This is a genomic window from Mucilaginibacter sp. Mucisp86, assembly GCF_047324315.1.
In the GTDB taxonomy this organism is placed as follows: Bacteria; Bacteroidota; Bacteroidia; order Sphingobacteriales; family Sphingobacteriaceae; genus Mucilaginibacter.
Genome location: NZ_CP168503.1, coordinates 2,418,855 through 2,476,525 on the forward strand (window position 1 = coordinate 2,418,855; position 57,671 = coordinate 2,476,525).

56 protein-coding genes (1 of these 56 only partly in view) are annotated in these 57,671 nt (G+C 43.7%); 29 read left to right on the forward strand and 27 right to left on the reverse strand.

The features are described from left to right. Window positions 1-85 precede the first annotated feature (85 nt). The 5 genes from ACEN9X_RS10145 to pdhA all read right to left on the reverse strand — a co-directional run bounded on the left by ACEN9X_RS10145 (window position 86) and on the right by pdhA (window position 5,942). On the reverse strand, window positions 86-706 hold the full coding sequence (locus ACEN9X_RS10145; protein WP_413670261.1) for an anthranilate synthase component II: 621 nt from the start codon (window positions 704-706) through the stop codon (window positions 86-88). Between the two features lie 86 nt (window positions 707-792). Then, window positions 793-2,202, reverse strand: a complete 1,410-nt coding sequence (locus ACEN9X_RS10150; protein ID WP_413670262.1) for an anthranilate synthase component I family protein — start codon at window positions 2,200-2,202, stop codon at window positions 793-795. Between the two features lie 247 nt (window positions 2,203-2,449). Then, window positions 2,450-2,875, reverse strand: coding sequence for a cytochrome B (locus ACEN9X_RS10155; protein WP_413670263.1), 426 nt, complete (start codon window positions 2,873-2,875; stop codon window positions 2,450-2,452). Window positions 2,876-3,173: 298 nt separating this feature from the next. Continuing rightward, entirely contained in the window at window positions 3,174-4,832 is a 1,659-nt protein-coding gene (locus ACEN9X_RS10160) for a 2-oxo acid dehydrogenase subunit E2 (protein ID WP_413670264.1), read from the reverse strand. A 114-nt stretch (window positions 4,833-4,946) separates the two neighbouring features. Further along, window positions 4,947-5,942, reverse strand: a complete 996-nt coding sequence (gene pdhA, locus ACEN9X_RS10165; RefSeq protein WP_413670265.1) for a pyruvate dehydrogenase (acetyl-transferring) E1 component subunit alpha — start codon at window positions 5,940-5,942, stop codon at window positions 4,947-4,949. Window positions 5,943-6,409: 467 nt separating this feature from the next. On the opposite strand from pdhA, the gene ACEN9X_RS10170 reads away from it, so the two are divergent. Both ACEN9X_RS10170 and ACEN9X_RS10175 read left to right on the forward strand, forming a co-directional pair. Beyond that, window positions 6,410-7,015, forward strand: coding sequence for a C40 family peptidase (locus ACEN9X_RS10170; RefSeq protein ID WP_091209810.1), 606 nt, complete (start codon window positions 6,410-6,412; stop codon window positions 7,013-7,015). Window positions 7,016-7,078: 63 nt separating this feature from the next. Beyond that, the gene (locus ACEN9X_RS10175) at window positions 7,079-8,224 is read left to right on the forward strand and encodes a CapA family protein (RefSeq protein ID WP_413670266.1); all 1,146 of its coding nucleotides are present in this window, start codon (window positions 7,079-7,081) and stop codon (window positions 8,222-8,224) included. 188 nt (window positions 8,225-8,412) lie between these two features. Here the strand turns inward: ACEN9X_RS10175 and ACEN9X_RS10180 are convergent, their stop codons facing one another. Beyond that, window positions 8,413-8,601 carry a hypothetical protein gene (locus ACEN9X_RS10180; RefSeq protein WP_413670267.1) on the reverse strand — a complete coding sequence of 63 codons (189 nt, stop codon included), beginning with the start codon at window positions 8,599-8,601 and terminating at the stop codon, window positions 8,413-8,415. 94 nt (window positions 8,602-8,695) lie between these two features. On the opposite strand from ACEN9X_RS10180, the gene ACEN9X_RS10185 reads away from it, so the two are divergent. The 3 genes from ACEN9X_RS10185 (at window position 8,696) to dinB (ending at window position 11,638) form a co-directional block, all read left to right on the forward strand. Further along, window positions 8,696-9,643: an SPFH domain-containing protein gene (locus ACEN9X_RS10185; protein ID WP_413670268.1), complete on the forward strand. Its 948-nt coding sequence runs from the start codon at window positions 8,696-8,698 to the stop codon at window positions 9,641-9,643. A gap of 25 nt (window positions 9,644-9,668) precedes the next feature. Next, on the forward strand, window positions 9,669-10,226 hold the full coding sequence (locus ACEN9X_RS10190) for a hypothetical protein (protein WP_413670269.1): 558 nt from the start codon (window positions 9,669-9,671) through the stop codon (window positions 10,224-10,226). 293 nt (window positions 10,227-10,519) lie between these two features. After that, a complete protein-coding gene (gene dinB / locus ACEN9X_RS10195) occupies window positions 10,520-11,638 on the forward strand; it encodes a DNA polymerase IV (protein WP_413670270.1) in 1,119 nt (372 codons plus the stop codon). A gap of 200 nt (window positions 11,639-11,838) precedes the next feature. On the opposite strand, the gene ACEN9X_RS10200 is transcribed toward dinB, so the two are convergent. Then, on the reverse strand, window positions 11,839-13,668 hold the full coding sequence (locus ACEN9X_RS10200; protein WP_413670271.1) for an FAD-dependent oxidoreductase: 1,830 nt from the start codon (window positions 13,666-13,668) through the stop codon (window positions 11,839-11,841). A 90-nt stretch (window positions 13,669-13,758) separates the two neighbouring features. Here ACEN9X_RS10200 and ACEN9X_RS10205 point away from each other — a divergent pair, with 90 nt between their 5' ends. Beyond that, on the forward strand, window positions 13,759-14,295 hold the full coding sequence (locus ACEN9X_RS10205; RefSeq protein WP_413670272.1) for a YfiT family bacillithiol transferase: 537 nt from the start codon (window positions 13,759-13,761) through the stop codon (window positions 14,293-14,295). A gap of 230 nt (window positions 14,296-14,525) precedes the next feature. Then, complete coding sequence (locus tag ACEN9X_RS10210; RefSeq protein WP_413670273.1) at window positions 14,526-14,840, forward strand: low molecular weight protein tyrosine phosphatase family protein; 315 nt, start codon at window positions 14,526-14,528, stop codon at window positions 14,838-14,840. Window positions 14,841-14,852: 12 nt separating this feature from the next. On the opposite strand, the gene ACEN9X_RS10215 is transcribed toward ACEN9X_RS10210, so the two are convergent. Genes ACEN9X_RS10215 through ACEN9X_RS10225 form a run of 3 tightly spaced genes read right to left on the reverse strand, consistent with a single transcriptional unit; the run spans window position 14,853 to window position 19,069 of the window. Continuing rightward, on the reverse strand, window positions 14,853-15,938 hold the full coding sequence (locus tag ACEN9X_RS10215; RefSeq protein ID WP_413670274.1) for an acyl-CoA dehydrogenase: 1,086 nt from the start codon (window positions 15,936-15,938) through the stop codon (window positions 14,853-14,855). Between the two features lie 34 nt (window positions 15,939-15,972). Then, window positions 15,973-16,605, reverse strand: coding sequence for a nicotinamide riboside transporter PnuC (gene pnuC / locus ACEN9X_RS10220; RefSeq protein WP_413670275.1), 633 nt, complete (start codon window positions 16,603-16,605; stop codon window positions 15,973-15,975). Between the two features lie 10 nt (window positions 16,606-16,615). After that, window positions 16,616-19,069 (reverse strand): TonB-dependent receptor, encoded by a 2,454-nt coding sequence (locus tag ACEN9X_RS10225; RefSeq protein WP_413670276.1) that lies wholly within the window; start codon window positions 19,067-19,069, stop codon window positions 16,616-16,618. A gap of 492 nt (window positions 19,070-19,561) precedes the next feature. Here ACEN9X_RS10225 and aspS point away from each other — a divergent pair, with 492 nt between their 5' ends. The 5 genes from aspS (at window position 19,562) to ACEN9X_RS10250 (ending at window position 23,575) form a co-directional block, all read left to right on the forward strand. After that, window positions 19,562-21,307 (forward strand): aspartate--tRNA ligase, encoded by a 1,746-nt coding sequence (gene aspS, locus ACEN9X_RS10230; RefSeq protein ID WP_413670277.1) that lies wholly within the window; start codon window positions 19,562-19,564, stop codon window positions 21,305-21,307. Between the two features lie 62 nt (window positions 21,308-21,369). After that, on the forward strand, window positions 21,370-21,834 hold the full coding sequence (locus ACEN9X_RS10235; protein WP_413670278.1) for an FKBP-type peptidyl-prolyl cis-trans isomerase: 465 nt from the start codon (window positions 21,370-21,372) through the stop codon (window positions 21,832-21,834). 79 nt (window positions 21,835-21,913) lie between these two features. Beyond that, window positions 21,914-22,369, forward strand: coding sequence for an FKBP-type peptidyl-prolyl cis-trans isomerase (locus ACEN9X_RS10240; protein WP_413670279.1), 456 nt, complete (start codon window positions 21,914-21,916; stop codon window positions 22,367-22,369). 23 nt (window positions 22,370-22,392) lie between these two features. Further along, complete coding sequence (locus tag ACEN9X_RS10245) at window positions 22,393-22,860, forward strand: FKBP-type peptidyl-prolyl cis-trans isomerase (protein ID WP_413670280.1); 468 nt, start codon at window positions 22,393-22,395, stop codon at window positions 22,858-22,860. 115 nt (window positions 22,861-22,975) lie between these two features. Next, window positions 22,976-23,575 carry a tRNA-(ms[2]io[6]A)-hydroxylase gene (locus ACEN9X_RS10250; protein WP_208864663.1) on the forward strand — a complete coding sequence of 200 codons (600 nt, stop codon included), beginning with the start codon at window positions 22,976-22,978 and terminating at the stop codon, window positions 23,573-23,575. A 243-nt stretch (window positions 23,576-23,818) separates the two neighbouring features. Here ACEN9X_RS10250 and ACEN9X_RS10255 read toward each other — a convergent pair whose 3' ends face one another. Together ACEN9X_RS10255 and ACEN9X_RS10260 are read right to left on the reverse strand one after the other, a co-directional pair. Beyond that, window positions 23,819-24,745 (reverse strand): IS3 family transposase, encoded by a 927-nt coding sequence (locus ACEN9X_RS10255; protein ID WP_413670281.1) that lies wholly within the window; start codon window positions 24,743-24,745, stop codon window positions 23,819-23,821. 17 nt (window positions 24,746-24,762) lie between these two features. Further along, entirely contained in the window at window positions 24,763-25,161 is a 399-nt protein-coding gene (locus ACEN9X_RS10260; RefSeq protein ID WP_413670282.1) for a hypothetical protein, read from the reverse strand. A gap of 284 nt (window positions 25,162-25,445) precedes the next feature. Between ACEN9X_RS10260 and ACEN9X_RS10265 the strand changes: the two genes are divergently transcribed. The 3 genes from ACEN9X_RS10265 (at window position 25,446) to ACEN9X_RS10275 (ending at window position 29,489) form a co-directional block, all read left to right on the forward strand. Further along, a complete protein-coding gene (locus tag ACEN9X_RS10265; protein ID WP_413670283.1) occupies window positions 25,446-26,630 on the forward strand; it encodes a sensor histidine kinase in 1,185 nt (394 codons plus the stop codon). A gap of 3 nt (window positions 26,631-26,633) precedes the next feature. Then, on the forward strand, window positions 26,634-27,335 hold the full coding sequence (locus tag ACEN9X_RS10270; RefSeq protein WP_413670284.1) for a LytR/AlgR family response regulator transcription factor: 702 nt from the start codon (window positions 26,634-26,636) through the stop codon (window positions 27,333-27,335). A 237-nt stretch (window positions 27,336-27,572) separates the two neighbouring features. Further along, complete coding sequence (locus tag ACEN9X_RS10275) at window positions 27,573-29,489, forward strand: gliding motility-associated C-terminal domain-containing protein (RefSeq protein ID WP_413670285.1); 1,917 nt, start codon at window positions 27,573-27,575, stop codon at window positions 29,487-29,489. An 85-nt stretch (window positions 29,490-29,574) separates the two neighbouring features. Here ACEN9X_RS10275 and ACEN9X_RS10280 read toward each other — a convergent pair whose 3' ends face one another. Then, a complete protein-coding gene (locus ACEN9X_RS10280) occupies window positions 29,575-31,176 on the reverse strand; it encodes an FAD-dependent monooxygenase (RefSeq protein WP_413670286.1) in 1,602 nt (533 codons plus the stop codon). Next, complete coding sequence (locus tag ACEN9X_RS10285) at window positions 31,173-31,889, reverse strand: SAM-dependent methyltransferase (protein WP_413670287.1); 717 nt, start codon at window positions 31,887-31,889, stop codon at window positions 31,173-31,175. The genes ACEN9X_RS10280 and ACEN9X_RS10285 overlap by 4 nt, the downstream gene beginning before the upstream one ends. A 54-nt stretch (window positions 31,890-31,943) precedes the next feature. Here ACEN9X_RS10285 and ACEN9X_RS10290 point away from each other — a divergent pair, with 54 nt between their 5' ends. After that, a complete protein-coding gene (locus ACEN9X_RS10290; RefSeq protein ID WP_413670288.1) occupies window positions 31,944-32,660 on the forward strand; it encodes a hypothetical protein in 717 nt (238 codons plus the stop codon). 26 nt (window positions 32,661-32,686) lie between these two features. Here the strand turns inward: ACEN9X_RS10290 and ACEN9X_RS10295 are convergent, their stop codons facing one another. The 7 genes from ACEN9X_RS10295 to ACEN9X_RS10325 form a co-directional block, all read right to left on the reverse strand. Further along, window positions 32,687-32,965: an Atu4866 domain-containing protein gene (locus ACEN9X_RS10295; RefSeq protein ID WP_091209855.1), complete on the reverse strand. Its 279-nt coding sequence runs from the start codon at window positions 32,963-32,965 to the stop codon at window positions 32,687-32,689. Then, window positions 32,926-33,771 carry an oxidoreductase gene (locus ACEN9X_RS10300; protein ID WP_413670289.1) on the reverse strand — a complete coding sequence of 282 codons (846 nt, stop codon included), beginning with the start codon at window positions 33,769-33,771 and terminating at the stop codon, window positions 32,926-32,928. Before ACEN9X_RS10300 ends, ACEN9X_RS10295 begins: the two co-directional genes overlap by 40 nt. Before the next feature lie 102 nt (window positions 33,772-33,873). Beyond that, entirely contained in the window at window positions 33,874-34,605 is a 732-nt protein-coding gene (locus ACEN9X_RS10305; protein ID WP_413670290.1) for an SDR family oxidoreductase, read from the reverse strand. Between the two features lie 45 nt (window positions 34,606-34,650). Continuing rightward, window positions 34,651-35,484 carry an oxidoreductase gene (locus tag ACEN9X_RS10310; protein ID WP_413670291.1) on the reverse strand — a complete coding sequence of 278 codons (834 nt, stop codon included), beginning with the start codon at window positions 35,482-35,484 and terminating at the stop codon, window positions 34,651-34,653. A 91-nt stretch (window positions 35,485-35,575) separates the two neighbouring features. Next, window positions 35,576-36,478, reverse strand: a complete 903-nt coding sequence (locus ACEN9X_RS10315; RefSeq protein ID WP_413670292.1) for a helix-turn-helix domain-containing protein — start codon at window positions 36,476-36,478, stop codon at window positions 35,576-35,578. Between the two features lie 334 nt (window positions 36,479-36,812). After that, on the reverse strand, window positions 36,813-37,316 hold the full coding sequence (locus tag ACEN9X_RS10320) for a hypothetical protein (RefSeq protein ID WP_413670293.1): 504 nt from the start codon (window positions 37,314-37,316) through the stop codon (window positions 36,813-36,815). Next, window positions 37,313-37,894 (reverse strand): RNA polymerase sigma factor, encoded by a 582-nt coding sequence (locus ACEN9X_RS10325; protein WP_110586394.1) that lies wholly within the window; start codon window positions 37,892-37,894, stop codon window positions 37,313-37,315. Before ACEN9X_RS10325 ends, ACEN9X_RS10320 begins: the two co-directional genes overlap by 4 nt. Before the next feature lie 525 nt (window positions 37,895-38,419). Between ACEN9X_RS10325 and ACEN9X_RS10330 the strand changes: the two genes are divergently transcribed. From ACEN9X_RS10330 to ACEN9X_RS10375, 10 genes are all read left to right on the forward strand, one after another. Continuing rightward, complete coding sequence (locus ACEN9X_RS10330) at window positions 38,420-39,382, forward strand: hypothetical protein (RefSeq protein WP_413670294.1); 963 nt, start codon at window positions 38,420-38,422, stop codon at window positions 39,380-39,382. 3 nt (window positions 39,383-39,385) lie between these two features. Further along, window positions 39,386-40,207: a TerC family protein gene (locus tag ACEN9X_RS10335; RefSeq protein ID WP_413670295.1), complete on the forward strand. Its 822-nt coding sequence runs from the start codon at window positions 39,386-39,388 to the stop codon at window positions 40,205-40,207. Window positions 40,208-40,428: 221 nt separating this feature from the next. After that, on the forward strand, window positions 40,429-40,896 hold the full coding sequence (locus ACEN9X_RS10340) for a phosphatidylglycerophosphatase A (protein ID WP_413670296.1): 468 nt from the start codon (window positions 40,429-40,431) through the stop codon (window positions 40,894-40,896). A 386-nt stretch (window positions 40,897-41,282) separates the two neighbouring features. Then, window positions 41,283-41,858: a TerD family protein gene (locus tag ACEN9X_RS10345; RefSeq protein WP_090531232.1), complete on the forward strand. Its 576-nt coding sequence runs from the start codon at window positions 41,283-41,285 to the stop codon at window positions 41,856-41,858. Between the two features lie 4 nt (window positions 41,859-41,862). Further along, window positions 41,863-42,528 (forward strand): TerD family protein, encoded by a 666-nt coding sequence (locus ACEN9X_RS10350; protein ID WP_091209877.1) that lies wholly within the window; start codon window positions 41,863-41,865, stop codon window positions 42,526-42,528. Window positions 42,529-42,660: 132 nt separating this feature from the next. Continuing rightward, entirely contained in the window at window positions 42,661-43,356 is a 696-nt protein-coding gene (locus ACEN9X_RS10355) for an HAD family hydrolase (protein WP_413670297.1), read from the forward strand. Then, complete coding sequence (locus ACEN9X_RS10360; RefSeq protein ID WP_413670298.1) at window positions 43,353-44,198, forward strand: phosphoribosyltransferase family protein; 846 nt, start codon at window positions 43,353-43,355, stop codon at window positions 44,196-44,198. The genes ACEN9X_RS10355 and ACEN9X_RS10360 overlap by 4 nt, the downstream gene beginning before the upstream one ends. Further along, window positions 44,188-44,742: a TerD family protein gene (locus tag ACEN9X_RS10365; RefSeq protein ID WP_413670299.1), complete on the forward strand. Its 555-nt coding sequence runs from the start codon at window positions 44,188-44,190 to the stop codon at window positions 44,740-44,742. The genes ACEN9X_RS10360 and ACEN9X_RS10365 overlap by 11 nt, the downstream gene beginning before the upstream one ends. 4 nt (window positions 44,743-44,746) lie before the next feature. Continuing rightward, entirely contained in the window at window positions 44,747-45,361 is a 615-nt protein-coding gene (locus tag ACEN9X_RS10370; RefSeq protein WP_413670300.1) for a TerD family protein, read from the forward strand. Between the two features lie 89 nt (window positions 45,362-45,450). Next, entirely contained in the window at window positions 45,451-46,617 is a 1,167-nt protein-coding gene (locus ACEN9X_RS10375) for a toxic anion resistance protein (RefSeq protein WP_413670301.1), read from the forward strand. Between the two features lie 155 nt (window positions 46,618-46,772). On the opposite strand, the gene ACEN9X_RS10380 is transcribed toward ACEN9X_RS10375, so the two are convergent. Both ACEN9X_RS10380 and ACEN9X_RS10385 read right to left on the reverse strand, forming a co-directional pair. Continuing rightward, window positions 46,773-47,405 carry a DUF2306 domain-containing protein gene (locus tag ACEN9X_RS10380; protein WP_413670302.1) on the reverse strand — a complete coding sequence of 211 codons (633 nt, stop codon included), beginning with the start codon at window positions 47,403-47,405 and terminating at the stop codon, window positions 46,773-46,775. Continuing rightward, window positions 47,402-49,306, reverse strand: coding sequence for a WG repeat-containing protein (locus ACEN9X_RS10385; protein WP_413670303.1), 1,905 nt, complete (start codon window positions 49,304-49,306; stop codon window positions 47,402-47,404). The genes ACEN9X_RS10380 and ACEN9X_RS10385 overlap by 4 nt, the downstream gene beginning before the upstream one ends. Window positions 49,307-49,494: 188 nt before the next feature. Here ACEN9X_RS10385 and ACEN9X_RS10390 point away from each other — a divergent pair, with 188 nt between their 5' ends. Continuing rightward, complete coding sequence (locus ACEN9X_RS10390) at window positions 49,495-50,040, forward strand: peroxiredoxin (protein ID WP_091172945.1); 546 nt, start codon at window positions 49,495-49,497, stop codon at window positions 50,038-50,040. Window positions 50,041-50,239: 199 nt separating this feature from the next. Continuing rightward, window positions 50,240-50,824 (forward strand): carboxymuconolactone decarboxylase family protein, encoded by a 585-nt coding sequence (locus ACEN9X_RS10395; RefSeq protein WP_413670304.1) that lies wholly within the window; start codon window positions 50,240-50,242, stop codon window positions 50,822-50,824. Between the two features lie 255 nt (window positions 50,825-51,079). Here the strand turns inward: ACEN9X_RS10395 and ACEN9X_RS10400 are convergent, their stop codons facing one another. Genes ACEN9X_RS10400 through ACEN9X_RS10415 form a run of 4 tightly spaced genes read right to left on the reverse strand, consistent with a single transcriptional unit; the run spans window position 51,080 to window position 55,702 of the window. Further along, entirely contained in the window at window positions 51,080-52,624 is a 1,545-nt protein-coding gene (locus ACEN9X_RS10400) for a DHA2 family efflux MFS transporter permease subunit (RefSeq protein ID WP_413670305.1), read from the reverse strand. 4 nt (window positions 52,625-52,628) lie between these two features. Further along, entirely contained in the window at window positions 52,629-53,684 is a 1,056-nt protein-coding gene (locus ACEN9X_RS10405; protein ID WP_413670306.1) for an HlyD family secretion protein, read from the reverse strand. Between the two features lie 22 nt (window positions 53,685-53,706). After that, window positions 53,707-55,071 carry a TolC family protein gene (locus ACEN9X_RS10410; protein ID WP_413670307.1) on the reverse strand — a complete coding sequence of 455 codons (1,365 nt, stop codon included), beginning with the start codon at window positions 55,069-55,071 and terminating at the stop codon, window positions 53,707-53,709. Further along, window positions 55,055-55,702, reverse strand: a complete 648-nt coding sequence (locus ACEN9X_RS10415) for a TetR/AcrR family transcriptional regulator (protein WP_413670308.1) — start codon at window positions 55,700-55,702, stop codon at window positions 55,055-55,057. Before ACEN9X_RS10415 ends, ACEN9X_RS10410 begins: the two co-directional genes overlap by 17 nt. Window positions 55,703-55,965: 263 nt before the next feature. On the opposite strand from ACEN9X_RS10415, the gene ACEN9X_RS10420 reads away from it, so the two are divergent. Next, window positions 55,966-57,671 carry the 5' portion of a PIG-L family deacetylase gene (locus ACEN9X_RS10420; RefSeq protein ID WP_413670309.1) on the forward strand. The gene runs 748 nt beyond the window's last position, so the window shows 1,706 of its 2,454 coding nt (coding positions 1-1,706); its start codon is at window positions 55,966-55,968; its stop codon lies beyond the right edge, outside the window.

Consider the following 57,671-nt stretch of genomic DNA (forward strand, 5'->3'; position numbering starts at 1 on the left):
TTTTCCTGATAATTCCTCGCAATGACATATATAGATTTATTTCTTTAACAATCAAGGCGAACAAAGTTATCATTATTCCTTAAAACTAAGCCTTTAGCCAGTTTTGCATCATTTCTTTACCATAATCGGTTAGGATAGACTCAGGGTGAAACTGTACCCCCCTTACATCGTATTGTTTATGTTTAAGCGCCATGATGGAGTTATCGGCTTCATCAATAGCAGTAACCTGTAATGAATCGGGCAGATCATTACCACTTACCACCCATGAGTGATAACGGCCAACTTTAAAACTTTCGGGTAGTCCAACAAAAAGCTCCTCTTCGCCATCGGTAACTTTTATAGGCGTTGCTATACCATGCATCGGCTGATTGAGGTTGTACAAACTGCCGCCGAATGCTTCGGCAATGGCCTGCTGACCAAGACATACGCCAAATATGCTCTTAGTAGGTGCATACTTTTCTATCACATCCAGCAGCAAACCAGCTTCTGAGGGTATGCCCGGCCCCGGCGAAAGGATGATTTTATCAAAAGCCTCCACATCCTCAATGGCAAACTGGTCGTTCCTCCAAACCTCACACTCCAGGCCAAGCTCGTTAACCAAGTGCACCAGGTTATAGGTAAAGGAATCGTAATTATCTATAATCAGGATTCGCCCCCCCCGCCCCCTAAAGGGGGTGCCTTGATTAGTATTTGTGTTTTCGTTCATTGTATTTATATCTTAAAACTATCTGTATATCTATATAACTTCTTTGTCCACCATTATTCCCCCTTTAGGGGGTTAGGGGGCGTCGCCTACAACTCCTCCGCCAACTCAAAGGCCCTTCTTAGAGCCGAGATCTTGGTATCAACCTCCCGCAATTCGCTTTCGGGTATTGAACCGGCTACTATACCCGCACCGGCCTGGTAATGCAACGTATTGTTTTTACTTAAAAACGAACGGATCATAATGGCATGATTAAAGTCGCCGTTAAAACCCAGGAAACCAATCGCGCCGCTGTAAAAGCTTCGTTTGATGTTCTCATTTTCGTCGATGATCTCCATGGCCCGGTATTTGGGAGCGCCACTTAATGTGCCCGCCGGATAAGTATCGGCCACAACTTTAAATGCCGATGCCCCAGGTTTAAGCTTACCGCTTACATGCGATACGAGGTGAATCAGATGCGAATAATATTGTACCTCTTTAAATGCTTTAACTGTCACATTTTCGCAATGGCGGCTCAGGTCATTACGGGCCAGATCAACCAGCATTACGTGTTCTGCCGATTCCTTGGGGTCATTCTCCAGGTTACGGGCCAATTCGGCATCTTTCTCGTCGTCACCGCTGCGTTTAAATGTTCCGGCTATCGGGAAAATATTGGCTACATTATTTTTTATGGTGATCTGAGCCTCTGGTGATGAGCCGAATATCCGGAAATCGCCGAAATCAAAATAAAACAGGTATGGCGATGGATTAATAGAACGCAGGGCCCGGTAAACGTTAAACTCATCGCCCAGGAAGGTACGCGAAAAAGCTCTTGAAGGCACTATCTGGAAAACGTCGCCACGGTAAATGTGCTGCTTCATTTTCTCCACTATAGCAATGAACTCATCACCGGTGAGGTTTGATTTTTCATCGCCATTGCTTTTGAAACTGTATTCGGGAAAGTTTTTGTTTTTGATGAGGTATTCCAGCTTTTCGATGCCGCCGTTGGTTGGAGCGCCTTCGGGCTGGTTGTGGAAGATGTAGAGTTCGTTCTTAAAGTGGTCGATAGCGATGATGTACCTGTAAATGTGATACTGCATCACCGGTATTTTACGGTCGGTATTATCGCTTTGCTTTAGTTTAATGGTTTCATAATGTTCAACCGCTTCATGGGTAAAATAGCCAAACAAACCATTGGTGATCATTTTCAGCGGCAACGAATCCGTTTCAAAACTGCCTATGAAACTATTGATCTGTTCTATCAGCTCAAATGTGCCGGGCTCAAGCGTTTCGTGACTGCCATCGGGGTACTGCTTTTTCAGCACGCCGTTGTTCAGCACTATGCCGCTTAAGGGCTCACAGCAAATGTAGCTGGTACTGTTTTCGCGGCTGTGATAGTCAGAGCTTTCCAGCAGCAGCGAGTTGGGAAATACATCGCGCAGGCGAAGGTAAATGCTAACCGGCGTGGTGGTATCCGCCAGTAGCTTTTTATAAGTGGTAGTAATTTTAAATGTGCTCATGTTTATTTTCAAAATATCTTAAAACAAAAAACCCGGCGAATTGGGGTCGCCGGGTTTCCTATTTAGGTTCACAATTGATTAGGTTGTCTCTGATCAAAAAGCGCAAGCCGGCTGCCAATTTAATTGGTGCCACCAGCTGTTTTTATGTGTGTTTTTAATCATCGCGGTCACAAATTTATAAAGAAATTTGAATTGTCAAATTTTTTGTGAAATTATTTATTTGCTAAATCCTATTAGCTACGTAGAATTACTGTGGAATAAGCATTATACCTACCGAAATAAGTACAATCCCTATCAAATAAAAGATAGCGATGGCTTTATGCTTAGCCTCGGGCAGTGTAGCTTTCTTTGATTTGCTATGCCCGATAGTGATAAGCGCGATGGCAATGAGCATAATCACCCAGTGCTCTACAGTCCAATAACGGGTGATAGGATTTGTCATAGTGTCCTTACTAAACTGCACCATCGGGCTAATGAAAAACAGGATGATGCCCAGTAAAAATTGAGTATGCACCGAGATCATGGCAAACAGGTTAAGTTTGCGGTTTCCCTCGCCGTAAGGTCTTTTACCCAGCCAACCCATAAACGCGCGTACAAGGGCCAGCAATACCAGTACTATAACAATGTACCTGAAACCGGAATGGAATTCCTTAAAAAAGCTATAAAGTGTCATACATCAAAATTTTGCCGTGAATATACGCATATAGGTCATTGAAGTCATTAGGTCATTGTGTCATTTTTTGCAGATATGTGTTTGTTTTGATCTAATAATGTCATTGCGAGCGCAGCGTGGCAACCGCACGGAAGCATAGTCGCCCTGCATAGCATGCGATTGCCGCGTCGCCCCATCGCACAGGCCCACCGCGCTCCTCGCAATGACAAGGCTTTTATTCTCAGCACAAAACAAAAAAAGCGATGAGCCTAAACCCATCGCTTTTCAAAATCCGAAATCGAAAATCCGATATCCGAAATTATATCAGCAGCCTTACCGGCTCTTCTAATAATTGTTTTAATGTTTGCAGGAAGGCAGCAGCTGTAGCACCATCAACCACGCGATGGTCGGCGCTCAGGGTTACCTTCATGATGTTGCCAGGTACTACCGCACCATTTTTAACAACCGGAACAGCCTGGATGCCGCTTACAGCAAGGATACAAGCGTTAGGTGTGTTAATGATAGCAGTAAACTCATCAACGCCAAACATACCAAGGTTTGAAATGGTGAAAGTTGAACCTTCCATTTCGTTTGGCTGCAGTTTTTTAGCTTTTGCTTTACCGGCAAACTCTTTCACTTCAACCGAAATGTGGCTTAATGATTTACCATCGGCAAATTTGATAACCGGAACCAATAAACCTTCGTCAACAGCAACAGCAACGCCAACGTGAACGTGCTCGTTAGTGCGGATCTTATCACCCAGGAATGATGAGTTGATAGCAGGGTGTTGCCTTAAGGCAACGGCACAAGCTTTAACAACAAAATCATTAAATGAAATTTTAACCGGGGCAATCTCATTCATACGGGTACGGGCAACAATAGCCTGATCCATATCAATGGTCATGGTTACATAGAAATGCGGAGCAGTGAACAAGCTTTCGCTTAAGCGGCGGCTGATAGCTTTACGCATTTGAGTAACCGGTCTTTCGCTAAATTTCTCTTCGCCGGTAAAGGTTGGCAATACGATAGGTGCTTTTGCGGCAGGTGCAGATGCAGCAGCAGGTGCGGCCTCAGCGGCAGGAGCAGCAGCCGGCTTAGCAGATGGTGTATATTCTTCAATATCCTTTTTGATGATACGGCCGCCTTCAGCGCTACCTTTTACATCATTAAGGTTGATGCCTTTATCTTTAGCTATTTTACGTGCAAGCGGAGATGCTTTTACGCGACTGTCATCAGATGAGCTTTCAGTTGCAGTAGCAGAAGCAGTTGCTTCAGCAGCTTCAGTTTTAGTTTCAGCAGCAGGTGCAGCTTCAGCGGCAGGGGCCGAACCACCATCCTGTAATAATGGAGTGATGTCGGTACCTTCTTTACCTACTATAGCAATGATATCATTTACTTTAGCAGCTTCGCCTTCTTTAACACCTATATATAATAAAGTACCGGCTTCATAACCTACAACCTCCATGGTAGCCTTATCGGTTGCCACATCGGCCAATGAATCATCTGCTTTTACTTTATCGCCAACTTTAAAGTTCCATTTTTCAATGGTGCCCTCGGTCATGGTGTCACTCAATAACGGCATGCGGATAACCACAGCCGGGATGCTTGACAAATCAACCTTTGGAGCGGTTGGTGCCGGAGTAGCGGCTGGTGCTTTATCAGCAGCAGGAGCAGGTTCTTCGGCCGGTTTAGCAGCAGCGCCGCTGCCAGCCTGATCAAGTAAAGATTTGTAATCTTCGCCTTCTTTACCTAAAATGGCAATAACAGCGTCAACCGGAGCAGCAGCACCTTCCTGTATACCGATATACAGCAATGTACCATCCTGGTACGATTCAAAATCCATGGTAGCTTTATCAGTTTCAATCTCGGCCAATACATCGCCAGATTTAACCTTATCGCCAACTTTTTTATGCCATTTAGCCAATACCCCTTCGGTCATGGTATCGCTCATCTTAGGCATTTTTACTACTTCGGCCATATACTATTTATATGTGTTTAATTTTTAGTAATTTTTTATTGTCCGAAAGTCTGGTGTCCACAGTCCGAAAGTTTTTGATTATTAACTTTGGGCTTAACACTCCCGACTTAAAACTTAGTCCCTGATGTAAGGATAATCTTCCTGAACATATACATCGGTATACAATTCGGAAGCATCAGGCCATGGTGACTCTTCAGCAAATTGTACTGCTTCATCAACAATAGCTTTGATCTTAACATCCATTTCATCAAACCATGCTTCATCAGCATATTTTTCGGCAAGGATAGTTTGTTTAACGGCTTCAATAGGGTCTTTTGCTTTGTAGCTTTCCAACTCCTCTTTAGTACGATACTTTTGCGGATCGGACATAGAGTGACCTTTGAAACGGTAAGTACGCATTTCAAGGAAGGTTGGGCCTTCACCTGCACGTGCACGCTGAACAGCTTCGTCCATTGCTACGTGAACCGCAGCTGGATCCATGCCATCAACCGGTGACGAAGGGATACCATAAGGCAAACCTAATTTATAAATATCAGTTTGTGCGGTAGTACGCTCAACAGAAGTACCCATAGCGTAACCATTGTTTTCGCAAACAAAAATTACAGGTAACTTCCAAAGCGCAGCCATATTAAAGGTTTCAGTAAGCGCACCCTGGCGTACGGCGCCATCGCCCATGTAAGCAATGTTTACAAACTCAGTACCTTTATATTTCTCGGCAAAAGCGATACCGGCACCCAGTGGCACCTGACCGCCCACAATACCGTGGCCACCATAAAAATTCTTTTCCTTATCAAACATGTGCATAGAACCACCTTTGCCTTTTGAGCATCCGGTAGCTTTACCATACATCTCGGCCATAATGGCTTTTGGAGTTACACCTTTAGCAAGCGCGTGAGCATGGTCGCGATATGCGGTGATCAAACTGTCTTCAGGTTTAATTACAGACATAGCTCCGGCTAAAACAGCCTCCTGCCCAATATACAGATGGCAAAAGCCCCTGATTTTTTGTTGTCCGTATAACTGTCCTGTTTTTTCTTCGAACCTGCGCATCAATAGCATCTGTTCGTACCACATCAGGTAGGTGTCCTTGTTTATTTCGATTGAACTCATGTATTAAACAACCTTTTTGGAGTAAAGCGCAAATCTAATTATATCCTGCAAAATATCGAAACCTCAAGCAAATTGTTGCAAAATTTTATTTGGTGGCCTTAAAGCGTGTCTGTCACCGCTAAACCAGGGTTTTACAGGTTTGGCACAGCTAATCCGGCTAAAATAAAACTTAAAAAAACACACCTATGGGCAATAAATTATCGTTTTACGAAGTTTTAGATAATGTGTTTTTATCTAAATGCCCCAAAAAGCGCTTAAATAATTACAACCAAATTACATTGGTTATCGTACAAGAGCCTGTTTATTAAAAGGATGTGCAATAAAAAGCGCTTTTTTATATTTTTTGAAAAATAAGGAGCATTTATTTGCAATTTTAAAAAATATAAATAGTTTTGTAGAGCACGATAGACATAGTGTCTGATTTAATAAACAATTTGTTGCCCTAACTCAACAAACAAACTGATTAAATGAAGAAATTTGCCCTGGCTATTGCCTTACTTTTCAGCGTCGTAGCTTCACAAGCTCAAACAAAAAGTGCCCCGAGCACCAGTGATGACAACAAAGACGACCAGGAAAGTTTAGGTAAAGCATACTTTTCCCAAATTATGGGAGTTGCTTTATCTGCTACCTCAAACATGAAACTCTTTCACTTTGTATATGATTGGATTGGTACCCCTTACCACTTTGGCGGAAGCTCAAGAAGAGGTATCGACTGTTCGGCCTTTACAAAAGAATTATACAGCGAAGTTTTTAACCTTGATATCAAACGTAACTCACGTGATATTTTCAGCATGGTTAACCCTGTTGCTAAAGATGAGTTGAAAGAAGGCGACTTGGTTTTCTTTAAGATCCACAGCCGCAGCATTTCGCACGTTGGTATTTACTTAGGCAATAATAAATTTGCTCACGCCTCATCAAGAGGTGTAGCTATCAGCAGCCTTGACGATGCTTACTACAGCCGTTTCTTTTATAAAGGAGGCAGGTTGTTAGCTTCATTTAAAGATGAATTTAAAGGTTCGGCATCCACGGGTAACAACGATATGGGCGACGACGTAGACGAAAGCAAGAACTAAACGATTTTGAAATAAATAAACTAATTTAGTCCCCTCATCCTCAATGAGGGGATTTTTTTTATAATGAGATTTTTATTGCTTACAGCAGCCGGCCTGGCGCTGTTTTTACAGGCGTGTAACCATCCGCCAAATAAAAAACAAATACTGGCCCCTGCTCCTAAACCTAAACCCGATACCGCAACAACAGCTACCGCCGCTGTTCAGCGTGATTCATCCATATCCATAGCCGCCGTTGGCGATATGATGCTAGGAACATCCTACCCCAATAATTACACCCTACCTCCCGATAGCGCCAAAAACAGTTTTGCTGTTATTGCCGGCGAATTGAGAAATGCCGATGTAACTTTTGGGAACCTTGAAGGGAGCTTACTTGATGGCGGAAATCCCGCCCACTATAAACTGCATCAACGAAGCAAAGCTTATTTATTCAGAATGCCTACTGCCTATGCCGGTGTTTTTAAAGATGCAGGTTTTAATTTATTAAGCCTGGCCAATAACCATATTGGCGACTTTGGCGATACCGGCCGCATGAGCACTACACATGTATTGGATAGCATAGGTATTAATTATGGCGGCTTGCTTAGCCACCCCTCCACAGTATTTGAACGCAATGGCATTAAATACGGCTTTTGCGCCTTTGCCCCCAATGCCAACACCTTACCAATCCTTGATCTTAAAAACGCCTCCCGTATTATCAGCGAATTGAAACAACGCTGCGACATCCTTATTGTGTCATTTCACGGCGGCGGCGAGGGGGTAGCTTATGAACATGTGCCCTTTGCTATGGAATCATTCATCAGCGAAAAGCGCGGTGATGTGAATGCCTTTGCACATAATGCCATTGATGCAGGTGCCGATATCATATTGGGGAACGGCCCGCACGTAAGCAGGGCTATGGAAGTTTATAAGAACAGGTTGATCGCTTATAGTCTCGGTAATTTTTGTACTTATAAATCTGTGAGCGTGGCTGGCGTTTGCGGCCTGGCCCCCTTGCTAAAAGTAAAACTGAACAAAAAGGGAGAGTTTTTGAATGGACGCATTATATCACTAAGGCAAGCGCATGATAAGGGCTTGGAGCTTGATACGCTTAACAGGGCCGCCATCCGGATCAGGCAACTTACGGAAGCCGATTTCCCCAATGCCGGGTTACTGATATCCGATACAGGTGAGATCTGCCTTAATCCTGTTATTCAGAGTGAGAATCTGTAAATAGGAAAGAGGTGCAGGAATTGAACGCTGTTTTGTCTCACCTCGACATCACCTTAGCCGTTACTAAATGAAAAAAAAGCGTGGGCTTGTGCGATTCCCCTCTTTGCGGCGCAGCCGGAGAGAGGGTGGTCCAGCGTAGCGCAGACCGGGTGAGTAAGCTATGCGATTTGCAAAGCACGCTAACCTATTTAAGCCGCTTCATCTTTAGTATTCCGCACCAGGCTTATCCCTGTTGAAAAGAAGATGAGTGAAATGATCCCTATTACTACCATGGTAGTTACTTGTGCACTATGGTTAATGATAGCTATACCGGTGTAAATGAGACCGACCATACCAAGCACGCTCAGTATGGTTCCGAATGTTCGTTTTAAGTTCATGACGGGTGTGATGTTTTTTATGAGCATTTTTTAAAAAACAAATAACACACCAATAATTAATGCTACTTTTATTTTAAACATAATAAACCAAACCATGCCCGAATCATTTGGATCATTGTTAACAATCGTCATTTTCGTTGTTATCCTTATTACCATTTTCACTTCGTTTGTGTCTGTAAAACAGGGCACAATAGTAGTTATAACCGTGTTTGGCAAATACCGCCGCATCCTTACACCGGGATTAAATTTCAAGATCCCTTTTATCGAAAACATCTATTCAAAGATCTCCATCCAAAACCGCTCTGTGGAGCTGGAGTTCCAGGCAGTAACTTACGATCAGGCCAATGTTTACTTCAAAGCTATGCTACTGTACTCGGTACTGGATCAACAGGAGGAAACTATCAAGAACGTAGCTTTTAAATTTGTTGATGAACGCAACCTGATGCAGGCCCTTATTCGCACCGTTGAAGGCTCGATCCGCGCTTTTGTAGCAACCAAACGCCAAAGCGAGGTACTGATATTACGCCGTGATATTGTTGAACACGTAAAAGAGCAACTGGATGTGATACTGGAAGGCTGGGGCTACCATCTTCAGGATCTGCAATTGAACGATATCACGTTTGATGATGTGATCATGAAATCAATGAGCCAGGTAGTAGCTTCCAACAACTTAAAGGCTGCCGCCGAAAACGAAGGCCAGGCCCTGCTCATCACCAAAACCAAAGCTGCCGAGGCAGAGGGTAACGCCATCAAAATTTCGGCACAGGCAGAACGCGAAGCGGCACAATTACGCGGACAGGGTATAGCGCTGTTCCGTGAGGAAGTTGCCCGTGGTATGACCGTAGCCGCCAAAGAAATGGCCGAAGCAAACATGGATACCTCGGTGATATTATTCACCATGTGGACAGAATCCATCAAGCACTTCTCCGAAAACTCGAAAGGGAATGTTATTTTCCTTGATGGCTCAACCGATCAGATGCAACATACGTTAAAAGAAATGATGGCCTTAAACCTTTTACATACCGACAACGTCAAAAAGTAAAAGTTTAAAACCGCCATTTTTTTAAATGAAAAGAAATATAGTGAAGGGGATAGGCCTTACAGCCATGTGTTTTTTAGGGATGATCACGCCGGCTTCGGCGCAATCATTTCATCAGCTTACCGCCAATGATTTTTGGGGAACGCCGCGGGCTAATGCCGGCGGCGTTGTAGCTTATACCAATTGCACCATCGATTACCGCTACCAGGCCCGGCGTGAGGGCGGAGGATACCGGCTTAATTTCAACATCAGGCTTATCCTCAACAACAGCAAGTCTTGGTTAGACAGAAGTCGGGTTAGTACCCCACAGCAAATGACCGAGATATTAAAGCATGAACAGGGTCACTACACTATCGCCTTTTTAGAGCAGCAGGAATTGTTACGCATAGTAAGCCGCACCCGTTTCAGCAATAATTATAACTACGAGGCTATGGCCATCTTCAACCGCATAGATGCCAAATACAAACAGCTTAATACTGATTATGATGAGGATACAGCCCACATGACTGATCGTAAACAACAACATAGCTGGGATCTGTACTTTCAGCAAAAGCTTAAATTTTTGCCGGAGGATACGGAGAGTTAGTTTCTCCTTTGCATATTCAAGCGTCCTTCGCTTGAATAATAGGGCAGGTAAGCGTGGACGCTTACCTGCACAAGCCTCAACTTAAACCTGCTAACCTAATCTTGCGCTCGTTTGCAACGAGCGCTTAATATGGTTGGGCGATTGTATCGCCTGTGCGTTATAAACGCAAACCCAGTTATGCACTCGTTAAAAACGAGCGAGTTAAGAAGAATCGGAATATAGGCGCAAACGCTTAACCTGCTATCAACACTTTGCAGCAACCCTGCAACCCGCCTATATTTGCGTTCACCGGCATGACTGAGCAATCACCCATTATCCACCGTAAAATTATCCATATTGATATGGATGCATTTTATGCGTCGGTTGAGCAGCGGGATTTTCCCGAATATCGGGGCAAACCATTGGTTGTTGGTGGTTTGCCTGAAGGGCGTGGAGGGGTGGTAGCTACCGCCAGTTATGAGGCCCGGAAGTTTGGGGTCCGGTCGGCAATGTCATCGAAAAAGGCCTTGCAGCTGTGTCCGCATGCTTTGTTTGTACGGCCCAGGTTTAATGTTTACCGCGAAGTATCGCAGCATATCCGGGAAATTTTTAGCCGATATACGGATTTGATCGAACCGCTTTCCTTAGATGAAGCTTACCTTGATGTAACTAACGACAAGAAAGGTATTGGCTCGGCCATTGATATTGCCAAGCTCATAAAACAGGCCATTAAGGACGAATTGCAGCTTACCGCATCAGCGGGAGTATCTATCAATAAATTTGTAGCCAAAATAGCATCCGATATCAACAAGCCCGATGGTCTTAAATTTATTGGTCCGTCAAGCATCGAGAATTTTATGGAGCAGCTGCCTGTCGAAAAGTTTTTTGGCGTGGGCAAGGTGACCGCTCAAAAAATGAAGCAAATGGGTCTGCATACCGGGGCTGATTTGAAAAAGCTTGAAGAGAGTGAACTTACCCGTCACTTCGGTAAAGTGGGGAGGTTTTACTACCAGATAGTGCGCGGCATTGATAACCGCGAAGTGCAACCCCATCGCGAAACCAAATCCCTGGGCGCTGAAGATACTTTTGCTTACGATTTGACTACGCTGGAAGAGATGGAAGCCGAGCTTGATAAGATAGCTGTCACCGTACACAATCGGCTGCTTAAATATGAATTGAAAGGCCGCACCATCACGCTCAAAGTAAAATACCACGATTTTAAGCAGATCACCCGCAACCAATCATTCCCAACCCCGATAAACGACCTGGAGACCATCAGCAATACGGCCAAACAACTCATGGCGGTTACAGGAGTTGATGACGTGAGAGTGCGTTTGCTCGGTATTTCACTTTCAAATTTTGGGGAGATAACAATTAAGCAACGGGATGACAAAGAGCTTGGGCCGGGGGATCAGTTGGAATTGGAGTTGTAAGTCATTTCCCCGGGCCGTGTCCCCACGGCTCTTAAATTTATGTTCGACTTGCGCTCGTTTTTAACGAGTGCTTAATGAGGTTTGGCGTTTGTAACGTAAGCCCATGTTAAGCACTCATCGCAGATGAGCGCAAGAGAGTATACAGGGCGGATTTGCTTCCATGCGATTGCCACGCTGCGCTCGCAATGACATTTCTAACACTAATTCACCATCCGCCCCGCAATATCCACCGAGCGGGCAAAAGGATTAAAAAACTTGTTAGCCAGTACGGCAAACTCCCGGCGGGTTACGGGGCGTTTCAGATCAAAAGGAGATGCAAACTTATATTGCTCTTTCCAGGCTTTCTGCATAGCGATTTCCAGCGTGTGCGGATCGGTTAAAGTAGTTTCACTGATAAATGACAACAGGTTACCAACAGTAAACACCGGGCCTGGTTTTTCTTTATTGAACCATAAAAAACCGCGGGTATAAGTTTCTTCCAGGGTTGGCCTTATTTCGGCAGTGGTCACTAATGAATCAGGTTGGAATAGCAACCGGGCAGTATTGCCCTCTATTTTTTGAACTCCTTTTAATAAGCCTGAAGCGCCTATTTGCTGGATCGCTCTGAAAAATGGATCAGATTGTTTAACATCAGCAAAGGGCATTATCCAGGCTTTAAAATCGAGCAGCTCACCCTGTATTATCCGCACATTTAAGTTTTGCGTAGTGGTTTTAAAAAATGCGCAGAATGCTGCTGTAGCACCGGCACCCTGACCAATAGACATTTGTACCGACGGGTACATGGTGCTGGCATTTACCAAATGCGTTACCGACATGGTTTTTTCCGTTACCAGTAAATTATCCAGGTCTTTCAATACTATAGCCCCTAACGGTACGCCATACGCCGGGAAAGGGGGGTAATTAACTTTGGGAGCATCTGCATCGGTGTAGTGCTGCCCCGGCGAGGCATCGCCAATGGCAATTGCCGTGCGGTAAAGTTTCGATTCGCGGTTGTACGGTTTGTACACATCATCCAGCATCATCCTTACCAATCCCTTTGTCGCACGACCGCCTTCTCGCACGTAGGGGATATAAGGTAAATGATCGGGCGTGGTAAAATCTTCGTCTAACCCCAGGTTTTTATAACCCAGTTCGGTTTGTAAATAGTATATCAAACCTAAAGTATGCAAACGGGCCTTAGCATAAAAAGCTTCCCGGTTTTCGGGCTTTAAATTATCTGCGGTAACGGGGAACTGGTTCCCGCATTCGGCCCATTTAATCATGTATTTATCGTTGGGCAGCCTGCCATCATCAAGCATCTTTTTGATGTTCTTCCCTTTAAGGCAGGCGTACGCTGCGGCATCATACCTCTCGGGTTTGGGAATAGTTTTATCGGCCGAAGTGCCAAAGTCTTTCAAAATGGCAATCCAGGTAAGATCCTGTAGTTGTGGCGATTCATTATCAGGCGCCAGAGCCTCGGCAGTTTGTTTTTTACTCTCAAAGCCATAAATGTAGGTTTCGCCTGCTTTGGCAGCTACATCGCCGGTTTCGGTGGCGTCAATTACAACTTTTGCTTTTACGGTCGTGGTTTTTCCGTCGATGGAGATACTTACATCCCAGCCGGTACCGTCTTTTTTAATGCCCAAAAATGGGGTGTTTAATTTTACGGTGAGGTTTTTTACCGTGTCTGTTATTTTTTTGAGGATAGCTGCACCAGTATAGGGTTCAAATCGTAATGCTGCGTTGTAGGCAGTATCGTAACCGGGTGTTTTACTGTAAAAATCCCGTACCCTGCGCCTGAATTCGCCCCAGATGCCTGTTGGTAAATTGCTGTTGCCGTCAATAACGCACATCCCGCCCGATGTCATGCTACCGCCCAGCCATGGCCCCTGCTCAACCAGCATGGTTTTTAATTTGCTTCGCGCGCCTTGTATGGCGGCCGCTGTTCCGCTTGCGCCTCCGCCTATCACTAATATGTCGGTTTTAATGGTTTGTGCGAAGGAGAGCGTACAGTTAAAAACAAAAAGTACGGCCAGTAACTTTTTTATCATCAGTTAAATTAACAATCTACAGAACGCTAAAATAGGTCAAAAGCTTGTGGTAGTATAAAATAATACCTAATTTAAATTTTTTTAACAGTTATGATGACAGATGAACAAATGAAATACCCTATCGGGAAGTTTGCGCCCCCGGCTTCGTACACTGCCGAAGATATGCGCGGCTGGATAGAAGATATCGCCACCCTGCCGGGGAAGCTACGCCATGCAATTGCCGGCCTTAACTACCAGGAGCTTGATACCCCTTACCGTACCGGCGGCTGGACTCTGCGCCAGGTGATCCACCATTTGGCCGATAGCCATATGAACTCCATCACCCGCTTTAAGCTTGCCCTTACCGAAAACAATCCAACCATAAAGCCATATGAAGAGGCTGATTGGGCGTTGCTGCCCGATTACCGCTTGCCGGTTGAGCCGTCATTAAAAATGCTGGAAGGCATCCATCAACATTTTGTTGCCCTGTTTGAAAGTTTCACCGAAAACGAATGGGCGCGCACGTTTGTACACCCGGCTTCGGGCGAAACGATATCGCTGAAAAAAGGCCTCGCTACGTATGCCTGGCACAGCAATCATCATTTGGCGCATGTAACTGAAACAGTAAAAAGGATGGTGAAGGTTTAATTTGAGGTGAAAGGATAAAGGTTTGTCCTCGGATATTGAATTGTATACAGCTTCATCGCGCGTTTATGTTCCCTCAGGGTCTCTCGCAGAGGACCCTGAGGTTCATCGCGCGTTTTAAATATCTGTCAAGCAAATTTGAACAGCGAATCTGCATGGCGTATACATCAGGGTCCTCTGCGAGAGACCCTGATGGGACATTGATGACATATTCTTTAAATAACCGAGAATCCATGCCCAACCTCCTTTTCATTTGCAGTAAAAACCAGTGGCGCAGCCCGACAGCCGAGGCTTTATTCAGGAACCATCCTTTGCACAAAGCTTCATCGGCGGGTACCAGTGATAAAGCACGGATAAGGGTAAATCAAAAAATGATCGACCGGGCTGATGTAATCTTCGTGATGGAGCAGAAGCATAAGGAACTACTGAGGCAGCGTTTCAGCATAGATGGCAAACAACTGATTGTGCTTGATATTGAAGACATCTACCAATTCAATGATCCCGAACTGGTAGCTATTTTAAAGAATGAGTTGAGTAAATATCTCTAAGTAAACACGCCTTTACGACTCAAACGTAAGCAGGGAATGTTGCCCGGCAGTATGAAGATCCCGCCAAACCTGGTTGATCTCGGTATCAGGATTTGCAGCTGATAATCCGCAATAAGTATAAAGCTTATCCACGCTGTCTCTTGACACTTTGGCCAATTTACGGCTCATAATACTAACTTCATTCAGACCATTATCGCCGGCCGACTCAAAGTTATCCCATGAATAATCTAAAGCCTTGTAAAAAGCGGTGCGGATTTCATTTACCAGTATAGTTTGTTCGACCAATAGTTGTTGGATATATTTTTTTTGAGGCTCGGTTAACCGGGGATTTTTCATCCTTTCATCAAACGCCGGTCCGCAAAGGTCAAGGAAATGAACAGCTAAGCCCGAAAGGTTGGCCGCCAGTGTTGCTTCGGCTAATTGCAGAAACGGATAACGATATAAAGGTTCATTAACAACCGTATATTGGGGATCTATCTTAAAGCAACGGTTTTTATCAACGTATAAGTCTTTTACCTCATAGGCATCGCTGCCGGTAGCCATCATGCCTACGTATTTCCAGGCCGGAAAAACGCGCACATCTTTTTTATCGAAAACGAAAGGTAAAACCAGCGGCTCGCCACCATCATTTACAACCGTTTCATCACCGTTTTTGATGATGCAATTTGCGGTGATGTGGGTTGCATGATGCGCCCCGCTGGCATATTTCCAGGTACCGTTAATAATGTAGCCATCACCGTTGATGGTAGCCGAACCTGTTGATGTACCGCTGCCTGCCAGGCACAATCGCGGATTGGCCATGATCTCTGTTGCCAAACCGGCATCCAGAAAACCACCAAACCAGCCTGCGCCACTGCACAAGGTTACCACCCAACCCAGACTACCATTGGCCCAGGCCAGGCTTTCCTCCAGCCGAACCATTTGCGGTAAGGCCAACTGTAAGCCAGAATATGCCTGCGGTACTAAAAATTTAAACCAGCCCTGCTCATAAATAAGCGCCAACTGATCGGGTTGTAACTTACCCGCCTGCTCAGCTGCCGGGGCTGCTTTACGGATGATATCAACCCATTCGGGTTTTAAGTTTTGTGATGGATGCATTGTAAATTCCTGTTTTAAGTAGATAGCCTAACCGCTAATCTCCAACCACTAATCTCTCTGCCTCCACTTGTTTCTTCCACTCAAAATATCCCCATATCGCTACAATAAACAGAAAAATGGTGAGCATGGCAAACATGGGCAGCTTTTTGTAAAACAGCAACGGCACGGCAAAAAAGTTGGAAATGTTCAGAAAAATCCAGTTCTCCATTTTACGGCGGGCCAGCAGCCACATGCCTGCCCAGGCAGTTGATGATACCAACGCATCCCAGCCGGGCACGTTAGATGGCGTGAAATATTTAGCAGGCAGGTTTTTGATCATGAAATAAAATACCACCCACCCAACAATGCTAATCGCCAAACTTATAATCCATTCGTTTTTGGTGGAGTAGGTGATCTTTACCGGAGGCTCATTACGTTTTTTTATCCAATAGATCCAGCCATAAACGCTCATGACAATATAGTACCCGTTCAATACCGATTCGGCATACAGGTGAACATCCATCAGCAGGTATATGGATATGGCCGTACCCAGGATCCCTGCCGGGTATAGCCATATATTATTTATACGGGCGAGCAGCACTTCGGTAACACCCAGCGCAACAGCAAGCCATTGCGGCCAGGTGGTTTCCTTTATTTGTTCAATGAATAGCTCTATCCAATGATTCATATCTGCTCAATTAAAATCCTAAGCTTAACGAAGCCATAAAGTTTCGCGGAGCCTGCGGGAAGTAATAGTTATAGTTAATTACATGGCCGCCTTCTATATCCGGATAGGTAGCGCCGTTGTTTTCGTACTTCTCGCTAAAGATATTATTAACCTGCAGGCCAACAGTTATGTTTTTAACCGAGCGTACGCTGAAGCTGTACCTCAACCTTACATCGTTCACAAAAAAGCTGTTTAGCTGGCGGTTAGCAGCATAAGGATTTGCAGCGTTATCAGGAGCAATGCCAAAACCTTCAGGATTACGGTTCATGGTATTATCCAGGTACTGTTTGCCAACATATTTGCTGATAAACGCTATTTCGCCTCCTTTTATCGGGCTGTAACTGATCACGCTTGAACCTGTAAGTGACGGTGAATAAGCGATATCTGTTTTCGCAAATGTTTCCTCGACAAGGGCTCCATTATCGTAGTTTGAGAAAAACTGCTGATAGTTTTTGATCTTGTTGGTGCTTAGGGTTGCGGTAACGCCCCAGTTTAATTGCGGGGTGATTTTCACTTTTCCGCTAAACTCCAGGCCAGCGCGGTAACTGTCTTTTACATTGGTACGCACGGGGCTGCCTACGTCATTCAGCGAACCGGTTAATACCAGTTGGTTTTTATACAACATATAAAAGCCATTTAACTCTCCGCTGAAAACAGAAGAGCCAAAACGATAGCCGGCTTCAAAATCTTTCAGGTTTTCAGCTTTCGGTCGGTTTTGCGGAGGCGACTGAACGTAGTCGTCACGATTGGGTTCATGGTTGCCTACCGCGAAGGATGCGTATACATTGCTATGTTCGTTAAACTGATAAGTAACACCCGCTTTGGGGTTAAAGAAATTTAACTGCGCAGTTTGCTGGGCATTGTTGAGGTTTTTATCTATACCATAAAATGAGTAGTTGATATGACGGTATTGCATATCAGCATACAGCAAAAATTTGTCGACATGCCATTCGGCCCGGCCAAAAATATTGAAATCCCTCTTTTTGGCATCGTCACGATAGTATTGATAATTAGGGCCAACGCCTATACTTTCCTCGGCAGAGATGATATTACCATAATGCGCGCCTTTATATTCATTGTATGCGCCGCCCAAATTAAAATTAAGTTTGGTAGTAGGCTGATATTTTAAGGCATAAGTAACACCATAAAAGTCGTTATTAAGCCATTGGCGGCGTACCAGGTTAGTGGTTTTAATGGTATCGGTGCCATAAATAACCGGCGTTAAACCATAATTGCTTACTGCGTCATCTTTCTTATACTCCTCGTAATAGCCTTCGCCATGAGTATAGTGCAAGGCACCGCTGAATGATAACTTGTCTGAAAACTTTTTGTCATACAGTAACTGGTAATGGTTTTGCAGGTAATCATCAACCTCGTCTTTATAAAACGCGTTGTTGCCCATGTAGCCCAGCTCATTATACGTGCGGTTATCGGGGCGGGTATCATCACCTATCACATAATCAGCCACGCCGTTCCAGGCCTGGTAAGTGCGCTCGTGGCCCGAGAACACATTAAGCCTTAATGTGCTGTTATCGCCATAATAAGCGCCGCTCACAAAAAATGATTTTAAACGGGCAGATGCACGGGCGATATATCCGTCGGATCGGATACGTGACAGGCGGCCATCAATGCTAAACCTGCCGCCAAGCAAACCGGTACCTACACTTACTGTATTTTTTAATGAACCGTATGAACCTGCCGAATTATCAAGCTGGGCATAGGCTGTATCACGGCGGGTGGCCGTTTGCACGTTAATACTACCACCAAAAGCACCTGCGCCATTGGTTGAAGTACCCACACCACGTTGAATTTGCAGGTTATTGATAGAAGAAGCAAAATCGGGCAGATCAACAAAGAATGCCCCCTGGCTTTCAGCATCATTTAATGGGATGCCGTTAACCGTTACGTTAATACGCGACGCGTCTGAACCCCTGATCCGAATACCCGTATAGCCAATACCTGTACCCGCATCAGAACTAACCACAACTGATGGCGTTTGATTAAGCAGGTAAGGCAGATCCTGCCCAAAATTGTTTTTCTCCAGATCTTTTTTGCTGAGATTGGTAAACGCGGTTGGCGCGTTTTTACCTGCACGGGTTGCAATTACGGTTACTTCATCGGTAGTAAAAGTTCCAGCCCCCAAAGAAAAATTGAGAACTGCGTTTATACTGAGTACCGTATTTTTTACCAGCGGCTGATAGCCGATATAGCTGGCCTTAAGGGTATAATTGCTTTTTTTAAGATCATTAAAGCTATACTTACCGGCAGCATCGGTAACCGTGCTTAGCTTCGGGTTTAAAATAGTAACAGTTGCGCCGGGCAGTGCTTCGCCGGATTGGTTGGTCACTTTCCCCGAAATGGAAAGCTGGGCTGATGCCATAACAGGCAGCAGCAGGGCCATTGCGGCCACAAATAAATTTTTCAAAATGTGTAAAACAAAAACTTGAGTTAAACCATCTGCATGCCAGGGAGAAGCAGCAGTACACTTAACTTATTTACCTTTATCCCTACGCCGGCATTATCCGGATCAGGTGTGGCCGCCCCCCGCCCCCTGAAGGGGGAGTAAATAGTTTCTAAAGTTTTGCTTCAGATTTATTACTCCCCCTTTAGGGGGCTGGGGGGTGACCTGGGTATGATCTCAGCCCGTCTTTCAGTTTGGTAAAACAACCTGCAGTTTGTTTTGCAACCAAAGCAAGGCACCCCTTGAGAATTGTATTGGAGCAAAGATAGGATTCTAAGTCCGAAAGTCAATAGTCAGCAAGTCCGAAAGTGTTTTTGGGCGGTGTAAGGAGGCCAAAAGCGAGTAAATCTGTATACATGGCGGGCAAAATGCGGCAACTTTCGGACTTTTCCGACTTTCGGACTTTCGGACTTACAACTAAAACCCTACTTTAGCAAACTTTTATAAAACATTGCTATGCTTAGAACTCATACCTGCGGCGAATTAAATATCAGCCATTTAGGCCAAACCGTTACATTATGCGGTTGGGTACAAAAATCGCGCGATTTGGGCGGTACTACTTTTATCGACGTGCGCGACCGTTATGGTTTAACCCAATTGATATTTAACACAGATACAGATGCTACGCTGCGCGAAAAAAGCCGTGAACTTGGTCGCGAGTTTGTGATCAAAGTTACCGGTAATGTAATTGAACGTGCCAGCAAAAACACAAAGATCCCTACCGGCGAAATTGAAATCGTTGTTACTGATATCGAAGTGCTTAACGCTGCCAAACTGCCCCCGTTCCTGATTGAGGACGAAACAGACGGCGGTGAGGAATTACGTGCTAAATACCGTTACCTTGATCTTCGCCGTAACCCTATCCGCAATAACCTGGTACTTCGCCACAAAATGGCGCAGGAAGTACGTAAATATTTAGATAAACTTGATTTTATCGAGGTTGAAACCCCGGTGCTGATCAAATCGACCCCGGAAGGTGCACGCGACTTTGTGGTGCCAAGCCGTATGAACGCGGGCGAATTCTACGCCCTGCCGCAATCGCCTCAAACTTTTAAACAATTGCTGATGGTGAGCGGTTTCGACCGTTATTTCCAGATCGTAAAATGTTTCAGGGATGAGGATCTGCGTGCCGACCGTCAGCCTGAGTTTACCCAAATTGACTGCGAGCTTTCATTTGTGAGCCAGGAAGACATCCTGAATATATTTGAAGGCCTTACCCACCACCTATTCAAAACTGTAAAAGGTATTGACCTGGGCGAGGTTCCACGCATGCTGTATTCGGATGCAATGCGCTTATACGGATCGGATAAACCGGATGTTCGTTTCGGGATGGAGTTTGTTGAGCTGAACGACATTGTTAAAGGCAAAGGCTTCAGCATCTTCGATAATGCCGAACTGGTTGTTGGTATCAATGCCAAAGGCTGTGCAAGCTATACCCGCAAACAGGTTGATGAACTGACCGAATGGTTAAAACGCCCTCAAATTGGTGTAACCGGTATGATCTATTGCCGCTACAACGAAGACGGCACCCTGAAATCATCGGTTGATAAATTTTACAACGAGGACGAGCTAACCAATTGGGCAGCCGCATTTGGCGCTGAAAAAGGCGACTTAATGCTGATCCTGGCTGGTGGTGCCGATAAGGTACGCAAACAACTGAACGAATTACGTTTGGAAATGGGTAGCCGTTTAGGCCTGCGCGATAAAAATACTTTTGCACCACTGTGGGTGGTTGACTTCCCACTATTGGAGTGGGACGAAGAAAGCGGCCGTTACCATGCCATGCACCATCCGTTCACTTCTCCAAAACCAGAGGATATCGCCCTGTTAGATACCGAACCGGGAGCGGTACGTGCCAATGCTTACGATTTGGTGATCAATGGTACTGAAATAGGCGGTGGTTCTATCAGGATCCATGATCGTAGCCTGCAATCACTGATGTTCAAGCATCTTGGTTTCTCGCCGGAAGAAGCACAAAAACAATTCGGCTTCCTGATGGATGCTTTTGAATATGGAGCACCTCCGCACGGCGGTATCGCTTTTGGTTTCGATCGTTTGGCGTCGATATTCGCAGGATTAGATTCTATCCGCGATGTGATCGCATTCCCTAAAAACAACTCGGGCCGCGATGTGATGATCGATTCACCATCAACCATTGCCGAGGCGCAAATGACCGAGCTGAAAATCAAAACAACGGTTTAATTAACCCAGGCATATACTGAGCCCCCTTTACCGCAAAGGGGGCTTTTATTTGGATATCCATCATGAAAAAATACCTTTTATTGCTAAGCGCGGTTATCATTACGCTGATGATGTCATGCGATAACACTGCGAAATTAAATCAGGCTAAACAGGCGCGTACGGACGATTCTTTGATCCGTATTTATCTGAAAGCCAATCCACAGATCAAGGCTCAAAAAGATCCTTCAGGAATTTATTACCAGATCTTGTCTGAAGGTAAGGGTGCTCATCCGAAAGATAACTCACTGGTTACTGTAAATTATACCGCGGCATTATTGAATGATATGGTGGTTGACAAAGGCAATGGTTATTCGAGCCCGCTTGACCACCTGATTAAAGGCTGGCAAATAGGTATCCCGCTGGTGAAAGAGGGAGGTTCTATATTACTTATTGTGCCTTCACGCCTGGCCTATGGCGCTAATAGTCCTGGCCGTATCCCCGAAAACTCGGTACTGGTATTCTCCGTCGATTTAACAGAATTTAACTAATTCTGCTAAAATAAGTTCAATTATTGTAGCGTTCTGTAGCTTTTGCCCGTCAAAATAATTAAACAGAACTGTTAATTAAATGAAGAAATTTCTATTATTCGTATTCGCCCCATTGGTGATCTTCGCCTCATGCTCAAAAGACAAATTCGACGCCGCAAAACAGGCAGCCTCAGACGACGCCGCCATTAAAGCTTACATTGGTACAGATACCGCCTATCACGCCACAAGTGATAATTCAGGTGTTTATTACAAAATAGTAACCCAGGGAACCGGTGCCAGGCCAGCCGCAACTTCAACAGTTAAAGTAACATACACCGGCAAACTATTGAATGGAACCACATTTGATTCTGGTACTATTAACCAAAGCCTGCAGGGGCTTATTCCTGGTTGGCAATCTGGCCTGCCATATGTTAAAACAGGCGGCCGCATTATTTTGGTAATTCCCTCGCGAGAAGGGTACGGCAATACTGCAGCTGGCTCAATTCCTAAAAATTCGGTTTTGGTATTTACGATTGATCTGCTTAGTTTTAGTTGATTTACCAATCACTAAAACCCAAAATGAGAAAAACCCTGTTGCTGCTATTGTTTGCGCCGCTATTGATCCTGTCTGCATGTTTTAAAGATAAATCGGCCGATCCGCAGCAAAATGTCCTGAACGAGGATGGCAACATCAAAATTTATCTTGCAGCACACCCCGAAATCAGCGCTACAAAAGATACTTCAGGGCTTTATTACCAGGTTATCGCGCCAGGAACTGGTACTCATGCCGGCCCCAATGCAACAGTAACCATCGACTATTCGGGACAGTTGCTGAGCGGTGTAAGTATAAACGGACAAACCGATTACAGCAATAAGCTCAATGTTTTGTTAACCGGATGGCAGATAGGGATACCAATGATTGCCGCAGGCGGAGAAATCCTGCTTATTGCACCTTCCCGACTTGCATATGGTGTTTATGGCACCAGCCAGATCCCGCCTAACTCGATAGTGATTTTTGATATCAAACTTAAAAAAATAGAGCAGTAACAAAATAAACATAAAGGCTGTCCATAAAGATGGCCTTTATTATTTAAGACAATCGCAAAAACAACCTTTTGCCTTTAACCTTTATCCTTTCGCCTCTATCAACTATCTTTGCATTGTGAGCGAGAAAACCATTTTAAAACTGCAGTTGCCTACCGATCCGCTTTGGGTTAAAAACGTGGTAGAGAGCAATATCGAAGAGATTTTGACCGACCATGCTTTTTGCGAACAAAAGGCCGCCAGTAATGCTATAACTTTGATTGTTCAAAACCCCAACCTGAGCGAGCTGGTGCAGGAGATGGCCCTACTGGTACAGGAAGAAATGGACCATTTTAAACGCGTACATGATATTATACTGGAGCGTGGTTATATTCTTGGCCGTGAGCGCAAGGATAATTATGTGAACGAACTCCGGAAATTTATCATCATTGGCGGTGGCCGCGAAGCCCAGCTGATTGACAGGCTACTGTTTTCGGCCATGATAGAGGCCCGGAGTTGTGAGCGCTTCAAGGTACTGTCTGAAAATATCAATGACGACCAGCTGGCTACTTTTTACCACGAACTGATGATCAGTGAAGCCACTCATTATTCCATGTTCATTCGCCTGGCAAAAAAATATGCCGAGGAAATTGATGTTGAGGCCCGCTGGAAACAGTTCCTGGAATATGAGGCCCAGGTAATTCAAAATTACGGTAAGGGTGAAACTATCCATGGGTAAGTTTTGAACCGCAAGTACTATGCCTTAAGTCTGTAGTTCTAAGTCAGAAGTTGTTAGCTTTTTTAACTTTCTGTCTTTAACGTCCCATCAGGGTCCTCTGCGAGTTTAAGTTTACCCACAAAATTGCTTGTCGCTTAACGGTAAGCCGTCGTGTTTTGCCCCTCCGGGGCAAAGGATATGTTAATTTTTAAGCTACAAACTGTCTCGTCCTAAAAAAAGTTTACAGGTTTTAAGATAATCCTGTTATGTATTTACAGGTTTGATAATGTCCTGAGATACGTTTACAATGTTACTATTTTTATGATAATAGTTCTTCCATAATTTTTCAGTTGGCAGACCGAGGCTATGTACACTCTCAGGTGTTAGTAGTCCAATGCTAAAGTGAGGCCGGTGTTGATTGTAAAGATTGATAGCCCGATCAAGTAGTTCCTTCGCCTGATCCTTATTATCAGCAACCTCATGTTTAAGATATTCTTCTTTTAATATGCCGTTCATCCGTTCGGCAACTGCGTTCTCAAGAGGATCGCCATTCTCGGTCATACTGATTTGAATAGCATTGTCCTGTAATAACTTTACATAACTATCACTGCAATATTGAACACCGCGATCTGAATGATGTATCAGCGAATAAGGTAAGCCTGCAGGTTTTCCTTTAATTGCCATTTCCAACGCTTTTATTGTTTCCACCGTCTCCAGGGAGTCTGCCAAATGATAGCCAACAACTTTATGAGAATAGGCATCCGTTATTAAACTGATATACAAATGCTCATCGCTTGCTTTCCAATAGGTGATATCACTCACCCATAATTGATTAGGCCTTACCACCTTTAGCCCCCGGATGATATTCGGCCATCTATTGAATCTGTGCCTTGACCAGGTGGTTACATGCCGCTTGCGTCGCTTTTTTACCAGTAACCCATTGGCAGCTAATAGATCGAAAAAGGCATCTCGTCCAATTTTGATCTGATGATCAAGCAGAAATGGATGGATCTTTTCATAAAGCTTTCGTCCCCCCATCACCCGATGGTCTTTGCGAAGACTTATAACCTCCTGCAAAACAAGCGCCGATTCTATTCCCGAGGCTTCCTCCCGCCAAAAGTGCTGATAGTAGGCCTGACGGGTAATACCAAGTAACCGACATAAACGTACAAGGCCGACCCTTGTATACATGTCTCTCATCTCATGGATTACCTGGTATCCGACTTTTTTCGAATAGGAATATTCAATTCTTTTTCGGCGATCTCGATCATGCGCCGATAGGCTTCACTGCGAAGTTGTTCATCTTCCAGCAGGCGTTCGAGTTCCTTAATTCGCTGGTCTTGCGACAAGAAATCTGATGACTGATCTTTATTTACTTTTTTAACGGGCAAGGATGCTGGGGTTATTAAGGGCAAATATCTGGCTTTTTCAGGAATTTTTGTATAGCCTAATTGCCGCATCCAACGTGCAATGCTGCCACTGCTTTTAATATCATGTTTCTTTAACAAGGCTCTGTAACCGATTTCTCCTGATAAATATTCTTTGATAACTGAATGCTTAAATGAATCTGGGCAATGTCGATGTTCTTTAATAATGATCTTTTCCACTGTGTTTACTTTAATGTAAACCCATTTCCGGACAAGACAAACCTTTTGCACCTCTGGTGCACCTGTCCTACCAATAAAAATCCCCCAGAGGGGGAATAGGTTTGTAGAAATAACGTCCCTCCCCTTACCCGAACCCCAGAGGGGTTCAACTCGCGCTGATTAATCAATCGGCAATAATCATTTTGTGGGTTAACTTAAACTCTCAGAGGACCCTGAGGGGACATGACTTTCCAACTTTCGGACTTTTACTTAAAACTTTCTAACATAATGCGTTATTTTACATCATGTCGCGTTTCAAAGTATTTTCGGTTGTTATACACATTGCCGGCTGGCTGCTGTTCATGGCTTTCCCGCTGGTTTTTTTAAATAGCCGGTCACTATACAATACTTCTGTTACTTCTTTTCTGGAAAAGCCGGCCTACTGGATATTTTGCATCACTTATATCGCCCTTTTTTACAGTAACGCTTACCTGTTCATTCCGCAGTTCTTTTTAAAAAAGAAGTATTTGATCTACACTATTATCTGCCTTATTTTATTAGGATGCGTTTATATGCTCCGCCCCTTTGACATGTTGCTGCGGAGTACCGAGAACTGGCGAATGCGCAGCGGGATGATGATGCCAGGGCCTCCGCCTTTTGATGGTCCCCGCTTTGGCCACCATAGGTTTGATGCCCTTTCTCCGGATACACAGGGCGGCTTTGAACGGTCGCCATATTTCCGTCCCGATTCATTAGGGCAAAGAAACGGCTTCAGGCATTTACGCAGATTCAGGAAGCCATTTGACAGTACCAGCCTGTTCATTTTTTTGATGATCATGGCCCTGAGTACCGCTATCAAAACCGTTCAGCAGTGGCAGCTTACCGAACAACGTGCAGCCCGGGCCGAGGCCGATAAAACCAATGCCGAGCTCTCTTTCCTGAAAGCACAGATCAATCCGCACTTCCTGTTCAACACGTTAAATAATATTTATACGCTTGCTGCTATCAAAGATGATAATGCGGCAGATAGTATCATGAAGCTCTCGAACATTATGCGCTATGTTACCGACGATGTTGCCGAAGACTTTGTACCACTGCAAAGCGAAATTGATTGTATCAGCGATTATATTGAACTGCAACGCCTTCGCATAGGCAAAAATACCGCAGTTAATTTTGAGGTTAACGGGAATATCGGCATAAGAAAAATAGCTCCCCTGGTAATGATGACCTTTATCGAAAATGTTTTTAAATATGGCGTGAGCAAACATGAACCATCGGCTATAGATATCAGGATCAATATCCATGAGCTTGATATTTCCTTTTATTGCAAAAACCGGATCTTTGGTTTACAGAAAAGCGATTACCAGCGCACAGGCATCGGCATAAAAAACACCAGGCAACGGCTGGAGCATTTATATCCCGGCAAACATTTGTTAAGCATAAGCAGTCTCAATAATGAATATATTGTTCAACTTACTTTACAAGCTTAAATTATGGTGCTTAAATGTATAGCTATTGATGATGAACCGCTTGCCCTAAGGCTCATAAGTGATTATGTATCGCGTTTCCCTGCGTTGCAAATGGTTAATACGTTTGAAGATGCCATTACCGGAGCCGAGTTTTTAAAAAACACTCCAATAGACCTACTTTTTGTTGATATCAACATGCCCGATATCACGGGGATAGATCTTGTGCGCTCGCTCCAGGTAAAACCCATGGTGATATTCACAACCGCTTATAAAAACTTTGCGTTTGAGGGCTTTGAACTGGAAGCGTTGGATTATATCTTAAAACCGATAGATCTTAAGCGCTTTACCAAAGCTGTTGAAAAAGCTATTGATTACCATAAATACAGGAACAAACCCGCTACCGAAGAGACTGACGAAAGCCTGTACGTGTACTCCGAATATCGTATGGTTAAGATAGACTTGAGCTCTATTGAGTATATTGAAAGTATGGAGGATTATATCAAGATCCATATCACCAACGATAAAACAATCCTCACACTAATGCCGATGAAAAAGGTATTGGAAAAACTGCCTTCAACAAAGTTTCAGCGCATCCACCGCAGCTATATTGTACCTGTTAACAAGATCAGGTCTATTCAAAACCGTAAAGTACAGCTTACCGACGTAGAATTGCCGGTAAGTGAAACTTATAACGATTTTGCCCGCAACTGGGCCAAATTAAAATAGAAAGTCCCCCGGTGGTTTGCTGTTGTCGAAAACTCACTGCTTCCATTACATTCACCTATACAAAACTATTATTCATCGACACATTATTGATACAAACCTTGTGTCCCTGCATATTTATGTCATAAACCAATTATAACCCCATAAATGGTTTATATAATACCCCTTTTCATAATAGTTGCGATAGTAGCGTCTGTATGTTAGTAGTACATGCAGGCGCTTTTTTAAAACAGTATTCCGTTGGAAGCAAAAAAGTTACTCCCCCTAATCAGCTTTTTTCTCATTGTATTAGCCCGTAAAACAAATGCGCAAAGTTTGGGTGACCCGGTAGTCAGCATTACTTTCGGCTCGGGAACATCTACACATTCCGGGGCATTGCCAGCCGATTCGGGTTCGACGAGTTATACCTACAGCAGCAACGATTTTCCGAGCGATGGTTCCTATACCATTGAAAATACAACCGCAGGCGCAGGCAATGTTTGGTGGTCGGCTACAGATCATACCGGCAATACCGGCGGCTATATGATGGTGGTAAATGCCAGCGTATCCAAAACCGATTATTTTTATAAACGTACTATTACGGGTTTATGTTCCAATACAACCTACCAGTTTTCGGCCTGGGTAGTGAATTTGTTGAGGAGCAATGATATAAGCCCGCCCAATATCACTTTCGCTATCGAAAAAACGGATGGCACAACCATTCAAAGTTTTAATACCGGTACTATTGCCCGCACCAGCGGTACTTATAAATGGGTACAGGAATCATTTAATTTTACATTACCTGCAGGCGTTGGCGATGTGGTAATCAAGATGATCAACAACAGCGCCGGCGGTGCCCCTGCGAATGACCTTGCAATTGATGATATTGTTTTCAGGCCTTACGGCCCGGTTATAGCGGCAAGCTTCAGCAGTTCAAGCTCGACATTAACAGCCTCGGCTTGTTCGGATGTTCCGCAAACATATACACTTAATACCACTATCCCCAGTGGCTACACGGTTTTGTGGCAATACAAAAACGGCAACGGTGCCTGGACAGATCTCGCCGGAGCAGGCAGCACCAGTTCAAGTTACCAGATTACCTCACCAACGGTGGCTGGCACTTATTATTACCGGGCCGTAACAGCACAGGCAGGTAACATCAATTCGGCACTCTGCCGGTCGGCTTCAAATGTACTTACACTTACGGTTGGTACACCGCCTTCATCAACGGCAACTGCCAATACGCCTGTTTGCGCCGGCACAACTTTAACGCTAAGTGCATCAACCGGGGTAAGCTATCAATGGACAGGCCCAAACGGATTTACATCGGCCATTCAAAACCCAACAATCAGCAATGTAACCGCAGCAGCGGCAGGTACATATTCCGTTAGGATTAAATCGTCCTCTAACTGCGAGGTGGTAGTACCATTGCAGGTTGTGGTAAATGCCCTGCCTGTTGCGGCAGTTGACGCCGTTGAACCCATTTGTGAGGGCAATTCGGCAACATTAAATGCCAGCGGAGGCTCAACCTATTCATGGTCGCCTACAACGGGCCTCTCAGATGCTAATATTGCCAATCCCGTTGCCAGTCCAACAGACACTACGCTTTATACGGTTACAGTAAGCAACGGCACCTGTACCTCAACAGCTAATGTACAAGTGAATGTGCTTAAAAAGCCTGTTGCTAACGCAGGTCCCGACAAGCATATTACCCAGGGCCAGTCAACTACGCTTAATGGCAGCACTAAAGGCACAAACGTAAGTTACTACTGGACCCCGACCGATTATCTGAGCAGCAGCCTTGAACTTAAACCAACCGCTTCACCAATGGAAGATATCACCTATACCCTGCATGTGGTATCAAACTCGGGTTGCGGCGATGAAGCTACTGATGAGGTGTTTGTGCGTGTTTATAAAAAAGTAGTTATCCCCAACACTTTTACGCCCAATGGTGATGGTGTTAACGATACCTGGGCCATTGAAGCGCTTGATACCTACCCAACTTCAATCACCCAGGTATTTAACCGCTATGGCGCGCTGGTATTTAAAAGCACCGGCTACCCCCAGGCCTGGGACGGCAAATATGGCGGCCGGGTTATTCCATCGGGTACGTATTACTATGTGATAGATTTAAAAAATGGGAACGTGATGAGCGGCTGGGTGATGGTGGCGAGGTGAGTTTTGGGGTTCATGGTTACTGGATCATAGTTCATAGCAAAACAGCGAAGAAAATAAGGGAGCCACAATTGCCATGAACCATCATCTATGAACCACTAACTACCCCCACCACATTCAGCAGATAATTATCCATCATATCAATATCCACCACATCATTCAAAAAGCCGATGTGCATATCCGGGCGGATGATGAGCGCTTTCTTTTGATTTTCTTTAATTTCGAAAACATCAAAAATGTGCTGGTTTTTGGCCGATGGGGGCAAGTAAAAGAAGTTAAGATTGGCCCCATAGTTTTGAGTGATCCATTTGGCTACGGTGAACAGGTCAAGCTCCTTGAGTTTGCCTAAGCAGATGAGCGTGAAGCCCGGTTTGCTGCACCATTCGTGCAGGTCAGTTTCCTGTTGCCGCTTTTCATCAAAAACTTTGAGATAGGGCAGCCTGTCGCCCGCTTTGATTAAGGTGGCGTGGCTCAGGTTAAGGTTTATCGGGCTATGGCGATAAGCTATACCGGTTTGTGATACCCGTTTAAAAAAAGCTTCGCGCAAATTGGGCTTGCTCCACACCCATTTTAAAGCAATGGGCAGCAAATACTTCTTCAGTAAATTAATGAACCAGTTGCGCGAAAGTATCATTTTAAAGATCCGGTCGGTAGTATTGAGCAGGTCTTTGGCTACAGGCATCCGTTCCTGGGCGTAACTGTCCAACACCGATGCTTTAAGCTGATCATTAACCACACCTGCCAGTTTCCAGGCCAGGTTATAGGCGTCCTGCAATCCGGTGTTCATGCCCTGCCCGCCAACCGGCGAGTGGATATGCGCGGCATCGCCAACTAAAAAACAGCGCTGCTCCCTGAATTTATCGGCCATGCGATGGTGCAGGCGATAGGTGGTGAACCAGTTGGTGTGTTCAACAATGATCTGTTGTTTGGTAACGTCCCGCAAGTGCGGCAATACCTCTTCAATCTGCAGTTCGTCTTTTTTATCAAATTCATCGGGCAGGTTACCTACAACGCGGTAGCTCCGCTCATCGGGCATAGGAAAAAAACCCGCAAAACCTTTTTTTGAAAGGAACAGGTTAACCTTGTCTCCGAAATCGGCATCTATTTTAATATCTGCCAAATAAAACTGGTGCTGGTAAGTATCGCCATTAAAAGGAATATTCAGTTGCTTACGCACAGTGCTATGTGCGCCATCTGCTCCAATCAGCCAATTGCAGGTGATGATTTGTTTATCATCGCCGCTTTGCAGCTGAAGGGTTACTTTACTGCTATCCTGGCTTAGTGACAGCAGCGAAGTATTCCAGTATACAGGGCAGCAATTCAGCGTAATAAAATCAAGCAATAACCGCTCGTTTTTACTTTGCGGGTACATCTGGATAAAGGGGAAAGCCGTTTGCGTTTCGCCAACATTTGCCAGCGAAAGGCTGGCTACTTCGATGCCCTCCTGGTTAAATTGTACACCACCACCGCGTTTGCCATCGTTGAGCACTTTATCGATGACTCCCATTTGCCTATAGATTTCCATAGACCGGGCCTGCACCGCCAATGCCTTTGAGTGTGAGGTTGGCCCCTGCTTGCTATCAATAATTACCGGCTGCACGCCATATCGTAAAAGCTGGGCAGCCATCATCAAACCTGATGGACCGGCACCTACTATTACAACGGGGCTATGCTGCTGGCTTATGGTCATTTATTACCGTGATAGAGTAAGAATATGGCAGGACGTTTATGCAGAGCAGGTACTTTCTTTTGCCATTCGGCTATGGTCTTGGTCTGTACAAGTTCCGTAGCGGAGGTAAGGTCGCAAGCAATACAAAGCTTGGTTTTAGGGTTTCCTGTTTTCAGGATCTCCTCCAGCATTGGGTTATTGCGGAAGGGGGTTTCGATAAACATTTGGGTTTGATCAAGCTTTACGGCAGTATTTTCCAGTTCCTTGATCTTTTTAGCGCGAAGTGCTTTATCGATAGGCAGGTAGCCATGAAACGCAAAACTTTGACCGCTAAAGCCAGATGCCATCAGCGCCAGCAAAATAGAACTTGGACCAACCAGGGGCACCACCTTAATACCCATGCGATGAGCCTTATCAACAATTTCGGCACCGGGATCGGCAACGCCGGGACAGCCGGCTTCGCTCATCAAACCAACATCATTACCGGCCTGCAGGCCCTTAAAAAAATCGGCCTTGCCCATATCGCGGTTATGCTTACCGTAATCGTGGATCACCAGTTCGCTTTGCGGAGTTTTTAAACCGGCTTCTTTTAAAAAGCGGCGGGCGGTTTTTTCATTTTCCACAATGTACTCTTTGATACTGTTGATAGTATCAACCAGGTAGGGTGTAAATGATTTTGCGGCCGCGTCATCGGCCAGCGGTACGGGAATTAAATAAAGGGTTCCATAGGGCATATTGCAAAGTTGGTGTTTTTTGTTTAATTTAAGCTATCAAAAGGAGGCTGAAAAATGAGGCAATTAGGTGTAAACTGGTTTATTGAAGGCCATATTGACTTTGAATACAAAAAATATATCCTGTTAAGCTACCTGCAGGAAATTAACAGCCACTTTGACAACAGCCGGTTATACCCCAACCTGGCCGACCTTATTTTTCACTATAACAACCTCATCGATTTTAAAAAGAATAAAACGCTGCTACAACGGGCTTTCCCGCAACGCTTAACCCAGGCTGATATCGAAGCAGTAAAACTTACCTATCAAAAGATCATTACAGATGATCAAAGGATGCTGGAGATAGAGCAGATCATTACCTATGCCCTCGGCAAAATGGACCCGGCTATAAAAACCGGCAGGGACATTTATGACTTTGTTGAAAGCCATGTTAATATTGATCCGGTTGGCATTATCCCTTTAATGCCTTATCATGGCTATTTTTCTTTACGAAACGGAAAAGAAAGTACCAACCGGATCTATGAATACCAGATCACTATTTTTGAGGATAAGAACGATAAATATCGCGGCATTAATGTAGCTTTTGTTGATACTTATGAGCAAAGTATCAGTAATACACCCGAAAGCATAAAGCTGAACCTTATTAACCGTAATAAGTTTTTACCCAACCCTGCAGTTTACTATGTACATAGTGATATCACCTTCCCGCTGGAGCAAACGCTGCTGCCCGTAGCTAAAAGGAGTTTGGTTAAATTTATCTCAAATGCGGCATAGTTACGCATGTTGTTTCTATTTAGTGCTTACGCCGATTCTTTGTACAATACCATTCCTGCGTGATAGTATACACCATCTCTGAAATCGCCTTCGGCTGTAAAGCCGGTATCGTCAAGATATTCAACGTGATTGCCTAATACACTGTAATAGCCTGTGTAGGCATTTTGTTTATCGCCGCGGGCTTCGGTATAACGGCCGTTGGGCAAAAATTCGTGACGGATCAACCCATCGCGGGTAACCCATACACCTATATAATAGTGTGCGTTTATTGTTGTATTGCTGTTGAAAGTGTTAAATCTTTCCATGCTTCTAATTCGTTTTGAACGAAGGCAAGCTTTTTCTCAACCAGGCCGTAAGCATCTTCGCCTAAAAATAAATTTAGCGGCGGGTTGGCTTCGTTAGTTATGCTGATCATAGCCGCGGCTGCCTTTTCTGGGTCGCCGACTTGTTGCTTGTCCATGTCGTTTTGGTGAAAATTTACTGTATCGCGAACGTTTTGATAGTCGGCTATCTGGTTTTGAGGTACCGCCAATGAGCCGGCCGACAGGAAATTAGTCCTGAAATAACCCGGTTGTACGATGGTAACCTTTATGCCAAACGGCGCAACTTCGGCCGATAGGGTTTCGGAGAAGCCGTTAACAGCAAACTTGGTAGCGCAATAAATGCCGCCACCTGCAAATGCACCGGTAAAGCCGCCTATCGATGATATATTTAAAATATGCCCCGATTTCTGGGCGCGCAAATAAGGTAACGCTTTTCGGATCACATTCAACGATCCGAATACGTTGATCTCAAAGTTATCACGGGCCTCACGGTCGGTCAGTTCTTCGATGCCGCCTAATAAGCCATAACCGGCATTATTAACAACAACATCAATTTTTCCGAAGGCTTTCACTGCAAGCTCTACGGCTTCCTGTACGCTGTCTTCGTTGGTTAAGTTAACGGCAAGCGGCAAAAACTGCCCGTTATGCGCATCAACCGCTTTATTCAGATCGCTTAAATTGCGCGATGTAGCGGCTACCTTGTAGCCCTCGCTTAATAGTTTTTTTACCAGGGCAAGTCCCAGGCCTTTTGAGGCGCCTGTTACAAACCACACTTTGTTGTTTTCCATAGTTTTATTTTGATAGATTTTGATTTTATTGATTTGTTACTGCTTTACCGGTAATATTTGATTTTCGCTTATTTTGAAGAGTTAAATCTCCGGCAATTGATATTATCGCGTTTGCCCAAGCGGCCTTACCACAACCTCGTTAACGGAGATATTGTCCGGCTGACTTATAGCATAAATAACTGCGTTGGCAATAGCCTCTTCATCAAGCTTAGGCATATTGGCAAGGTTGCCATACAAACTTTTAATCTTAGGGCTGGTAATATCATGCCCTAACTCCGACTTTGTAGCGCCGGGGTAAATAGTAGTCACCTTGATAGTTTGGGCAACCTCCTCGCGCAGGGTTTCCATAATGGCCTTAACCGCGAATTTGGTACCACTGTAAACGCCTATACCCGGCGATGTTTTTAAACCACCAACAGATGATGTTGAAACAATATGCCCTTCGCCGCGCCCGAGCATATGGGGCAGTACAGCATTAATGCCATACAATACACCTTTAATGTTAATGTCAATCATTTTATCCCACTCATCAACAAGCCCTTCTTCAAAAAAGGAAATAGGCATGATGCCGGCGTTATTCCACATTACGTCAACATGGCCAAATTTGGTTATGGCCCGCTGAATAAGATTGTCCAGATCGGCACGTTTGGTAACATCGGTTACTACATAGATGGCATTCCCGCCAATTTCTTCAACCAGGGCTTTCAGCTGATCTTCGCGGCGGGCTGCCAGAACCACTTTTGCGCCAAGCTGAGCCAGTTTGCGCGCTGCCGATGCACCGATGCCACTGCTGGCACCGGTTATCACAATCACTTTATCTTTGATACTTTGCATTTTTATTGTTTTTATACAGGTAGATATAGGGTAACAGAATAAAATTTAGAAATCGGTTGAGCAGGTTACATCCTGCCATTGCCTGATTTCCTGGTGTAAAGTATCAAGCTTAGCCAAGGCACGATTGTATGCATCACCACCTAACAGCAAGTATAACGGCGGGTTCTCCTCGTATACCGCGTTGATAATCGCGGTAGCGGCTTTTTCCGGGTCGCCGGCTTGTTTGCCATCCATTTTGAGATATTTGTTATGAATGGCGCGTACCTCTGTATAATCATCAATCTGATTGCCGGTAATGGAAAGCGAGCCCGCGGTAAGGAAACTGGTGCGGAATGCACCCGGTGCAACCACGGTTACCTTAACACCAAATTCTTTAACATCCGCAGCAAGCACTTCAGAAATGCCAATTACTGCATATTTAGATCCGGCATAAATAGCCCAGCCTGTATTTGCTGTAATACCTGCTATAGATGAAATGTTGATGATATGACCCGAGCGCTGTTTGCGCAGGTAAGGCATTACCGCACGGATTACGTTCAATGTACCGAATACGTTTACATCAAATGCCATGCGGGTTTCGGCATCACTAAGTTCCTCAATAGCACCGCCTATGCCGTAACCGGCATTATTGATCACCACATCTATGCGGCCAAAAACTTCATGAGTATGCTGTAAGGCAAGCGATACACTGCTTTCATTTGCCAGATCGACCTGGAGGGGTAAAAAATTATTGCTTGTTGTATTAACCGCTGTGGTTAACTCCTGTAAATTTCTGGAAGTAGCGGCAACAAGCTGTCCTGCATCCAGTAGTTGTTTTACCAGGCTCAGGCCAAAACCTTTTGAAGCTCCGGTAATAAACCATACTTTGTTGTTGTCCATAAAAATTGTCTGCTTTGTTTATTAAGATAGACAAAGTTACATTGGCAACAAAGGGGAGACATTACATTAATCAAACCAAAGGTTACAAAATTCAAACATTTCGGAACGAACTTGGTGTTTGCCGGGTTTGTTTTTTGAAAAAGTTATTGAAATGAGTAGGCTCTTCAAAGCCCAGGCAGTAGCCAATTTCAGAAATATTCCAGTCGGTATGCCTTAATAATGATTTGGCTTCGCTCAGCAGCCTGTCGGCAATATGGTCAGTAGTGGTTTTGCCGGTAGTTTCGCGGATGGCCCTGTTGAGGTGATTTACATGTACTGAAAGCCGCTGCGCAAAATCATTGGCAGAGCGCAGTGAAAACCGTTGCGACGGTGTTTCAATAGGAAACTGACGCTCCAGCAACTCGGTAAACACCGATGTTATCCGCGATTTAGCGTCAACGTGCTTATAAACATTTTCAGATGGCTCTGTTTTAAGCGCATAATAAATTAATTCGGTAACATAATTGCGCAGTAAATCATATTTAAAAGCATATTCGGTATTGATCTCGGTCAGCATTTTCTGAAAAAGAGCAGTTACATAGGCATCCTGCTCATCATTTAAGGCATACACAGGCTTGGCGTTAAGACCAAATACCGGAAACTCACTTAAGCCGGCACGGAACTTTTCCAGGAAAAACTCTTCGGTAAATATGCAGAAGAAACCGGTGCGGTCATCAGACATATGTTCAAATGTGTAAGGCACCATAGCGCTGAAAAACATCAGCGTTGTGCCCGAAAGCTTAATGCTTTTATCGGCATAGTGAATGATATTGTCGCCGCGCATCATACTGATCTTATAAAAGGTACGGCGACTATAAATTACCTGCTTCGCATTAGGGCCAATGCAATCCTCAATCCGGAATACATTAAAGTGCCCTATGTTTTGCTGTAGGTTATTGGGTAGCCAGTTAACCTTCTTTTGATAAAAATCCTCAAGTGTTTCTGCTTTCGACATAATTCAAAGTTACAAAAATCAAACCGGGGTGTCAAGTAGGGGTATTGCAGCGAGGTAATTGTAAAAAGCTTGCTGTAAAAAATAAAAGCCTCCCAACCTTGCGTCGGGAGACTTTCAACCTAAACCTTATCACAATTAAACCGGTAAGTTTACCAGTTCGTTGTTGTTATTACAATCACTGTGCCAAAACCCGAAACTTTTTAAATTTTTTGTTAATGTATCCTTGTTGATACATTAACAATAGGTTAAAAGGGAATTTACTTTACAAAAAGTGTGTAGATAAGTGTCAAAAAGACACTGTGACATTATTTGGCATTACAGAAAAGTGAACACTTTATGCCTCTTTTGCAGCTTTTTTTCTACGCAGGTAACTATCGGTTAAAAATAGCGCCAAAATTACATCAAACACGAAAAAACTTTTCATTAAAGGACTATTGAAAATACTGCTTGCTGAAGGCAGTTTTAAATTTGAAGGTAGCTTAACATCCAAGCCACTGAACAAGTTGCCCGAAATCCGGACATTTGAAAGTATAATTACAAGCAATGCCAATATGCTCAGCACAAAAAATGCTGCAATGCCCAATATTATTTTTTTATTGATGGTCGACTTTAATGGCGTCAACTGCTCGGCCCTGATGGCTTCCATTACATTATAACTAAAGGCCATTGATGGCTCATCAAGCTCCATATTGGCAAACTCCTGGCTTAACACAAGCAACTCGGTATACTTTTGCTTGTATACCTCGTCTGTTTCAATCAGCCGGGCAATGGCTTCCTGCTCTGCCGGAGTACAGGTACCATCAATATAGTTCCAAAGTTGTTCTTCGATGGTGTTCATATCAGTTCTTTCACCTCGTGTTTTAAATTGCGCTCCAGCTTTTCTTTCAAACGCTGGCGCGCTCTAAATAGTTTAACCTTAACGGTATTTGTTTCAATACCCATTGTTTGGGCAATTTCTTCTAATGATTGCTCCCCCTTATAAAACAGGGTAATAATAGTTGCATCATCGGGTAGCAATTGCTCAATAGCCTGGTTCAGGTAATACGACCGCGATTTATTTTCTACATTATTGGTATCATATGCCGATTCATGGCTTTCAACCTGTACAAATGTTCCCTCATCATCAATCGAATCGGTATCTACCCGTTTCTTTCTTAAAAATGTCATGGCTGTAGTATAAACTATACTATAAAGCCATGTACTAAATTTCGATTGCCCCTGAAACGATGCCAGCGAGCGGTAGGCTTTCACAAAACAATCCTGAGCAATCTCTTCAGCATCTTCGCGGCCTTTGGCAAAGCGCATAGCCAGCGTAAAAACAAAACGCTGGTGCCGCTTAACCAAATCTGCATAGGCAAATTGGTTACCCGCCAGGGTTTGCTCAATAAGTTCGATATCTGAAAGCTTGCTTTGCATTATATAACCTCTGTGACTACGCCTTAACAGATCGGGTTACACCTATATGTAAATATAATTTATTTTGATGGGAATGGTGTCGTGGTATGGCATTGCTTTTATGGCACAAAGGCACAAGCCGTCCATGCCCATACCAGCCACACAAGACTTGCGCCAGACGAGGGAACGCCATAGTCTGAACTCGAATTAAACGAATTTTCAGAATTTATAGAATTTACTTGGCATTCTGTTAATTCTTTAATTCAAAAAAATTCGAGTTCAGACAAACTTGCTAATCTCTAATCACCAACCACTAATCTCTATCATGGCGTTGCCTGCGGCCGGGCTTTACGCTCATACGCCTGCAGGCATTACGCTCCCGGCCGGTATCCGCTTCAATCCCTAACGCAAATTTGGGTTCAGTTAAAGTTTTGTTGTCCAAACTCAAACTCCCAAATACACACCCTTTATTCGTAACATAGGCCCAAACATTCAATCCTATAATTTTGTATTTTTACATTTAATATAAGGGAGTACTGCACGTTGATGGATGATAACAGGTTAAATATTTTAAATGAGTCTAACAGGATGCTCAGCAAGCTTCAGCTGCTGTCGGTGTTTTTTGAAGAGGACCTCATTTACAAGCTCTACCTGCGTACCCAGGTTATCCATAAACTTTTTGATTCCAATCCCGAGATCGATATCAACAAACTGGAGCTTTTTCACGTACAATTTACCGCCAGCCTGGTAGATCTGCTCCGGAAGATCAAAAAAAACAACGAGAACAATGTGAGCCTTGTGCTTGATGAGATCCAGCTTACCAAAGAGATGATTGATCAAATGGATGACAATGCACTCACCGAACAGGATTTTAAAATTGACAAACAACGTCAAGCCTTGAAAGTAAACCTTTCATTGCGGAAACTTTACCAGGTACTTTCAGATAATTCAAACGATTACCCTTTCTCTAAAAACATCAATGCTTTTAGTCTGCGGTATGGGTCCGACTTCTTTTATAATATAACGCCAGAGCTTTATAACGAACTGGTGCAGTATAATTATAACGATACCTATCATAATACTAACGCTATTATTCAGCGCAAACTGATGGGTGTGTTATTGAAACGCGAATTCCGCACCGAGTTTTACTGCGGCTTAAAGGCCGGAAACCTCATACTGGAAGTGTATAAATTTATGGATGAAGACAGATACTTTTTATTTTCGCCTGCCAATAATTTATTCCTATTTTGCGACGTAACAAAGCTTTCGGGCATAGAGAGTAATAGCAATCTGTCTAAAAAAGAAAAACTGGCGCATGAGCTGCAGGATAAAATTGATAAACTGCAAAGCGATGTGGTAACGATGAAATCATATATGCCACCCGAAATAAAATCCCTGTTAGCCGAAAACTATAAAAAAATAGCCGACATCAACTTTTTACAAAGCCTGAGCGATGTTGATGTGCAAGCCAACATTTTAAAAGCAATGCTTAATACCGATATCATATAATTTATGGAGTTTTTACACTATGTGCTTGGCCCCGACCTGAAGGCCGGCGTCCTTATTATTTTAAACCTGATTGTTATTGAGAGCCTGCTCTCTGTTGATAATGCTGCCGTACTGGCTACCATGGTGCTCGACCTGCCGCCGCACCAGCGTAAAAAAGCCTTGCGTTACGGCATCATCGGCGCATACGTTTTACGTGGTGTTTGTTTGTTTTTAGCAGCCTGGCTGGTATCTGTTTGGTGGTTAAAACCACTTGGCGGTTTATACCTCATTTATTTATGCTTCAACTATTTTAAAGGTAAATTCTCAGCCGGCGATGGTGATGGAGAAGAGGAATCTGTTGATAAAAACAAAAACTGGCTTTACCGTTCAACTGTAGGTTTGATAGGTAATTTATGGGCAACCATCGCCTTAGTTGAGCTGATGGACCTTGCCTTCTCTATCGACAACGTTTTTGCGGCAGTGGCTTTTACCGATCATAAAATGCTGATCTATATCGGCGTGTTCATTGGCATCCTGGCTATGCGTTTTGTGGCGCAGGCTTTTGTAAGGCTGATGGAAAAATTCACCTTCCTGGAAACTGTGGCTTTTATTGTGATCGGCGTGCTGGGGATTAAACTGTCCTCATCATTATATGTTCACTTTTTCCCCGAAGCCGGATTTTCAAAACTGATGGAGGGCGAAAGCGCTGATATTTTCACTTCAGTATTTACCGTGGCTATATTTATTATCCCGGTACTTACATCACTGCTGTTCAACTTCCCTAAAAGACATACCATTGAGCCCGAAGTTGCCGAAGCAGCAGAGGATGTGCTGGATAAGCAGTAGTGTTCAGTTGGCAGTTTTGAGTTGGCAGTGTGCAGTAAGTGAATGGAAAGTTTAAAAAAAAAACGGGCTCGCGCGATTCCCTCCCCCGGGAGGGTGTAGGAAGGGATTTCTTGCACCATGCATGATTTTGCACGGTGCATAAACCCCTCCCTGCCACAACACAGACAGCCGCACCCCTCCCGAGGGAGGGAATGAAAATATTACTTAACGATATAAATTAAATGTTCTTAAATAAAACAATAGCGTCCATCTTCGGCATCGGCTTTTTAAAAGGCGGGGGCACCTATGCAGCCATTGTTACCTGCGGCTTTATCTGGCTGCTGTGGCAAAGCCCGGCGCTGCAAAACCCGTGGTACCTGTTTGTTATTACCATATTTATTACCGCGCTCGGCGTATTTGTAGGTAACAAAGTTGAACCTGATTGGGGCGAAGACAGTTCGCGTGTAGTAATTGATGAAGTTGCCGGAATGCTGATAGCCATGCTTTTTATTCCCGCTAACATATATTTCCTTTTAGCCGGGTTGGTACTGTTTCGCTTTTTTGATATTGTGAAACCGCTTGGTGTTCGCAAAATGGAAGATCTGGGCGGCGGTTTAGGTGTGATGATGGACGATGTGCTGGCTGGCGTTTATTCCAACATCCTGCTTTGGGTAGGGTATTTTGTTTGGATGAAGTTTGGAGCGCATTAATTCATAGAGCCTGCCGGGACGGGCACAAGTGAGCATCGCCACATCCCGCCACACAACACTTGCGCCATAGAAGGCGTGCCAGAGGTACACAACTGCGGCGTTCCGTACCTCTGGCACGGTAATGTCGTATATGTTCATTGCTACAAACCTGTTCCCCCTCTGGGGGATTTTTGTTTAAGCCTTATAAATATCACTTCCTTTCCTGTAACAACCTCCCCCTGCCACCGTCTTATTTTTGTGTAGACAATTTTTACAATATCACCCCAATAAAACATCTACCTTAGATTAAATGTTTAATTGCCGGTTTGTCACCGGCCAGTACCTGCAATGCCGCGCAAAACCCAAAAGGCAATACAGGTTTCACCAAAAAAATAACACATACTAAAATGGCTATTAACTTACAAAAAGGGCAGAAAATAGATATCGGCCTTTCAAAAATGACAGTTGGTTTGGGCTGGAACCCAAACGAAGGTACAGGTTATGATTTCGATCTTGACGTATCGGCCATCATGATCGATGCTAACAGACTGGTACCGCAGGATGAGTTTTTTGTGTTCTATAATAATGTCGACTCGCCCGAGCAATCGGTGCACCACACCGGCGATGATCCTACCGGCGGCAATAGTGACGGCGGCGATGACGAGTCAATCACTGTTGACCTCACCAAAGTGGATGCCCGCATCCAGGAGATCCTTTTTGTGGTTACCATCCACGAGGCGCAGGCCCGCCGCCAGAATTTTGGACAGGTACGAGACTCATACATTCGTATATTAGATAACCAAACAGGCGCCGAAGTTTGCAAATATGAACTGGGCGAAGATTTTTCTATCGAAACGGCTATTGAGTTTGGCAGGTTGTACAAACGCGGTGGTGCATGGAAATTTGAAGCATCGGGCGTAGGTTATAAAGAGGACCTCGCTTTCTTTTTAAGTAAATATTTCAAAGGGCAAATAATCAAATAAGGCAATGGCTATAAATTTGGTAAAAGGTCAAACAATTGACCTGCGTAAAAATGATAAAGGCGAAAGTTTCGACCTGTCATCAGTAACTATTGGTTTAGGCTGGGATGTACGTAAAAGCAACGGCGGCTTTTTAGGCAAGCTGTTTGGCGGCGGCGAAGAGGCTGAATATGACCTTGATGCGATAGCATTTTTATTAGACAAAAACGGCAAAGTAGCCAATCGTGGTTATGCCAAGCAAACTGCCAATGGCCGTACCATTAATATGTTTGAGGGCGATGTGATCTACTTTAATTCTATGCGTCATCCATCAGGTCACATTTGGTTAACCGGCGATAACCGTACCGGTGCGGGAGAAGGCGACGATGAGCAGATCATCGTAAAACTTGATTCGCTCGACCCTAAGTATGACCGCATCCTGTTCCTGGTAGCCATTTACCAGGGGCGTAAAAACAACCAGCACTTTGGTATGGTGGAAAACGCTTTTATCCGCGCGGTTGATAGTCATGGTAAAGAGATTGCTAAGTTTAGTCTCTCCGGCGATTCGACATACAACGGCATGTGCTCTATGACCTTTGCCGAAGTATACCGTAAGGACGGCACCTGGAAGTTTCGTGCCATCGGCGATCCGCATTCAACTGATAGCCTTTCGGAGTTGCTGAGGAACTATTAATATAAAACCATGTCATTGCGAGGAGGAACGACGAAGCAATCGCATGCTATACAGGGCGAATATGCTTCCGTGCGATTGCCACGCTATCGCTCGCAATGACATGGTGGTTATTTACCATCTACCTAAAAAACAATGTACCAGCACTATTCATTTGATCTTTGGCTTACGCTGATCAAATCAAATCCATACTTTAAGATAGAGCGCACCAAGATCTTTCACCGGGATTTTAATCCGGCGGGTAAAAGTATTGATGAGGTGGCACGGGCCTTCCGGCAGGTTGACCTGATGTGCAACGCAGTAAATGAGCGTACCGGCAAAAATATTGATGCTGATGAAATGTACCTGATGGTGATCAGCACAATTAATGATAACCAATACCCGCTTGCTGATGTTGACACCGATAAGCTTTATGCAGATATGGAAAAACTGCTGTTCTATTACCTGCCGGTGGTTTACTCGCCTGTAACAATTGATACGCTGCAGCATCTAAAACAGAAAGGCGATTGCTCATTGAGTATTTTAAGTAATACAGGTTTTATAAAGGGAGAAACGCTCCGCAAGGTGATGGTTAAGTTAGGGCTGGCAGACTTTTTTAACTTCCAGATATATTCGGATGAGGAAGGAATGTCAAAACCCAACCGGGGGTTGTTCAACCTGATGGTGCAAAAAGTTAAAGATTGTAACGAACCGAAGCAGATAGGCCTCACAGAAATTATACATATAGGCGACAACCCGGCAGCAGATATAACAGGGGCTAATGACGCAGGTCTCAATAGCTTGCTCATCAATTCAAACAACTTATCCATTTTAACCTTATTAAGTTCATGAAAGCTACCTACTCGTTACATCACATCAACAGCGCAACTCATTTTGGTTTCGATGCCGATGATTACAGTCGCTTTAAGTTTGGCGATGGTGAACTATCCAGCTATTTTGGTACCGACCTGGCCGATGGTTTTATTGCAACGCATTTAAGTAAACAGCCGATAAAGCAACAAATAGTAGTGATCTCGAGCCCGTACTCGTTTATCCCTACGGCTACTTTTGCTATGAAAAATCATTTTGTTTGCAGGCTTAACCGCTGGCTGGCTAATCACGGTTACCCGGTGGTACAGGAAACAAAGGTACATCGTACCATAACCTATAAAGAAGATTATGGCGAACTGGATGCGGCACAAAGGATCAATTTAATTGGTAACGATTCGTTTCATATTGATAAGGATTTCCTTACGGGCAAAACATTGCTGTTTTTGGATGACATCAAAATAACCGGCAGCCACGAGCGTATGATCATGAAAATGGTTGATGAGTACGGCTTACAGAACGATATTTATATGCTGTACTTTGCCGAACTGGTGAACAAAAACATCCACCCCAATATTGAGAATTATCTCAATTACCATCACGTCAAAAACATCTATCATTTAGATGATATCATTAAAGGCGATGATTTTTGCATCAATACCCGCATAGTAAAATATATTTTAAATTACGATCACGAAAGTTTTTGCATTTTTATACAGGATCAAGGCAGCAATTTCATAAACTTGTTGTACGATATGGCTTTAGGGAATGGTTATCATACCATTGAAGCCTATGCGCCTAACTTAAACTTTATTAAACAAAACCTATTAATAAACAATAATAAACTAATTCAGCATGGCAATTAACTTGCAAAAAGGCCAAAGGGAAACCATTGGTGCCCCTAAATTTACCATAGGCCTTGGTTGGGATACAAACAGCTCATCAACAGGCTCGGCCTTTGACCTGGATGCCTCGGTGTTCATCATGGGCGATAACAAAAAAATACTGACCGACGAATTTTTCGTTTTTTACAATAATTCAAAATCTCCGGATGGTGCGGTTGAGCATACCGGCGATAACCTGACCGGTGCCGGCGATGGCGATGATGAGCAGATCATTGTCGACCTGTCAAAGATCGATCCGCGTGCTACCGAGATCTGTATTGTGGTAACGATTCATGAGGCCGAGAGCCGCCGCCAGAATTTCGGGCAGGTGCGCAACTCTTTCGTTCGCATTTTTGATTCGGCTACCAATGTCGATATTTTGAAATATGAGCTGGAAGAAGATTTTTCGATAGAAACCGCCGTTGAGTTTGGCCGTATCTACAAAAAAGACAATAACTGGAAATTTGAAGCTGTAGGCGCAGGCATGAAGGGTGGCCTGCAGGATTATTTAAACAAATACAACTAAAAATATGGCTATCAATCTTCAAAAGGGGCAAAGGATCAGCCTTGAAAAAAGTAACGGCAGCAAATTACAAAATGTATGCGTTGGAATAAATTGGGGTGCCATTGAAAAGAAAGGCCTGTTTGGCTTTGGTACCACCAAAGAAGCTGTTGACCTTGATGCCAGCTGTATTTTGTATAACGACAGCAAACAGCTGATAGATGTGATCTACTTTGGCAACCTGCGCTCAAAAGATCATTCTGTAAGGCACAGCGGCGACGACCTTACCGGTGACATGGCCGGTAACGATGGCCTGGACAATGAAGTCATCACTGTTGACTTTGGTACGCTGAGCCCAACTGTAAACTACGTGGCCTTTGTATTGAACAGCTTCCGCGGCCAGGATTTTGGTACTATCCCATTTGCGTCTATCCGCATTTATGAAGGTACGCCAACCCGCGTTAACGAGATCTTCGCTACTTATGACATTGCGCACAGCAAAGATTTTGCAGGCCACGTATCCATGGTTATGGGCGTATTTTACAAAAAGAACGGCGAGTGGAAATTTAATGCCATTGGCGAGCCAACCCGCGACCGCAAGCTGGAAGAAACGGTGAAAACTGTAACTGCAACCTATTTATAAAAGTTAAAAAGTCATTGGTCTTGAGTATTAAGCCTGATGGCTTTTAACATGAACTAATTAAGTACTGCTAAATCATTAATAATAAGATTATGGAAAGTGCACCAAACAATGATGAACTAAATCTGAATATACCACCGCTGATCACTCCAACCAACCTGGATCTTCCGGCAGCAGCTTCACCGGCCAGCAATGTGCCTATGAAGGTAGATAAGCAGGGCAATGTAAACCTTGATGCTATACCAAGCCAGGATTTGCAAAAGTATAGTGACATGGGTAAGGATATCAATCCGGCCGATGTTAACTCGATACTGAACTACGGCGTTGAGGTACAAAACTCAATGGAGAAATACAGCAACAACTTTCTTACCTCGGTACGTACCTATAACTCGGGCGAGGTAGGCGGACTGATTAACGAGTTGCTTACCGAGCTTAACTATATTGACGTTGACGAGCTTAACCAAAACGCGTTCACCTCGTTCATATCACATATCCCCTTCATGAAAAAGCTGGTAGTTGATACCAAAAAGCTTTTCCAGAAGTATGATACCGTGGTTAACAACATTGATAAGATCACCAATAAGATCAAGGCCGGTCGTGTTAACTCTTTGAAGGATAATAGCTCACTGCAAACCATGTTTGACAGCAACGTTACCTACATTAAGCAAATGGAAGACCTGATCATCGCCGGGCAGCTCAAATACAATGAACTTAACGAAAAGCTGGCAGTGATGGACGGTAACCCCACAGGTTACCAGGATTATGAAATTGCCGATCTGCGCGATTTTGTGAACCGTTTGGATAAACGCCTGGCCGATCTAAAGGTAGTTCGTTTTATCATGCTGCAATCGCTGGCGCAGATCCGTGTGGTACAAAATAACAATACCACTATTGCCGAAAAGGCGCAGTCTATTGTATCAACTACGATCCCGGTTTGGAAAAACCAGCTTACCATAGCTGTAGCCTTGAACCGCCAGAAAGAGAATGTGGAGATGCAGAAAAAGATCTCGGATACGACCAACACCATTTTGCAAAAGAACGCCGAAATGCTGAAACAAAACAGTATTGACGTAGCCCGCGAAAATGAAAAAACGGTAGTGTCATTAGATACGCTGAAAAAGACAACCTCATCGCTTATTGAAACCCTTACCGAGGTAAAACGCATTCACGACGAAGGCACAGCCAACCGCCGTACCCTGAATACCGAACTCCAAAACCTGGAAACAGAGTTGAAAAAGACGGTAACGAGTGTGAGTTAACCCCACCCAAACCCTCCCCAAGGGGAGGGCTTTATTATGTTTTTTTGTCATGCTGAACGCAGTGAAGCATCTTTTTCGCCCGGTATTTTCGCTTTGCATATCCGCTAACATGCGGAAGAAAATCCTTCGCTATCGCTCAGAATGACAAATAAAAATCACCCAACCACAATCGGCCTCTTCCCATACCTGTTTATAACCTCGGCCAAAATCAAATTAGGCACCCAGCTTAAAAATGCAATGATGAGGTAGTTATTATGAAAATTTACGCCGTTACCCAAAACGGTAAACAGCCAGATATAAAAGCGTAAAGTAACCGCGCCGAAGGCGAGGGCATAGCTCCGGTTCATCATTTTGATATGCTCATCAATACGCCCCTTTTTTACCAGCAGAAAAGCAGCCATTGTAAAAGCTACCCACAATGTATTCTGTAATAAAAAAGATATGAATACGCCCGTACCCCGGTTTATAAAAAGCGTCATAATATATGCGCCCGGTGCGGCGAAAAACAATACGCCAAATACATATAATTTCCCTAATGACCGGTGCAGCGCTTTGTTATTGTACACCTTTTTTGAAAACTGAAAGAATCCGGCAAGCAGGATCATGCTGCTGCCTATAATATGGCAATAAAAAGCGGGCAGGTACCAGCCGGTTTTAACAGCGGCTTCCTTAATATGCAAAAAGTAGGAATCATGATTAAAATCCCAGTACTGAACAAACGTACCGGCACACAATATCAACACCCAGAAAAAGGCAAAATATCTTAATATGCGGGCGGTGATGCTCATTTTGCAGCAAGTACATTGGGCTTTATTGCCGGCAGGCCTTTTAACTTTTGATCAATCCACTGAATGTTATACTTATCAATCTCAGTAAGCGAATCCTGAACGCTGACGTTTTCTGATTTATAATGTCCGTAAAATTGTTGTTCGAACATCTCTGTCCAGCGTTTGTCTTTAAACTTGTAGTTATAGTCGGCATAGATTTCGTTTTTCATATATCGCAGCACTTCTGGTGAAATTGCACCGCTGCTTGTCATTTCATATCGACCATCGACCATCTTATAGCAAACGTAACAGCCATCAATAAAATGATTATCCATTTTACGGAATTTAGTAAATGCAAAAACCCTTTTTGTGTTCATCGTTTCCTCCACCTTGCCGTTTTGGATTTTTAACAGGTGAAATACCGGCAGCTCATTTAGATACGTGTTGTTATATAATTCAATACTACCAACAGATGTTACTTTAACCTCCAATAACGAATCACTGAGCGCATTGATGTTAAACTCATTGCAACGACCGCTGAATTCGCCGCCACCTTCTTCTGTATTAATATCGGTATTGATCCGGTAACCATACAGTTTATTATTCTTGTTATCAATAAGCACCATGTTGTTGCTGTCATAAAATTCCGAACGGCCACCTATAAAATAATCGCGGATAGAGTAATAAGCACTTTGGATCCAGTTATTGCTGCTTGCCACCGTTTCGTTTACGGGCAGTGCCCTCGCTTTTACAATGTACTGGCTGCTCGACTCTTCAAAATAAACATGGTTTCGCAACGGGTTTTTAAATTGTTTAATTCCTGAAATTAAATGCAGATCATCAAGATATGAAGGAGGGATGTAAATAGCGCCGTGTTGCTCTTTTGAATTAAACTCGGTAATGCCACCCGCCGGACTTTGATTTAAGGTGAATGAAGCCGGTTGCTTAAGTTTACCGAAAATATCCTTCACCCTGATATCTGCCTTTTCCGAAACGGAGTAATCGCCTTTCAGCCAGAAATAGTCATCACCTTTCCTGACGGCAGCAATGTTTTCGGCATCGCTCAGAGGGAATATTTGGTCATATTCAACAGGTAACACCATTTTACCGTTAAGGTCATAAAAGCCATGTTTGTGATCTTTTTCTACTTCAACAAGGTTTGAAAAGGTTCCGCCAATAGTATATACAAGATCATATTCAGCCGGGATGATCTCCTTATAGTCAGGACCTACCAATCCCATTTTATAAGTTTTTGCAGTATCTTTTTCCTCTTGAAATTGATCACCAAAATCCCATTTGCCCTTTACCACATAAAAATAAGTTTGATCTTTAACGTGGCTAAACCAAATCACACTATCATATTTGGTCTTTAAGTTATTAGCATCGGCAAAAGCCTTTAAAGTTGCCGCACTGTAAATCTCTTTATCACTGTAGTTCTTTTGCCAGGCACTGCTTTTATAAGCGATATAATCAGTCATGAAGATGGTGCCGTCAACCTGGTAAATTTTGTATTTATTATTCTCATCTTTTTGAATGGTGAATGTTAAGCTGCTCACCTTGCTGCTAAGATGATCACCACTGAATGTTACAGGCACGGTAGCTAAAGCGAGCGTGGAATTGGTAAACGTAATGGTGCTTTGGTCAACGTTCAACTCCAGCTTAAACGATGTTTCAGGATCTTCAGCTTTGTTGATCAGCGCTGTGATTAGCCGGTTAACAGGCTCACTGTTTTGTTTACCCGAAAAATATGCGAGCAATGAGTCGCGGTTACCTTTAACTATTTGTTGATTGAAATTTTTTAAGAACTGTGTTATATCGCCCTGTTTTGGAGATGAAGCGATCTTTACTTTGAACAAAAAGTATCCGCCAACGGCTAAAATGACTACAGAAACTGCAATAATGAGGATAGGTTTGGTTTTCATACAACCAAGGTAACGTATTTTTTGAAATAGCAAAAAATGCGCTAAAACCCTTATAAATAACGCTATAAATATTACATATATCACACAATAAATTATATAGTTAAAATCTATATTGCATCAATTATAAGTATTCGGGAGGCGGTTTAAAATTTCTATATTTGCATAAACATTAAAAGAAATATCAAAATATGTTAACCATAGGACAAAAATTCCCCGAATTTTCTAAAACAGCAGTAGTAAGCCTTGAAAAAGGTAAAGAGTTTGAAACCCTTACTTCTGAGTATTTAACCAACGATGATAACGTTTGGACTGTAATGTTCTGGTGGCCAAAAGACTTCACTTTTGTTTGCCCTACTGAAATTGCCGAATTCAACAAAAACTTTGGCGAATTCCGCGACCGTGAAACCCGTTTGATCGGTGCTTCTACTGATTCTGAATTTGTTCACGCTGCCTGGAGAAGAGATCATGATGATCTGCGCGATTTGAAATTCCCTATGCTTGCTGATACTTCAAAATCATTGGCTGAAGATTTAGGTATTTTAGAACCAACTGAAAAAATTGCTTACCGTGCTACTTTCATCGTTGATCCACAAGGCATCATCCGTTGGGTATCAGTTAACGACCTGAGTGTAGGCCGTAACGTGAAAGAAGTATTACGTGTACTTGATGGTTTACAAACTGACGAGCTTTGCCCTTGCAACTGGGAAAAAGGCCAGGAAACTTTAACTGTATAATCATACAACAGATAATTGTCCCCGTACTGGATTTCGGTGCGGGGATTTTTTACACCCTTTTTTAAGTGTTTTATATGTAGAGACGCATAATTGCGTCTCCCGTAGGACAAGCCGCCAGCAATATTCGCCTCCGTAATTTGCATGCCGGAGGCGCAATTATGCGTCTCTACAGGAAAATAAAAAATAACCCCGAAAAAAAATGAACGAAAGTACCGAAGTGATCCAGGAGATACTTGAAAGTATCGGATTAGATAAAAGCTACCGCACCGCGAGCCTTACCCTTTTAGAAACAGGCGAATCACGTTACCTGCGCGATCTGAAGCTGAACTTTACCAGCACCCTTACATCAGCACACTTAACCAACAAAGAATGCGCCCTGTTGGGTTTAGCTACTGCGGCTAACAACAATAACGTACCACTTACCAATTTCTTTACCAAATACGCTAAAGAAAACGAAGCTACTGATGCCGAAATTGGCGAAGCTGTTGGTTGTGCCTCATTACTGGCGTCAAATAACATATTTTACCGTTTCAGGCATTTTACCCAAAAGGAAAAATACACCCAGATCCCTGCCCGCATCCGCATGCAGTTAATGATGAAACCTGTAACCGGTAAAGAATTTTTTGAACTGGCCAGTTTAGCTGTATCGGCAATTAACGGCTGTGAAATGTGCGTGAATGCACACGAGGATTCGCTTATAAAATTAGGCACTACCGAAGAACGTATTTTTGATGCCGTACGTATAGCATCATTAGTTACAGCTACCGGTAAAGTTATATTTTAACAAGCTTAGCATACTTTAATAATGAAAAAGGCATGAAACTATAAAATTTCATGCCTTTTTCATAAATAGTATTTTATTGCCCAATAAAATTTGCGTTTTTTAATTAAAATCCAGTAAATTTATACCTTAAGATTAAACAAACCCTGATCGCAATATTTAAATATGTTGTTTATGCAGGGCGAGTAACTTAAATTTTAATTGTTAATTTTTTTTGGGGAAAGCCGTTCCGGTAATAGTGGAACGGCTTTTATCATTTTAGTGCGAATCGGCAACAGCTTTGAGCTTTTTAAACGGCTGCAAATAAAGCAGCGGAATCGAAAACAACATCACCAGGCCCGAAATCCAATAAGCATCGTCATAAGTTAGCAACAGCGTTTGCCTTGTAACCATACCTTCTATGGCCTGATAAGCCATGTGGGTAGCATCAATCATCGACTTACCTTTAGCCATGAAGCCTTGCGTAAGCATATGCAAGCGATCATTAAAAGGGTTATTATATGGATTGATGTTTACCAGCAGATTGTTACGGTGTACGCCCTGGCGGATGTGGATAATGGTAGTCAGCGTAGCAATACCAAACGAACCTCCTAACTGGCGCATCATATTGTTCAAACCAGATCCCTGACCTAATTCCGGGCCTTTCAAATCGGCCATAGCCAGTGTAGTAAGCGGCACGAACAATAAAGCCATACCCACACCGCGGATCAATAGCGGTACTAATACGTCTTTTTCGCCTGTAGCCAGCGTTGAACCGCTAAGCATGTGTGTAAATACGTAAAACAAAAACATGCCCGCTGTAGCCATAAATTGGGCCGGTATGCCTTTATTGAGCATCTTACCTATAAACGGCATCATCACAATAGTACACAAACCACCCGGGAACAATAATTCACCTGTTTGCTGGGCATTAAAACCAAGCAGGTTTTGACAAAACACAGGGAACACGAACACCGAGCCGTACAAGCCAAACCCGAGTATAAACGACGTGAACATCCCCACGGCAAAACTTCGGTGCCGCAAAATGCTGAAATTTACTATCGGGTGCTCCGTACTCATTTCGCGCCAGATAAACAATATAGTTCCCAATACAGCCGATATGGTTAACACCAGGATATATGGCTTAGCAAACCAGTCTTCGCTTTCGCCTTTTTCAAGTACGGTTTGCAAGCTACCTACTGCAATAGCCAGCAGGATGATACCCCACCAGTCAACCGGCTTTCCTTTAGCATCCTTAGGTGTTTCCCGCACAAACGTGTATGTACAAAATGCTGCCAGCGCTCCTACCGGGATGTTTACATAAAAGATCCACGGCCATGAGTAATTTTCAACTATCCAGCCACCAATGGTTGGGCCTACAGTTGGGCCTACAACCGCTCCCAAACCAAACAATGCAGTTGCTGTACCTATCTGCTCACGTGGCCAGGTTTCAAGCAATATAGCCTGCGCAGTCGAAATCAAACCACCACCGGCAATACCCTGAATAATCCTGAATAGTACCAGCTCATCCATGCTGTGCGCGTTACCACATAAAAATGATACAATGGTAAACACGATGATAGATGCCATGAAATAATTTTTACGCCCAAAACGGCCGCCCAGCCAACCCGACATGGGCAATATGATTACGTTTGCTACCGCATACCCGGTAACTACCCAGGCCACATCCTCAAGGGTTGCACCAAGGTTACCCTGTATGTGAGGCAACGCTACGTTAACGATGGTGGTATCAATCAGCTCCAGTAACGAAGCTGTGATCACCGTAATGGTGATGATCCACTTTTTAAAGCCAGTTTCAGCCATAATATTATTCTTTAATTACTGATACGTTTACGCTCATACCCGGGCGTAATTTTGCAAGCTCTTCTTTAGTGCCGTTAATTTTAATTTTTACTGGCACACGTTGTACAACTTTTACGAAGTTACCTGTAGCATTATCCGGAGGAAGCAGGGAGAATTTAGCACCTGTAGCAGGCGAAAAATTGTAAACCTGGCCTTCCAGTTTCATGTCAGGATAAGCGTCAACTTCAATTTCAACTTTTAAACCGTTTTTGATGTTGGTAAGCTGAGTTTCTTTATAGTTGGCTGTAATGTAAAGGCTGTTGTCATTCACAATTGAGAACAAAGTTTGACCAGCCTGAACCAGCTGACCTAACTGTACATTCTTTTTAGATGCCAAACCACTTGCAGGTGATTTTACCAGGGTATAGCTCAACTGCAGTTTAGCGTAATCAATATCAACCTGCCTTTGTGATACACCAGTGTGGGTAACAGCTAACTGGCTGCGGGTAGTACCAATTTGCTCAACAGCGGCTTTGTACTGATCCTGTGATGCTTTATAATTTGCTTTAGCAACATCAAGGTCGGCTTTAGCCTGGTCAAATTGTTGTTGGGTTACTGATCCGTCTTTTACCAGGTTGGCATAACGGTCGTAATCTTTTTGTACTTTTTCTAAGTGAGCAGCATTTGATGCAACCTGAGCTTTAGCGCCTGCAGAATTTGCTTCGTTAGCAAAGATCTGTGACTGGTTTACATTGATACCAGCACTTGCGCCAACCTGTGCAGCCTGAGCCTGCTCTAATTTTACTTTATAGTCGCGGTCATCAATTTTAACCAGCGGCTGACCAACGTTTACATGGGTGTTTTCTTCAAAATAAATTGAATCAACATATCCGCCAACGCGGGCAACTACAGGGCTGATATCGCCGTCGACCTGCGCGTCATCAGTATCAATGTGTTTACTGAAGTAGATATATTCTTTTATACCGAAAATGATACCACCAATAAGTACAATGCCTAATATGATGGGGATAACTTTATTTTTCTTTTTCGGTTGTTCCGGTGTTTCTTGTTCCTTTGCCATTTTATTTAAAGGTTTGGTATTGTTATTTGTTGATTTTTCCTGTTGATTTTAATAAAGTATAATAAGCCAGACCAGCATCGGCTTTAGCCAATTCTAAGTTGATCTGTGCCTGGTAAAGCAATGTTTCGGCATCGGCCCTGTCTGTTGCTGATGCTATATTGCTTTTGTATTTTGATTCGAGGATCTTGTTATTTTCACCAGCCTGCTCAATAGATGTTTGCAAAAGTTTGATCTTTTCCAATGCCTGGGTATAATTCTGATAGCTTTGGTTTACCTCGTCTTTAATCCTGTCGGTAGTTATATTTTTGTTGATCTCAACCTGTTGCTCTTCCAGTTTAGCCTCTTTTACTTTGTTCTTGTTGGTCCACATTGAGCTGAAATTCCATGAAGCGGTTAAACCTACCGATATCGGTGTAATAAAATTACCGCTTTTAGGGATTGGGTTGGCGCTCACGTCAACGTAGTAAGCAGCGGCCGATGCACCTACCGTAGGCAGCTCGTTAGCTTTAATGCTTTTAGTATTGATTGCTGCAACACGGCTTCGCAACGCAAACTGTTTAAACTCTGGACGGGCAGCCATCGCGGTATCAAGATATGATGCCAATGGTGCAACCTGCCTGTCGGCCTCGGTAATCTGGTCGATGTTTAGCTGAGTGCCTTCGGGTAAACCTAACAATACGTTAAGGTTGTAGTTAATGATACGGCGGTTAGTTTCCAGGTCGACACCGTTAACTTCGATGTTTGAGCGTTGTAACTGGAAACGAAGCACATCATTTTTAGTTACCAAACCCTGATCAAAAAAGCGCTGGGCCTGTTTAATCTGGCCATCAACGGTGCTTAAGTTTTGGGCTACTACCTTTTTGCTTTGCAGTACTTTATAAAGGTTGTAGTACGAGTTGATGATATCGTAAACCACCTCATCTTTATCGTTATCTACATCCAAACGGGCAACCTGGGTAAGCAGATCGGTTGATTGACGGGCGTATTTCAATTTATTACCGCCAAATATGGTTTGGTTTAAGCTCAGGATACCTAAATACGCATCGGCGTGTGATGGCAGATTAATGCTTTCCGAACCGAGGGCCAGCCTGTTGGCAGGGATCTGGGCACGGTTATAGCCGTAGCTTACTTTACCGGTTGGCAGGGCCTGGTCTTTAGCCTGGTTGTATTGTGAGATAGCCTGTTCAACCTTCGAGTTTGAAAGCTTTAGGGTTTTACTGTTTTCGAGGCCAAGTTTAATGGCCTCATCAAGCGTGATTGTCCTGTCTTGTGCACTTGCGGCAAAAGGCAGGCTCAAAACTATGAGGGCGATACTGCCGCGCAAAACGGGCCGTAAAACCTGCTTTAATAGTTTAAGGTGATTGGTTTTGTTATTTGGAGTTGTCATGTTCTTTAACTAAATAAGCTTTTAAAAGTCTTTTCATGTATGTTTTAACACGTGGTTTCAGTTCATTTTCCATAAACTTTTCATCACGAATATCATGTCCCAGTATTAATGATGATAGCTGCGGCATGTTAACTATATAATTTTTTGTACCAAAAAGTGTTGCTATTACCAGTGGGATATCGGCGTCTGCATGGAACAGGCCATTATTTACACCTTCTTCCATAATCCTTTTTACCTCATACACATTTACCATCAGTATTTCGATGATCTTATCGGTAAGGTCGCCACGTTTGTTCATGGACACTTCCCTGTTAATGAGTTTTTGAAAGCAGTTGTTGGCGATGATGCGTTCAACGTAATTGTCAATACATTTATCCAGTTTATTCCAGGCGTTCATGCTGCCGTCGCTGCTAATATTTTGCAGCAGCGTACGGAACGAATTGATCTTGCGTTCAAAAACTGCCAGGAAAAGTCCTTCTTTTGATCCAAAATAGTAATTGAGCATAGCCATGTTTACACCGGCTTCGCCCGATATGGTACGGGTGGAGGCTCCGTCATAACCCAGGTCCGCGAACACCTTTTCGGCCACGTCGAGGATATGTTCTTTTTTATCTACTTTATCTTTTTCCATTGTTTTAACGGCACAAAATTAATCAAACGATTGATTAAGCGTATCGAATTGAGGCAGAAAAAGTTAATCGGTTGATTAAGATTACCATCGAATGACAGATTTGTTTGACACCCGTTAAGAAAATTGTAAATATTAAAAGTTGTTGTTGAAACATTTAATATGAATCATTAAAAACCTTAACAGATTGATGGCCACCGTAATCGTTTTGTTATATTGTTGATACAGGAAATACAGAATATCTATCTTTCAATATATTTGTTGCTATGAAGCGTATCCACCTCATTGTAGTACTCCTGTTTACAACCGCATTTTCAAAAGCCCAAACCAATCCGCCTACCGATCTTGGCACTATTCAGCAAAATTTAAAAAAGCTTGATGTGCTTGGCAGTGTGTTATATGTAGCAGCTCATCCCGATGATGAAAATACCCGCCTGCTGGCTTATCTGGCACAGGAAAAACATTATCGCACCGGCTACCTGTCGCTCACCCGCGGCGATGGCGGGCAAAACCTGATAGGCAATGAGCAGAGCGAGCTGCTTGGTTTAATCCGCACGCAGGAACTGCTGGCAGCCCGCAGAGTTGATGGGGCCGAACAGTTTTTTACCCGCGCCAATGATTTTGGGTTTTCAAAGGGGCCGGAAGAAACCCTGAAAATCTGGGATAAGGAAAAAGTACTTGGAGATGTAGTGTGGGTGATCCGCAAATTCAGGCCTGATGTAATCATTTGCCGTTTCCCAACAACCGGCGAGGGCGGGCATGGCCACCATACCTCATCGGCCATATTAGCTCAGGAAGCTTTTACTGCAGCAGCCGATCCGAGCCGTTATCCCGAACAGTTAAAATATGTAAAGCCATGGCAGGCCAAACGCCTCCTGTGGAACACCTTTAGTTTTGGCAGTGTTAATACTACAGCTCCCGATCAGTTTAAAATTGATGTAGGAGTTTACAATCCTATCCTGGGCAAAAGCTATGGCGAAATAGCCGCCGAAAGCCGCAGCAACCATAAAACCCAGGGCTTTGGTTCGGCCAAACAACGCGGCGAATCATACGAGTTTTTTAAAACCATTTTGGGCGATGCCCCTCAAAACGATTTGATGGAGGGTGTTAATACCACCTGGAAACGGGTTAAAGACGGCGATGCTATCTCAGCTCTGATCAGTGTGATCAGCCGGAATTTCATCAGTGAAGCTCCCGAAAAATCGTTGCCGGCATTGGTGCAATTACTCATGAAAGTGGAGAAGGTGCCAGACACATATTGGCGCGAACAGAAAACCAAAGAGCTAAACAACCTGATTGCGGCATGTGCCGGTTTGTGGTTTGAAGCTTATGCAACAGAACCCACCTATGCAGTAGGTGACCAAATGAAATTGCGGGCACAGGTAATCAACCGTTTTAATTATAGGGTTAAAATAAATAGCATTGATGCCAACGATAGCTCTTTGGCACTGCAAAGCAAGGAGATCCCATTTAATCAATTACAAACTTTTGAAACCACTGCCGCTGCATCTATGTTAACGCAGCCTTACTGGCTGGCGGCACCTCACCCGATAGGTGTTTATACATTGTCTGATAACACACTTGCCGGCAACCCCGAAAATCCAGATCTGCCAAAAGTTACTTTCCAGTTTATTATTGAAGGTAAACCGATCGATATCGACCGCCGAATTATCTACAAGTATGCAGACCCGGTTAGGGGCGAAGTTTATCAGCCCATTGAAATAACCCCGCCTGTAACAGCAAACATTGATAACCAGGATTATATTTTCAGCACGCAACAGGCACAAACGGTAATGATAAATCTGAAAAGTTTTACCAAGGCAAGCGGCACCATCAGCCTTAAACCTATTGCCGGCTGGAAAATAAGCCCCGAAAAGATAGATTTTACCGATAAGGATAAAAACGACGAATGGTCGGTAGCTTTTACGGTTACACCAACCGATAACAAAACAAAAGTATCTGAACTGGAAGC

What these genes read in the sequence shown, in the direction of transcription:
- ACEN9X_RS10145 (WP_413670261.1), bottom strand. Translation starts at nt 706, where the DNA reads ATGAACGAAAACACAAATACTAATCAAGGCACCCCCTTTAGGGGGCGG.
- ACEN9X_RS10150 (WP_413670262.1), bottom strand. Translation starts at nt 2,202, where the DNA reads ATGAGCACATTTAAAATTACTACCACTTATAAAAAGCTACTGGCGGAT.
- ACEN9X_RS10155 (WP_413670263.1), bottom strand. Translation starts at nt 2,875, where the DNA reads ATGACACTTTATAGCTTTTTTAAGGAATTCCATTCCGGTTTCAGGTAC.
- ACEN9X_RS10160 (WP_413670264.1), bottom strand. Translation starts at nt 4,832, where the DNA reads ATGGCCGAAGTAGTAAAAATGCCTAAGATGAGCGATACCATGACCGAA.
- pdhA (WP_413670265.1), bottom strand. Translation starts at nt 5,942, where the DNA reads ATGAGTTCAATCGAAATAAACAAGGACACCTACCTGATGTGGTACGAA.
- ACEN9X_RS10170 (WP_091209810.1), top strand. Translation starts at nt 6,410, where the DNA reads ATGAAGAAATTTGCCCTGGCTATTGCCTTACTTTTCAGCGTCGTAGCT.
- ACEN9X_RS10175 (WP_413670266.1), top strand. Translation starts at nt 7,079, where the DNA reads ATGAGATTTTTATTGCTTACAGCAGCCGGCCTGGCGCTGTTTTTACAG.
- ACEN9X_RS10180 (WP_413670267.1), bottom strand. Translation starts at nt 8,601, where the DNA reads ATGAACTTAAAACGAACATTCGGAACCATACTGAGCGTGCTTGGTATG.
- ACEN9X_RS10185 (WP_413670268.1), top strand. Translation starts at nt 8,696, where the DNA reads ATGCCCGAATCATTTGGATCATTGTTAACAATCGTCATTTTCGTTGTT.
- ACEN9X_RS10190 (WP_413670269.1), top strand. Translation starts at nt 9,669, where the DNA reads ATGAAAAGAAATATAGTGAAGGGGATAGGCCTTACAGCCATGTGTTTT.
- dinB (WP_413670270.1), top strand. Translation starts at nt 10,520, where the DNA reads ATGACTGAGCAATCACCCATTATCCACCGTAAAATTATCCATATTGAT.
- ACEN9X_RS10200 (WP_413670271.1), bottom strand. Translation starts at nt 13,668, where the DNA reads ATGATAAAAAAGTTACTGGCCGTACTTTTTGTTTTTAACTGTACGCTC.
- ACEN9X_RS10205 (WP_413670272.1), top strand. Translation starts at nt 13,759, where the DNA reads ATGATGACAGATGAACAAATGAAATACCCTATCGGGAAGTTTGCGCCC.
- ACEN9X_RS10210 (WP_413670273.1), top strand. Translation starts at nt 14,526, where the DNA reads ATGCCCAACCTCCTTTTCATTTGCAGTAAAAACCAGTGGCGCAGCCCG.
- ACEN9X_RS10215 (WP_413670274.1), bottom strand. Translation starts at nt 15,938, where the DNA reads ATGCATCCATCACAAAACTTAAAACCCGAATGGGTTGATATCATCCGT.
- pnuC (WP_413670275.1), bottom strand. Translation starts at nt 16,605, where the DNA reads ATGAATCATTGGATAGAGCTATTCATTGAACAAATAAAGGAAACCACC.
- aspS (WP_413670277.1), top strand. Translation starts at nt 19,562, where the DNA reads ATGCTTAGAACTCATACCTGCGGCGAATTAAATATCAGCCATTTAGGC.
- ACEN9X_RS10235 (WP_413670278.1), top strand. Translation starts at nt 21,370, where the DNA reads ATGAAAAAATACCTTTTATTGCTAAGCGCGGTTATCATTACGCTGATG.
- ACEN9X_RS10240 (WP_413670279.1), top strand. Translation starts at nt 21,914, where the DNA reads ATGAAGAAATTTCTATTATTCGTATTCGCCCCATTGGTGATCTTCGCC.
- ACEN9X_RS10245 (WP_413670280.1), top strand. Translation starts at nt 22,393, where the DNA reads ATGAGAAAAACCCTGTTGCTGCTATTGTTTGCGCCGCTATTGATCCTG.
- ACEN9X_RS10255 (WP_413670281.1), bottom strand. Translation starts at nt 24,745, where the DNA reads ATGTATACAAGGGTCGGCCTTGTACGTTTATGTCGGTTACTTGGTATT.
- ACEN9X_RS10265 (WP_413670283.1), top strand. Translation starts at nt 25,446, where the DNA reads ATGTCGCGTTTCAAAGTATTTTCGGTTGTTATACACATTGCCGGCTGG.
- ACEN9X_RS10270 (WP_413670284.1), top strand. Translation starts at nt 26,634, where the DNA reads ATGGTGCTTAAATGTATAGCTATTGATGATGAACCGCTTGCCCTAAGG.
- ACEN9X_RS10280 (WP_413670286.1), bottom strand. Translation starts at nt 31,176, where the DNA reads ATGACCATAAGCCAGCAGCATAGCCCCGTTGTAATAGTAGGTGCCGGT.
- ACEN9X_RS10285 (WP_413670287.1), bottom strand. Translation starts at nt 31,889, where the DNA reads ATGCCCTATGGAACCCTTTATTTAATTCCCGTACCGCTGGCCGATGAC.
- ACEN9X_RS10290 (WP_413670288.1), top strand. Translation starts at nt 31,944, where the DNA reads ATGAGGCAATTAGGTGTAAACTGGTTTATTGAAGGCCATATTGACTTT.
- ACEN9X_RS10295 (WP_091209855.1), bottom strand. Translation starts at nt 32,965, where the DNA reads ATGGAAAGATTTAACACTTTCAACAGCAATACAACAATAAACGCACAC.
- ACEN9X_RS10300 (WP_413670289.1), bottom strand. Translation starts at nt 33,771, where the DNA reads ATGGAAAACAACAAAGTGTGGTTTGTAACAGGCGCCTCAAAAGGCCTG.
- ACEN9X_RS10305 (WP_413670290.1), bottom strand. Translation starts at nt 34,605, where the DNA reads ATGCAAAGTATCAAAGATAAAGTGATTGTGATAACCGGTGCCAGCAGT.
- ACEN9X_RS10310 (WP_413670291.1), bottom strand. Translation starts at nt 35,484, where the DNA reads ATGGACAACAACAAAGTATGGTTTATTACCGGAGCTTCAAAAGGTTTT.
- ACEN9X_RS10315 (WP_413670292.1), bottom strand. Translation starts at nt 36,478, where the DNA reads ATGTCGAAAGCAGAAACACTTGAGGATTTTTATCAAAAGAAGGTTAAC.
- ACEN9X_RS10320 (WP_413670293.1), bottom strand. Translation starts at nt 37,316, where the DNA reads ATGAACACCATCGAAGAACAACTTTGGAACTATATTGATGGTACCTGT.
- ACEN9X_RS10325 (WP_110586394.1), bottom strand. Translation starts at nt 37,894, where the DNA reads ATGCAAAGCAAGCTTTCAGATATCGAACTTATTGAGCAAACCCTGGCG.
- ACEN9X_RS10330 (WP_413670294.1), top strand. Translation starts at nt 38,420, where the DNA reads ATGGATGATAACAGGTTAAATATTTTAAATGAGTCTAACAGGATGCTC.
- ACEN9X_RS10335 (WP_413670295.1), top strand. Translation starts at nt 39,386, where the DNA reads ATGGAGTTTTTACACTATGTGCTTGGCCCCGACCTGAAGGCCGGCGTC.
- ACEN9X_RS10340 (WP_413670296.1), top strand. Translation starts at nt 40,429, where the DNA reads ATGTTCTTAAATAAAACAATAGCGTCCATCTTCGGCATCGGCTTTTTA.
- ACEN9X_RS10345 (WP_090531232.1), top strand. Translation starts at nt 41,283, where the DNA reads ATGGCTATTAACTTACAAAAAGGGCAGAAAATAGATATCGGCCTTTCA.
- ACEN9X_RS10350 (WP_091209877.1), top strand. Translation starts at nt 41,863, where the DNA reads ATGGCTATAAATTTGGTAAAAGGTCAAACAATTGACCTGCGTAAAAAT.
- ACEN9X_RS10355 (WP_413670297.1), top strand. Translation starts at nt 42,661, where the DNA reads ATGTACCAGCACTATTCATTTGATCTTTGGCTTACGCTGATCAAATCA.
- ACEN9X_RS10360 (WP_413670298.1), top strand. Translation starts at nt 43,353, where the DNA reads ATGAAAGCTACCTACTCGTTACATCACATCAACAGCGCAACTCATTTT.
- ACEN9X_RS10365 (WP_413670299.1), top strand. Translation starts at nt 44,188, where the DNA reads ATGGCAATTAACTTGCAAAAAGGCCAAAGGGAAACCATTGGTGCCCCT.
- ACEN9X_RS10370 (WP_413670300.1), top strand. Translation starts at nt 44,747, where the DNA reads ATGGCTATCAATCTTCAAAAGGGGCAAAGGATCAGCCTTGAAAAAAGT.
- ACEN9X_RS10375 (WP_413670301.1), top strand. Translation starts at nt 45,451, where the DNA reads ATGGAAAGTGCACCAAACAATGATGAACTAAATCTGAATATACCACCG.
- ACEN9X_RS10380 (WP_413670302.1), bottom strand. Translation starts at nt 47,405, where the DNA reads ATGAGCATCACCGCCCGCATATTAAGATATTTTGCCTTTTTCTGGGTG.
- ACEN9X_RS10385 (WP_413670303.1), bottom strand. Translation starts at nt 49,306, where the DNA reads ATGAAAACCAAACCTATCCTCATTATTGCAGTTTCTGTAGTCATTTTA.
- ACEN9X_RS10390 (WP_091172945.1), top strand. Translation starts at nt 49,495, where the DNA reads ATGTTAACCATAGGACAAAAATTCCCCGAATTTTCTAAAACAGCAGTA.
- ACEN9X_RS10395 (WP_413670304.1), top strand. Translation starts at nt 50,240, where the DNA reads ATGAACGAAAGTACCGAAGTGATCCAGGAGATACTTGAAAGTATCGGA.
- ACEN9X_RS10400 (WP_413670305.1), bottom strand. Translation starts at nt 52,624, where the DNA reads ATGGCTGAAACTGGCTTTAAAAAGTGGATCATCACCATTACGGTGATC.
- ACEN9X_RS10405 (WP_413670306.1), bottom strand. Translation starts at nt 53,684, where the DNA reads ATGGCAAAGGAACAAGAAACACCGGAACAACCGAAAAAGAAAAATAAA.
- ACEN9X_RS10410 (WP_413670307.1), bottom strand. Translation starts at nt 55,071, where the DNA reads ATGACAACTCCAAATAACAAAACCAATCACCTTAAACTATTAAAGCAG.
- ACEN9X_RS10415 (WP_413670308.1), bottom strand. Translation starts at nt 55,702, where the DNA reads ATGGAAAAAGATAAAGTAGATAAAAAAGAACATATCCTCGACGTGGCC.